The sequence below is a fragment of the Collinsella aerofaciens genome, assembly GCF_015546965.1.
Taxonomy (GTDB): Bacteria; Actinomycetota; Coriobacteriia; order Coriobacteriales; family Coriobacteriaceae; genus Collinsella; species Collinsella aerofaciens_X.
In genome coordinates, this window is record NZ_JADMUF010000001.1 from 346029 (window position 1) to 403699 (window position 57671).

The 57671-nt window shown below is 60.0% G+C and carries 49 protein-coding genes and 1 tRNA gene (1 of these 50 only partly in view); 14 read left to right on the forward strand and 36 right to left on the reverse strand.

What is annotated here, in order from left to right:
* Positions 1-212 carry the beginning of a LacI family DNA-binding transcriptional regulator gene (locus I1M21_RS01475; RefSeq protein WP_195192177.1) on the reverse strand. It extends 775 nt beyond the left edge of the window, so only the first 212 of its 987 coding nucleotides appear in the window; it begins with the start codon at positions 210-212; the stop codon falls past the left edge of the window.
* 384 nt (positions 213-596) lie between these two features.
* Between I1M21_RS01475 and I1M21_RS01480 the strand changes: the two genes are divergently transcribed.
* From I1M21_RS01480 to I1M21_RS01490, 3 genes are all read left to right on the forward strand, one after another.
* Entirely contained in the window at positions 597-1802 is a 1206-nt protein-coding gene (locus tag I1M21_RS01480; RefSeq protein ID WP_195192129.1) for a galactokinase, read from the forward strand.
* Positions 1793-3421 carry a UDP-glucose--hexose-1-phosphate uridylyltransferase gene (locus I1M21_RS01485; protein WP_195192130.1) on the forward strand — a complete coding sequence of 543 codons (1629 nt, stop codon included), beginning with the start codon at positions 1793-1795 and terminating at the stop codon, positions 3419-3421. The genes I1M21_RS01480 and I1M21_RS01485 overlap by 10 nt, the downstream gene beginning before the upstream one ends.
* A gap of 310 nt (positions 3422-3731) precedes the next feature.
* Positions 3732-5033 carry an ATP-binding protein gene (locus I1M21_RS01490; protein WP_195192131.1) on the forward strand — a complete coding sequence of 434 codons (1302 nt, stop codon included), beginning with the start codon at positions 3732-3734 and terminating at the stop codon, positions 5031-5033.
* A 257-nt stretch (positions 5034-5290) separates the two neighbouring features.
* On the opposite strand, the gene I1M21_RS01495 is transcribed toward I1M21_RS01490, so the two are convergent.
* The 6 genes from I1M21_RS01495 to I1M21_RS01520 all read right to left on the reverse strand — a co-directional run bounded on the left by I1M21_RS01495 (position 5291) and on the right by I1M21_RS01520 (position 10414).
* Positions 5291-6226, reverse strand: a complete 936-nt coding sequence (locus I1M21_RS01495) for a hexose kinase (RefSeq protein ID WP_195192132.1) — start codon at positions 6224-6226, stop codon at positions 5291-5293.
* Positions 6227-6312: 86 nt separating this feature from the next.
* A complete protein-coding gene (gene lacB, locus I1M21_RS01500) occupies positions 6313-6837 on the reverse strand; it encodes a galactose-6-phosphate isomerase subunit LacB (RefSeq protein WP_006234831.1) in 525 nt (174 codons plus the stop codon).
* A gap of 63 nt (positions 6838-6900) precedes the next feature.
* Complete coding sequence (gene lacA, locus I1M21_RS01505; protein ID WP_006234830.1) at positions 6901-7329, reverse strand: galactose-6-phosphate isomerase subunit LacA; 429 nt, start codon at positions 7327-7329, stop codon at positions 6901-6903.
* 307 nt (positions 7330-7636) lie between these two features.
* Positions 7637-8659 (reverse strand): hypothetical protein, encoded by a 1023-nt coding sequence (locus I1M21_RS01510; protein ID WP_195192133.1) that lies wholly within the window; start codon positions 8657-8659, stop codon positions 7637-7639.
* Positions 8660-8856: 197 nt separating this feature from the next.
* Positions 8857-9195: a PTS lactose/cellobiose transporter subunit IIA gene (locus I1M21_RS01515; RefSeq protein WP_006234827.1), complete on the reverse strand. Its 339-nt coding sequence runs from the start codon at positions 9193-9195 to the stop codon at positions 8857-8859.
* Positions 9196-9409: 214 nt separating this feature from the next.
* Complete coding sequence (locus I1M21_RS01520; RefSeq protein WP_195192134.1) at positions 9410-10414, reverse strand: LacI family DNA-binding transcriptional regulator; 1005 nt, start codon at positions 10412-10414, stop codon at positions 9410-9412.
* Positions 10415-10770: 356 nt separating this feature from the next.
* Here I1M21_RS01520 and I1M21_RS01525 point away from each other — a divergent pair, with 356 nt between their 5' ends.
* Both I1M21_RS01525 and lacG (I1M21_RS01530) read left to right on the forward strand, forming a co-directional pair.
* Positions 10771-12540, forward strand: coding sequence for a lactose/cellobiose PTS transporter subunit IIB (locus I1M21_RS01525; protein ID WP_195192135.1), 1770 nt, complete (start codon positions 10771-10773; stop codon positions 12538-12540).
* A 65-nt stretch (positions 12541-12605) separates the two neighbouring features.
* The gene (gene lacG, locus I1M21_RS01530; protein WP_195192136.1) at positions 12606-14045 is read left to right on the forward strand and encodes a 6-phospho-beta-galactosidase; all 1440 of its coding nucleotides are present in this window, start codon (positions 12606-12608) and stop codon (positions 14043-14045) included.
* A gap of 262 nt (positions 14046-14307) precedes the next feature.
* Here the strand turns inward: lacG (I1M21_RS01530) and I1M21_RS01535 are convergent, their stop codons facing one another.
* The gene (locus I1M21_RS01535) at positions 14308-15336 is read right to left on the reverse strand and encodes a LacI family DNA-binding transcriptional regulator (RefSeq protein ID WP_229025523.1); all 1029 of its coding nucleotides are present in this window, start codon (positions 15334-15336) and stop codon (positions 14308-14310) included.
* 350 nt (positions 15337-15686) lie between these two features.
* Here I1M21_RS01535 and lacG (I1M21_RS01540) point away from each other — a divergent pair, with 350 nt between their 5' ends.
* A complete protein-coding gene (gene lacG / locus I1M21_RS01540) occupies positions 15687-17129 on the forward strand; it encodes a 6-phospho-beta-galactosidase (RefSeq protein WP_022094683.1) in 1443 nt (480 codons plus the stop codon).
* Positions 17130-17305: 176 nt separating this feature from the next.
* Positions 17306-19066 (forward strand): PTS lactose transporter subunit IIBC, encoded by a 1761-nt coding sequence (locus I1M21_RS01545; protein WP_195192138.1) that lies wholly within the window; start codon positions 17306-17308, stop codon positions 19064-19066.
* Positions 19067-19318: 252 nt separating this feature from the next.
* On the opposite strand, the gene I1M21_RS01550 is transcribed toward I1M21_RS01545, so the two are convergent.
* Complete coding sequence (locus tag I1M21_RS01550; RefSeq protein ID WP_195192139.1) at positions 19319-20320, reverse strand: LacI family DNA-binding transcriptional regulator; 1002 nt, start codon at positions 20318-20320, stop codon at positions 19319-19321.
* Between the two features lie 284 nt (positions 20321-20604).
* On the opposite strand from I1M21_RS01550, the gene I1M21_RS01555 reads away from it, so the two are divergent.
* The 3 genes from I1M21_RS01555 to I1M21_RS01565 all read left to right on the forward strand — a co-directional run bounded on the left by I1M21_RS01555 (position 20605) and on the right by I1M21_RS01565 (position 25876).
* Entirely contained in the window at positions 20605-22383 is a 1779-nt protein-coding gene (locus I1M21_RS01555; RefSeq protein WP_195192140.1) for a PTS lactose transporter subunit IIBC, read from the forward strand.
* A gap of 75 nt (positions 22384-22458) precedes the next feature.
* The gene (gene lacG / locus I1M21_RS01560) at positions 22459-23880 is read left to right on the forward strand and encodes a 6-phospho-beta-galactosidase (RefSeq protein WP_229025504.1); all 1422 of its coding nucleotides are present in this window, start codon (positions 22459-22461) and stop codon (positions 23878-23880) included.
* A gap of 739 nt (positions 23881-24619) precedes the next feature.
* Positions 24620-25876: an ATP-binding protein gene (locus tag I1M21_RS01565; protein ID WP_138340180.1), complete on the forward strand. Its 1257-nt coding sequence runs from the start codon at positions 24620-24622 to the stop codon at positions 25874-25876.
* On the opposite strand, the gene I1M21_RS01570 is transcribed toward I1M21_RS01565, so the two are convergent.
* Complete coding sequence (locus I1M21_RS01570) at positions 25877-26641, reverse strand: DeoR/GlpR family DNA-binding transcription regulator (protein ID WP_271762538.1); 765 nt, start codon at positions 26639-26641, stop codon at positions 25877-25879.
* A gap of 206 nt (positions 26642-26847) precedes the next feature.
* On the opposite strand from I1M21_RS01570, the gene I1M21_RS01575 reads away from it, so the two are divergent.
* Positions 26848-27900: an aldose epimerase family protein gene (locus tag I1M21_RS01575; RefSeq protein WP_195192141.1), complete on the forward strand. Its 1053-nt coding sequence runs from the start codon at positions 26848-26850 to the stop codon at positions 27898-27900.
* Between the two features lie 92 nt (positions 27901-27992).
* On the opposite strand, the gene I1M21_RS01580 is transcribed toward I1M21_RS01575, so the two are convergent.
* Complete coding sequence (locus I1M21_RS01580; RefSeq protein WP_195192142.1) at positions 27993-28463, reverse strand: PTS sugar transporter subunit IIB; 471 nt, start codon at positions 28461-28463, stop codon at positions 27993-27995.
* Positions 28464-28670: 207 nt separating this feature from the next.
* On the opposite strand from I1M21_RS01580, the gene I1M21_RS01585 reads away from it, so the two are divergent.
* A tRNA-Thr gene (locus I1M21_RS01585) sits at positions 28671-28746 on the forward strand.
* Positions 28747-28955: 209 nt separating this feature from the next.
* Here the strand turns inward: I1M21_RS01585 and I1M21_RS01590 are convergent.
* From I1M21_RS01590 to I1M21_RS01675, 18 genes are all read right to left on the reverse strand, one after another.
* Positions 28956-29429, reverse strand: coding sequence for a NanQ anomerase/TabA/YiaL family protein (locus tag I1M21_RS01590; protein WP_195192143.1), 474 nt, complete (start codon positions 29427-29429; stop codon positions 28956-28958).
* Positions 29430-29461: 32 nt separating this feature from the next.
* Positions 29462-30631: an N-acetylglucosamine-6-phosphate deacetylase gene (gene nagA / locus I1M21_RS01595; RefSeq protein WP_195192144.1), complete on the reverse strand. Its 1170-nt coding sequence runs from the start codon at positions 30629-30631 to the stop codon at positions 29462-29464.
* A gap of 143 nt (positions 30632-30774) precedes the next feature.
* A complete protein-coding gene (locus I1M21_RS01600; protein ID WP_138113319.1) occupies positions 30775-31506 on the reverse strand; it encodes a GntR family transcriptional regulator in 732 nt (243 codons plus the stop codon).
* 232 nt (positions 31507-31738) lie between these two features.
* Positions 31739-33229: a PTS transporter subunit EIIC gene (locus tag I1M21_RS01605; RefSeq protein WP_195192145.1), complete on the reverse strand. Its 1491-nt coding sequence runs from the start codon at positions 33227-33229 to the stop codon at positions 31739-31741.
* Between the two features lie 533 nt (positions 33230-33762).
* Entirely contained in the window at positions 33763-34848 is a 1086-nt protein-coding gene (locus I1M21_RS01610; RefSeq protein WP_195192146.1) for a hypothetical protein, read from the reverse strand.
* A gap of 126 nt (positions 34849-34974) precedes the next feature.
* Positions 34975-36060 (reverse strand): isocitrate/isopropylmalate dehydrogenase family protein, encoded by a 1086-nt coding sequence (locus I1M21_RS01615; RefSeq protein ID WP_195192147.1) that lies wholly within the window; start codon positions 36058-36060, stop codon positions 34975-34977.
* 6 nt (positions 36061-36066) lie between these two features.
* Positions 36067-36765, reverse strand: coding sequence for a HEAT repeat domain-containing protein (locus tag I1M21_RS01620; protein WP_195192148.1), 699 nt, complete (start codon positions 36763-36765; stop codon positions 36067-36069).
* Between the two features lie 15 nt (positions 36766-36780).
* Entirely contained in the window at positions 36781-37209 is a 429-nt protein-coding gene (locus I1M21_RS01625) for a hypothetical protein (protein ID WP_055310425.1), read from the reverse strand.
* Positions 37210-37214: 5 nt separating this feature from the next.
* A complete protein-coding gene (locus I1M21_RS01630) occupies positions 37215-38294 on the reverse strand; it encodes an NAD(P)-dependent oxidoreductase (protein ID WP_195192149.1) in 1080 nt (359 codons plus the stop codon).
* A 98-nt stretch (positions 38295-38392) separates the two neighbouring features.
* Complete coding sequence (locus tag I1M21_RS01635) at positions 38393-39346, reverse strand: DegV family protein (RefSeq protein WP_195192150.1); 954 nt, start codon at positions 39344-39346, stop codon at positions 38393-38395.
* An 80-nt stretch (positions 39347-39426) separates the two neighbouring features.
* On the reverse strand, positions 39427-40011 hold the full coding sequence (gene hpf / locus I1M21_RS01640) for a ribosome hibernation-promoting factor, HPF/YfiA family (RefSeq protein ID WP_035137685.1): 585 nt from the start codon (positions 40009-40011) through the stop codon (positions 39427-39429).
* A gap of 317 nt (positions 40012-40328) precedes the next feature.
* On the reverse strand, positions 40329-41321 hold the full coding sequence (locus tag I1M21_RS01645; RefSeq protein ID WP_229025505.1) for a substrate-binding periplasmic protein: 993 nt from the start codon (positions 41319-41321) through the stop codon (positions 40329-40331).
* A 751-nt stretch (positions 41322-42072) separates the two neighbouring features.
* Complete coding sequence (locus tag I1M21_RS01650) at positions 42073-43182, reverse strand: hypothetical protein (protein WP_195192152.1); 1110 nt, start codon at positions 43180-43182, stop codon at positions 42073-42075.
* A gap of 5 nt (positions 43183-43187) precedes the next feature.
* Positions 43188-44000 carry a ComF family protein gene (locus tag I1M21_RS01655; protein WP_271762524.1) on the reverse strand — a complete coding sequence of 271 codons (813 nt, stop codon included), beginning with the start codon at positions 43998-44000 and terminating at the stop codon, positions 43188-43190.
* A gap of 102 nt (positions 44001-44102) precedes the next feature.
* Positions 44103-45803 carry a PSP1 domain-containing protein gene (locus I1M21_RS01660; RefSeq protein ID WP_195192153.1) on the reverse strand — a complete coding sequence of 567 codons (1701 nt, stop codon included), beginning with the start codon at positions 45801-45803 and terminating at the stop codon, positions 44103-44105.
* Entirely contained in the window at positions 45794-46921 is a 1128-nt protein-coding gene (locus I1M21_RS01665; RefSeq protein ID WP_195192154.1) for a DNA polymerase III subunit, read from the reverse strand. The genes I1M21_RS01660 and I1M21_RS01665 overlap by 10 nt, the downstream gene beginning before the upstream one ends.
* Before the next feature lies 1 nt (position 46922).
* Complete coding sequence (gene tmk / locus I1M21_RS01670; protein WP_195192155.1) at positions 46923-47606, reverse strand: dTMP kinase; 684 nt, start codon at positions 47604-47606, stop codon at positions 46923-46925.
* A 210-nt stretch (positions 47607-47816) separates the two neighbouring features.
* Entirely contained in the window at positions 47817-48728 is a 912-nt protein-coding gene (locus tag I1M21_RS01675) for a serine hydrolase (RefSeq protein WP_229025526.1), read from the reverse strand.
* Between the two features lie 345 nt (positions 48729-49073).
* Here I1M21_RS01675 and I1M21_RS01680 point away from each other — a divergent pair, with 345 nt between their 5' ends.
* Positions 49074-50021 (forward strand): zinc-ribbon domain-containing protein, encoded by a 948-nt coding sequence (locus I1M21_RS01680; RefSeq protein ID WP_195192157.1) that lies wholly within the window; start codon positions 49074-49076, stop codon positions 50019-50021.
* 144 nt (positions 50022-50165) lie between these two features.
* Here I1M21_RS01680 and I1M21_RS01685 read toward each other — a convergent pair whose 3' ends face one another.
* The 7 genes from I1M21_RS01685 to I1M21_RS01715 form a co-directional block, all read right to left on the reverse strand.
* Entirely contained in the window at positions 50166-52739 is a 2574-nt protein-coding gene (locus tag I1M21_RS01685; RefSeq protein WP_195192158.1) for a DNA topoisomerase I, read from the reverse strand.
* A 54-nt stretch (positions 52740-52793) separates the two neighbouring features.
* Positions 52794-53477 carry a hydrogenase nickel incorporation protein HypB gene (hypB, locus tag I1M21_RS01690; RefSeq protein WP_055310413.1) on the reverse strand — a complete coding sequence of 228 codons (684 nt, stop codon included), beginning with the start codon at positions 53475-53477 and terminating at the stop codon, positions 52794-52796.
* 55 nt (positions 53478-53532) lie between these two features.
* Positions 53533-53889, reverse strand: coding sequence for a hydrogenase maturation nickel metallochaperone HypA/HybF (locus I1M21_RS01695; protein WP_195192159.1), 357 nt, complete (start codon positions 53887-53889; stop codon positions 53533-53535).
* Positions 53890-53895: 6 nt separating this feature from the next.
* On the reverse strand, positions 53896-54690 hold the full coding sequence (gene tatC / locus I1M21_RS01700) for a twin-arginine translocase subunit TatC (protein ID WP_195192160.1): 795 nt from the start codon (positions 54688-54690) through the stop codon (positions 53896-53898).
* Positions 54690-55280 (reverse strand): twin-arginine translocase TatA/TatE family subunit, encoded by a 591-nt coding sequence (locus I1M21_RS01705; protein ID WP_195192161.1) that lies wholly within the window; start codon positions 55278-55280, stop codon positions 54690-54692. The genes tatC and I1M21_RS01705 overlap by 1 nt, the downstream gene beginning before the upstream one ends.
* 153 nt (positions 55281-55433) lie before the next feature.
* Positions 55434-55748 carry an STAS domain-containing protein gene (locus tag I1M21_RS01710; protein ID WP_117746092.1) on the reverse strand — a complete coding sequence of 105 codons (315 nt, stop codon included), beginning with the start codon at positions 55746-55748 and terminating at the stop codon, positions 55434-55436.
* A 51-nt stretch (positions 55749-55799) separates the two neighbouring features.
* Positions 55800-57104 (reverse strand): aspartate aminotransferase type Ic, encoded by a 1305-nt coding sequence (locus I1M21_RS01715; protein ID WP_195192162.1) that lies wholly within the window; start codon positions 57102-57104, stop codon positions 55800-55802.
* Positions 57105-57253: 149 nt separating this feature from the next.
* Here I1M21_RS01715 and I1M21_RS01720 point away from each other — a divergent pair, with 149 nt between their 5' ends.
* The gene (locus I1M21_RS01720) at positions 57254-57508 is read left to right on the forward strand and encodes a hypothetical protein (protein WP_055285533.1); all 255 of its coding nucleotides are present in this window, start codon (positions 57254-57256) and stop codon (positions 57506-57508) included.
* Positions 57509-57671 lie beyond the last annotated feature (163 nt).

Genomic DNA, 57671 nt, shown 5'->3' on the forward strand with positions numbered 1-57671 from the left:
TTGCCGAACTTGGTGACATCGTTGACGCATAGACCGACCGAATGGTAGCGACCGTCGCGCAACGAACGGCCGGCATAGCTCGGGCGAAAGCCGAGCTCCTGCATGGCAGCCTGCACGCGCTGGCGCGTCTGCTCGTTCACATTGGGCAGGCCGTTGGCGACGCGCGAGACCGTCTGCTGCGAAACGCCAGCAGCGCGGGCGACGTCGGCCATGGAAACCGGACGCGAGCCTGTATCGTTGGAGGGGCGCCTTGCCACAAGATCACCTTCACCCTTGCGAGATCAAAATAGCGTGCATGCCGGCCCCGTGCAGGAATTTAGTCCGCACGAAGGGCCGCTATCGTCGGACGCATGTTAACGTACTCTACTTTTTCTAGCTGCAGCCCTTCTGCTCTATAAGTCCATACGGCACTACCGTTCACGGCCGAATTTCGACCGATTACCAGATTCTCAAAAAGTGATATGCGTTGTGTTATGAGTACGTTAACATAGCCCGTAACGTGCGGTATCGTGAACACTTGGTTCATGCCGCTACAAGTTGTTAACGTACTCATAACGACGCAAAACTCACCCGTGCGCGCCAAGGAAAGGACTCCCATGACCACTCCCGACGAAAAGACATTCGCCACGCTCACCAAGCTGTTTGAAGAGGAGTTTGGCCCCATCGGCGATCGCCAGGTGCTCTATGTACACGCGCCCGGCCGTTCCGAAATCAGCGGCAACCACACCGACCACGAGGGCGGCCACGTCATCGCCGGCTCGCTCGATGTCGCCGTTGACGGCATTGCCGTGGCAACCGACACCAACAGGGTCCGCGTTGCCGATGAGGGCTACCCCACCTTTGAGATCACACTCGACACGCTGGATGTTCAGGAGTCCGAGAAGGGCACGTCCGCAAGTCTCGTTCGTGGTATGGCCCACGAGATCGCAGCCCTGGGCGTTGAGCCTCACGGCTTTGATTTCGCCTTTACCTGCTCCGTTCCCTCGGGCGGCGGCCTTTCCAGCTCCGCTGCCGTCGAGGCCGCATACGGCCGCGCCATGGAGACGCTCTGGGGCGCGCCCGCCATTGAGCCCGTCGCGCTCGCGCAGATGAGCCAGCGCACCGAGAACAACTACTACGGCAAGCCCTGCGGTCTGATGGACCAGGCCGCCGTGTGCCTGGGTGGCCTCGCCTACATGGACTTTGAGGATCAAGCCCAGCCTAAGACCCAGAAGCTCGAGCTCAACTTTGAGGATCACGGCTACGCGCTCGTGCTCGTTAAGGTCGGTGCCGACCACGTGGCCGCCACCGACGACTACGCCGCCGTTCCGCGCGAGATGCAGGACGTCGCTGCCGAGTTTGGCAAGGCGCGCCTATGCGAGGTCGACGTTGCCGACTTTGACGCCAAGCTCCCCGAACTGCGCGCCAAGCTGGGCGACCGCGCCTGTCTGCGCGCCGTTCACTACTGGTACGAGAACGGCCTGGTCGACAAGCGCTGGGCAGCCCTGAACGCCGGCGACATCGACCAGTTCCTGACCCTGACGCGCGAGTCCGGCGCCAGCTCTGCCATGTACCTGCAGAATGTCGTTGCCAAGCTGGGCTCCGAGCAGCCCTCCATGTATGCCCTGGCGCTGGCCGAGCACGTGCTCGACGGCCGCGGCGCCGTCCGCATCCACGGCGGCGGCTTTGGCGGCACCATCCAGGCCTTCGTGCCGCTCGATCTGGTCGATACCTTCATTACCAAGATGAACGGCTGGCTGGGCGAGGGTTCTGCCCGTCACTACGCTATCTCTGACAAGGGGGCCTACGCAGCATGGCTGTAATGACCGACGTGCGCGAAGCCGCGCAGGGCCTAATCGAGTACGCCATCCACCGATCCATGATCGGGCAGGACGACCGCATCTGGGCCTACAACACCACTCTTGAGTGCATCGGCGCCACGGGCCCCGCGCTCGACATGGCCTGGGCGCTCCAGGTTGAGAAACTCTCGCTCTTGCACCCCGATACCCTGCCCGACTTTGACCTTGAAGGCACGCTTGCCGCGCTTTCCGAGACCGCCGTTGCCAACGGTGCCGCCGAGGACACAGCATCGGGCCGCGACCGCATCGCCATGCGCATCATGGGCGCTCTCACGCCGAGGCCTTCGGTTGTAAACGAAGAGTTCAACGGACGTATGGGCGTCAACGAGCCCCGCGCCGCAACCGACTGGTTCTACGGCCTGTGCTGCGACGCCGGCTACGTGCGCCGTGCCGCCATCGCGCGCAACATCAAATGGAGCACCCCCACCAACTGGGGCGATCTTGAGATCACTATCAACCTGTCCAAGCCTGAGAAGGACCCGCGCGATATCGCCGCGGCAGGTGTAGCCAAGAACACGGGCGAGAAGTATCCCGCCTGCCAGCTCTGCATCGAAAACGAGGGCTACCCCGGACGCTCCGCCGCAGCCGACGGCGGCGCTCACCCCGCCCGCCAGAATCTGCGCGTTATCCCCATCCAGCTCGACGGCGAGCGCTGGGGTTTCCAGTACAGCCCGTATGCGTATTTTAACGAGCACTGCATTGCCATGAGCTCCGAGCATCGCCCGATGCACGTGGACCGCAAGGGTCTGACCTGTCTGCTCGACTTTGTCGACCTGTTCCCGCACTACTTTATTGGCTCCAACGCCGACCTGCCTATCGTGGGCGGCTCGATCTTGTCGCACGACCACTTCCAGGGCGGCGCGCACGAGTTCCCCATGATGCACGCCGCCGAGATCTCGCAGTTTAGCGTGCCCGGATTTGATCAGGTTAGCGGTACCGTGCTGCAGTGGCCGCTCTCGGTGCTGCGCCTGCGCTCGCATGACCGCGCCCAGCTGCTCGACGCTGCCGAGAAGATTATCCTCGCCTGGCGCGAGTGGACCGATGAGTCTGTGGGCGTCATCGCGTACACAGCCGATGGCGTGGCGCACAACACCGTGACGCCCGTCATCCGCCGCGTCGACTCTCGCGGAAATGCCGGCGGCGAAATCTACGAGGCCTACCTTGCGCTTCGCTGCAATATCACGACCGACGAGCACCCGCTAGGCGTTTTCCACCCGCATGCCGAGTACCACCACATTAAGAAGGAGAACATCGGCCTGATCGAGGTCATGGGCCTGGCCATTCTGCCGCCGCGCCTGGTTCCCGAGCTTGGCGCTGTCCGTGAGCATCTGCTGGCAGCCAAGGTCGATGCCAGCTACGATCTTGCCGGTGCGCTCGAGGGCGATGATCTTTGTCGCAGCCATGCCGCGTGGGCCGAGGACGTCTTTGCTCGCCGCGCCGACGAGCTTACGGCGGATAACGCCATCGATATCCTGCACGAGGAGGTCGGCGTGGTGTTTGGCCACGTGCTCGACAACGCCGGCGTCTTTAAGTGGGACGAAGCCGGCCGCGCCGCCCAGCAGCGCTTTATCGACTCGCTGTAGAGCACAGACCCGGACGCTCAACGGCAGCCCCCACGACATAGCCACCTACACGACAACGGCGCCCGCCGGCAACATCGCCGGCGGGCGCCGTTTTCTGATGCAAGGGTAGCTAATTTGCACCAAAACAAGGAGTGTTCCAAACTGCCGGCAGAGAAGGAGCGCCCCAGGTGCCGACCTAAACCACACATTATTCGATGGAAAAACGTGGTTACCTCCCACATTATTCGATGGAAAAACGTGGTTTACTCCCACATTTTTCGATGGAAAGACCAAGACGGTCTTATACTAACCATGATCGTTAGGGGGCAGTATGCAGCGACAGCTAATGGACGAACTCATCGCTTGGAAATCTAGGTCAAACCGCAAGCCCCTCCTGCTTAAGGGGGCCCGCCAGACGGGAAAAACCTGGCTTCTCAACGAATTCGCAGGCCAGCAGTATCAAAACGTCATCCGTTTTGACTTTATGCTCGAACCGGGCGCACGTTCGCTGTTCGACGGAAGCCTTGACCCCAAACGCATCATCTCCCAGATAGAGCTCCTGCGCGGCCAGACCATAACGCCGACAGACACGCTCATCATCTTCGACGAAATCCAAGAGGCACCGCGTGGCATCACCTCGCTCAAATACTTCAACGAGCTGGCGCCGGAATACCATATCATGGCAGCCGGCTCCTATATGGGGCTCGCGCTCCGACGCGAAAACGAGTCGTTCCCCGTCGGCAAGATCGACCAGCTTACCATGCGCCCCATGGGGTTTGTCGAGTTCGTTCGTGCCGTCGATGGCGATCCGCTCGCAGATGCCATCCTTGCCGCAGACATGGACCTGCTGGCGAACGTTTCCGAAAAGCTCGAGCGCCTGCTCAAGGAATACCTCGTTGTCGGTGGCATGCCAGAAGTTGTCTCCGCTTTCGCCGCCTCCCACGATTTCATCGAGGCCCGCAGGCTTCAGCAGCAAATCATCGAAGCTTATGAATCCGATTTTGGCAAGCATGCGCCAGCCCGCATCGTCGAGCGCATGAGGCTGGTTTGGAAATCCCTTCCCGGCCAGCTCGCAAAGGAAAACAAGAAGTTCGTCTACGGCGCGCTTCGTCCCGGGGCGCGCGCACGCGATTTTGAGGAAAGCCTCCAGTGGCTCATGGACTATGGAATCGTTCATAAGGTACCACGTGTTTCCGCCCTAAGAGCACCGCTCACAAGCTACGAGGACCTCTCGGGCTTCAAGCTGTTCTGCATCGACACCGGCATCCTCGGAGCACTCTCCGGCCTCACGCCAGCCATTGTTCTGAACGGGCCCGCTGTTTTTACGGAGTTCAAAGGCTCGCTGACCGAGCAATACGTCGCACAGGAGCTTTTGCTCCAAGGCAATACCCCCGCGTATTGGTCATCCTCCTCCGGCAATGCAGAGACTGACTTTGCCGTCGACCATGCGGGGACCGTGCTTCCGCTCGAGGTCAAGGCGGCAGAGAATCTCAAAGCAAAGAGCCTGAGGATTGCCTGCGAAAAGTTCAAGCTCGAGCGCTGCGTGAGAACATCGTTAGCGGCATATAGAGACGAAGGCACGCTCGTCAATATTCCGCTCTGGGAGATTGGGCAAATCGACAAGCTGGCATAGGCGCTGTGGAGGGGGTGCCCCGTAAGGAGTGTCCCAAACTGCCGGCAAAAAAGGAACGTCTCTATCTGCCGCATTCCCGAAGCAAGGCGACGCCGATGTTTTGGCAACGGCAGCGAGCGGGCCGCACTTGAGACAAGGTGACGTGAAACGAAAGGGCGCTGACCTTCTGGTCGCGCCCTTGAAGTTGAACGTCAGATTGTCCAAATGCGGCCCGCTCAGCGTCGAGCCGTTACGCGGTTTGGTAAAACCGCGTAACTCTAAAGCTCCGTTACTTCAACGTTGTTGTAGATCTCGTCCCAGCGGTCCATGACCAGGTGGCCGGTCTTGGGATCCATGGCGTTGAGCTTGCCGCAGGTATTGGCGGTCTTGAGCACCGTGACGTCGTCGGCACCAGCCGCAATGGCATGCGCAAAGCCGGCGATGGTCGAGTCACCGGAACCCGTTGCGTTCACAGCCGCAATCGCGGGCGTCTTGGCGCGGAACGCGCGGCCCTCATGGAAGCCCACCGAACCGGCAGCGCCCATCGATACGACAACCCAGGGGATACCGGCAAAGCGGCTATCGGCGGCAAGCGCCTCGCGCAGGGCATCGACATCATCGGTCGTAAAGGACGTACCCAGCAGGCCGTTAATCTCGGTCAGGTTGGGCTTCACGAGCTCGGGCTTGGCGTCGGACTCCAGCGCGGCCTCCAGCGAAGCGCCCGAGGTATCAAGCAGCACCTTGGCGCCCGCCTCCTCGGCGATCTTGACGAGCTCGGCATAGTAGCCGGCATCGACGCCACGCGGCAGCGAGCCCGAAAGCGTCACAACGTCCGCCTTCGCTGCAAGCTCGGCAAACTTGGCCGTAAAGGCCTCGAGCTCGGCCGGGGCGATCTGCGGGCCGCTCTCCAACAGCTCGGTCTGATTGCCCTCGTGCAGGATATTCAGGCAAATGCGCGTCTCACCGGCAATGGGCACAAAGTCGTTCTTGACGCCGTCGGCATCCATAAGCTCGGCCATATAGGCACCCATGTGACCACCGAGCAGACCGGTCGCGAGCACGTCATCGCCCAGCTGCAGCAGCACGCGGCTCACGTTGAGGCCCTTGCCGCCAGCGGTCTTTTCGGGCGTCACACGGTTAACATCGTCGATGATCAGCTTGTCGAGCTGATAGCGCGTATCGATCGACGGGTTCATGGTAACGGTCAGAATCATGTTGAACTCCTGTTTAGAAAACCGGCCCGCGCCCCCTCACAGAAACGCGAGCCGTCAACGGACTAGTTAATTACGCCGGATACCCGCTAATCATGGTATTCGCCGCGGTCCCACTTCTCGAGGAACTCGTCAAAGAAGTGCGGGTCGGCCTGAGCCTCGGCGTCGGCCTTGTTGCAGGCGTCGATCTTGGCGATCAGGGCGTCGTGCTCGGGAGTCTTCTCGTAGGGCTCCTCCAGGAAGGCAAGCATGATATCGGCCATCAGGAACTCGCCGGTGATCTTGCCGCCAAAGCCCACGATGTTGGCGTTGAGCTCGCGACGGGCATACAGGGCAGAGGTCATGTCGCGGACCAGCGCGCAGCGGGCGCCGGGAACCTTGTTGACGGCGTTGGTGATGCCGATGCCGGTGCCGCACAGGGCCACACCAAAGTCGGCCTTGCCGCTGGCAACAGCCTCGCCCACGGCCTTACCGTAGATGGGATAGTGCGTACGGGTGTGGCTGTAGGTGCCGCAGTCGAGCACCTTGTAGCCAGCCTGCTCCAGGCGGTCGGCCAGATAGATCTTCTCGTCCGTAACGATATGGTCGCAACCGATTGCGATGGTCTTCTTCATCAGAACGTCCTTTCGTCTGAATTCACAAGTTGAGGTAGAAGTTCGAGTTCTCGGTGGCTCTCGTTAGGCCATCTTGTTGAGCATGTCGACACGGATCTGGTGACGGCCGCCGGCGTACTGTGCACGCAGGAACTCGCGGGCGATCTTCTTGGCGACCTCGGTGCCCACAACGCCCGGGCCCATGGTGACCATGCGCGAGCCGTTGTGCTCGCGGGTCATGTAGGCGGAACGCTCGTCGGAAATGTTGGCGACGACCATGCCCTTGATCTTGACGGCGGCCATATAGGAGCCGACGCCGTACTTATCGAATGCGAAGCCCTGGGAATCCTTGTGCTCCAGCAGGTCCTTGGCAACGGCGGTCGCGGAATCGACAAAGTCCGCGGCAGGGGTCTCGGAATAGTCGACGACCTCGTGACCGTCGGCGATGAGCATCTCCTTGATGGACTCCTTCATCGACATACCGTCGGCATCGGAAGCGATTACAACCCTCATGACATCCTCCTTGAGAGATACGCAGGTGCGTAGTTTCTGTTTGGAAGTGTTGAATCGCATTCAGGTCCGGGCATCTGAATGTGCGGTTCTTCACTGTTCATGTTTATTTGAACACATTCGAACAGTAACTGCAACAACTATTTGTTTATCTTTGTTCTTTTTTGAACAAATACCGTTCACAGATGATTGCTGACCGTTTGGACCGGGCGCGGACGTAGCGACCATGTGTTCAACAAACAAAAGGGCGGCCGAGAACGTGTCTCGACCGCCCTTCTCACGGTTGATCTTCCAAAGATCGCTTTGCCGCCTACTCAGACTGCCCGCTCTTCTTGGCATGTTTGGACGGACCGCTCAAGAAACGACCCGTCAGATAGTTCGCGGGACCGGAGATATCGATCCCCAGCAGCACGTGTCCTAGCCATAGGAACGCCGCGAGCACCAGTAGAGGAATCACACACGAGGTCACGATCATTACGATGACGCCTTCGATGAGGTCGGTCACCTGCTGCACGATCTCGTCGGTCATCTGCTTGGCACCACTGGTTACCGACGCAACAAGGCTCGATGCCCCATCGGTCAACTGCTCGAGCACGTTTTTGGACTCCGTGGCCTCGGATTTTTTCTTGTTCGATTTTGAGCTGGTCTCGGCTGACTTGTCCGTGGTGTCGGCTGCGTCCGCAGCCTTTTGCTCAGCTTGCTCAATACTTACGCGATACGTTTCATCGACCTTCTGCGACACCCATACGCTCGCGGGTACGAGCGCCATGCCGATCACGGCAACCACCAGCACGCGTGTCGCCACACGGCGCAGGACGGCGCTCGTACTCCAGCGCCCGTGAATGCCGAGCGACACCGCAAAGAGCACCAACGCAAACGGGATTAAGATGCCCAAGCCAACCGACCACAAAATCGTGAGCAAATATTTCTCTAGGTATAGCACGGCAAGCACGATACCAAGGTTGCCTGAAAGCTGTGCGAGCTGCTCGGCAACCGGCGTTCCCGTATCACCCGGCAGCGCGGTAATGCCCGCAGACAGTGCCACACACGACGTCGTGAGCGCCAACACATTGCCTTTCTTCTGGTCGATGGTCTCGATAACAGGATTCCAGGTATTTGTGTCGGCAAAATACGGACGCGCGACAAAACCCGACAGCAGCGCCAGCACCACGAGCGCAACGATAAAGCCAATCTGCAGCTTCTTGTTTGCGCACACGACATCGCTCACGCTGGGTTGCAGCTCAACCACTGTCGTTTGCTCGGTAACCTGAACCGGGCGTCCGTGAGCCATCTCGTGCGCGTCCTTCTTTTGAATCGATCCATTGTCCGGCATTTGGATACCTCCTCATTCCGGCGTGTAATGCAGGGGAAGTATACCCACCGAGCGAAAAACCGAACGGCAGAGCCGGCGTTCGACCCAAGAGTGTCCCCGACGACTAGTCATTTAAGAACGTCCCCAATGACTAGGTAAAAAGCCCCGCCGCGGGTAGCGGCAGAGCTTTTGGAAGGGGACTTGGTTGTAAGAGTTCGTTAGGCGAGCTTAGCCTCGAGCTCGGCGATGCGCTTGTAGGCATCGATGGTAAAGCGGGTCTGCTTCTCCAGAATCATGGTGGTCATCAGGGTGTCCTGAGCGTGGGCCATGATGAAGGTCATCTCCATCTCGCCGCCGCCGGCCTCCTGCGAAAGCAGCTTGGTCTGCGTGTCGTGAGCGCCGATGAGCGCGTCGCTGGCATCCTTGTGCAGCTGCTCGGCCTTCTCAAAGTCACCCTCGCGGGCGGCATCGAGTGCAGCGAGCAGGTCGGTCTGGGCGTCACCCGCGTATGCGACGATCTCGAATCCAACCATCGAGATTTCTTCTTTGGTTGCCATATTGCGTTCCTTTCACACATGAACCAATGGAGAGCATCGCGTCCGGGCATACGCGCTGCGTTGTGTATGTCAGAAACATTAACATTCAAACAAAAAAGAACAATCCAAAACGCAATATCAGGCTATGAACGGTCGATTTTCACCCGTGAACGGTTTTTAAACCATTTCGAACAATATCAAACACAAAGAAGCTCGACCCAAACAGGTCCGCACCTTAGCGCAGACCGCGTACCGTATCGCCCTCGATGAGCACGCCGGGGATCAGCATGTGCTCCACGCTAGGTGCGACGCCCTCGGCGCCGGCAATCTTATCGACCGCCCACATGCCAACGCGCTTGTTATCAAAACGCACCGTAGTCAGGCGACGGTCGGGCACGATATCGCCCAGGCTGTCATCAACACCCACCACACTCACGTCCTCGGGCACGCGCTTTCCGCGCGACTCGAGTCCGCGAATGCAGCCGTAGGCCATGGCATCGTTGGAGGCATAAATGGCCGTGCAGGTCGGATCATCCGCAAGCACCTGGCCGGCGGCATATCCGCTCTGTGCCGTCCAATCGCCACGGACGAGTCGCGGCGGCTCAATACCATGCGCACGCAATGTCTCACGCCAGCCCTCCTCGCGCCGCATGCCCGAAAGCGAGCGCTCGGGACACGAGATAAAGTGCACGGTCTTGTGCCCCTGCTCCATCAAGTACTCGACCACCTGGCGCGAGCAATCGAACTGGTCGTTATCGACCGTCGAGCACAGCGGGTGCTCCAGCATGGTAACGAGCACCGTCTGCATACCGGGCAGCGGCTCGAAAGTGCCAAAATCCGCCGGCATGCGGTTCATGATCACAACCATACCGTCCACCGGCAGTGCGCTCATACGCGACGATGCGCTCTCGAGGGTATAGGGGTGTCCATCTACTTTCGTGAGGGTGATGGCATAGCCGTGTTTGTCGGCGGCGGCGGCAAAGCCCTCCATACGGTCGAGATTGCCGGTGCCGGTAATGTTGAACATGGCGACGCCGACGGTCTTAAACTTGCCGCGGCGCAGCGATCGACCGGCAAAATTGGGGCGATACCCTAGCTCGCGCATGGCGGCACGCACGCGCTCCTTGGTCTCGGGGCGCACGCTGGGCGAATCGTGCACCGTACGCGAGACTGTCTGCTCCGAGACGCCCGCGAGACGCGCCACATCCTTAACGGAAACCGATTTTTTAACAGCGGCCATAGGTCGATCTTTCTATGTCGACGATGCCATTGGTGGCACCCTACGCAGTCATTTTTAACGCCTTCAAGTATATCCAACGCCTCCCCCCCCATACGCTCACCACCCAAAACCTACCGTTCACCGACATTTCTGCTTCCCCGAACGGCTTTTGTCGCCCAAATGTTAACGTTGCCATTGTGCAAACACAGAGCCACCGGGCGGCTCAAACGTTTACGCATAAGGAATCGACGGTTCGCAGGCACAGGAACCACCGGTTCGTGTCTTTTTTGTGTCGCAAAATGGCAACGTCAACATTTTGGCAACCGAACGCCAAAAGCTACCATCGTTGCTAACCCACCGACTCTTAGGAGCATTGCATGGAGCAACTCATCGCCATCATCGAAAAGGGCCAGCCCTTTTTCAACGCGATCGCCCGCAACAAGTACCTCAAGGCGATCCGCGACGGCTTTATCTCCGTCATCCCCATCATCATCTTCTCGTCCATCTTCTGCCTGGTAGCCTCGGTTCCCAACATCTGGGGTTTCTACTGGCCCGATGACATCAACAACGCCCTGTGGAAGTGCTACAACTACTCCATGGGTATCCTGGCCATCGCCTGCGCTGCCACCACAGCCAAGCACTTCGCCGACGCTCAGAACCGCGATCTGCCCAAGAACAACCAGATCAACTTCATCTCGTGCATGTGCGCGGCCATCATCGGCTTCTTGCTCCTTTCGAGCGACACGATCGCCACGGACACTGCCAGCGGCTTCAACACCACCTACCTTGGTTCCAAAGGCCTGCTGACCGCCTTCATCGCTGCGTTTGTAACGGGCATCATCTACAAGTTCTTTATCAAGCGCAACATTACCGTCAAGATGCCCGAGCAGGTTCCGCCCAACATCTCGCAGACCTTTAAGGACATCATCCCCTTCTCCGTCTGCATCACCGTCTTTTGGGTCTTTGACATCATCTTCCGCGCTGCCTTTGGCTTCTGCTTTGCCCAGGGTGTCATCCAGGTGTTCCAGCCCCTGTTCACCGCTGCCGACGGCTACATCGGCCTCGCTGTGATCTACGGCGCCATGAGCCTCTTCTGGTTCGTCGGTGTCCACGGCCCCTCGATCGTCGAGCCCGCCATCGCCGCCGCCCTCGTTGCCAACATGACCGACAACCTGGCTGCTTACCAGGCCGGCCAGCACGCCTCCGCTGTCCTGACGCAGGGCGCCCAGTACTTCGTCGTCTGCATGGGCGGCACCGGCGCCACGCTCGTCCTCGTCTTTATGTTCTGCTTCCTAGCCAAATCTCAGGAGATGCGAGCCGTTGGTAAGGCTGCCATCGTCCCGGTCTGCTTCGCCGTCAACGAGCCGCTGCTGTTTGCCGCGCCCATCGTGCTCAACCCCGTCTTCTTTGTCCCGTTTGTCTTTGCCCCGATCGCCAACGTCTGGATCCTCAAGGTCTTTATCGACTTCCTGGGCATGAACGGCTTTATGTACACCCTGCCTTGGACCGTCCCCGGCCCCATCGGTACCATCATGGGCCTGGGCTTCCAGCCGCTCGCCTTTGTGATGCTCGCCATCATCCTGGTCGTCGACTTCCTTCTGTACTATCCGTTCTTCCGTGCCTATGACGCCCAGAAGTGCGCCGAGGAGGCCGAGATCTCCCAGGAGGAGCTCGCCGCCAAGAACGCCGAGAAGGCCGCCAAGCTCAACGACGCCTTCCAGGGCAAGGCCGATGCCAAGAGCGTTGCCGCCGGCGCTGCTGCCGAGGCCGTGAAGAGCGACGCCGCCGCTGCAGCCCCCGCTGCCGAGGCCACGGCCACCAGCGACCTCAACGGCAAGCGCGTGCTCGTGCTCTGCCAGGGCGGAGGCACCTCGGGCCTGCTCGCCAACGCACTGGCCAAGGCCGCCAAGGAGCGCGGTATCGACCTGGAGACCGCTGCCGATGCCTATGGCAACCACGTGGACATGCTCCCCGACTTTGACCTGGTCGTCCTGGCCCCGCAGGCCGCGAGCTACCTGGCCGACCTGCAGAAGGACTGCGAGCGCGTGGGCAACAAGTGCGTCGCCTGCCGCGGTAAGCAGTACATCGAGCTCTCCCAGAACGGCGACAAGTCTCTCGCCTTCGTGAGTGAGCAGCTCTCGAAGTAAGTAACGCGTAAAGGCCAGCCGACCACATCAGATGGCTGGCCTTTTTACTAGACGATTGGATCATCATGTCCGTTAACCCCGCCAGCGTCACCAACCCGCCTGCGCAGTTTCCCGAGGACTTTGTCTTTGGCGGCGCCACCGCTGCCTACCAGGTAGAGGGCGAGACCCGCACTCACGGTAAGGGCAAGGTTGCCTGGGACGACTTTCTGGAGGCCCAGGGCCGCTTCTCCCCCGATCCCGCTTCCGACTTCTACAACCAGTACCCCGTCGATCTGGAGCTGTGCGAGGAGTTCGGCATCAACGGTATCCGCCTCTCCATCGCCTGGAGCCGTATCTTCCCCAACGGCACCGGCGAGATCAACCCCGAGGGTGTGCAGTTCTACCACGACCTCTTCGCCGAGTGCCACAAGCACCACGTCGAGCCGTTCGTCACGCTGCACCACTTCGATACGCCGCTTCCCCTCTTTGAGAAGGGCGACTTCCTCAACCGCGAGACCATCGATGCCTTTGTGGACTTTGCCACCTTCTGCTTTAAGGAGTACGCCGACCAGGTGATCTACTGGTTCACCTTTAACGAGATCTGGGCCGACGCCTCCAACACCTACATCGAGGGCACCTTCCCCGGCGGTGTTAAGGCGCATCTGGCCGAGGCCTTCCAGTGCGAGCACAATATGATGCTCGCCCACGCCAAGGCCGTGCTCGCCTTCCACAACGGCGGCTTTAAGGGCAAGATCGGCGTCATCCAGTCGCTGGAGTTTAAGTACCCGCTCAACGAGAACGACCCCGCCGACATCAAGGCCGCCAACAACGAGCACGTGCTGCAGAACCAGTTCTTGCTCGACGCCACCTTCCGCGGCGACTACGCGCCCGACACGCTCGAGTGCGCCAACCGCCTGGCTGCCGTCTCGGGCGGCACCATCGAGATCCTGGACGAGGACCTCGAGATCATGCGCGAGGCTGCGCTCTACAACGACTACCTGGGCGTTAACAACTACCAGTGCCGATTCCTCAAGGCCTACGATGGCGAAAACGACCTGCACCATAACGGTACGGGCGAGAAGGGCACCGGCCGCTGGCGCGTCAAGGGCATTGGCGAGCACGTGAACAAGCCCGGCATCCCCACCACCGACTGGGACTGGATCATCTATCCCGAGGGTCTGTTCGATCTGCTCGTCTACATTAAGCAGCGCTACCCCAACTACAAGCAGATCTTCATCACCGAGAACGGCATGGGCTACAAGGATCCCTACAAGGACGGCTTTGTGGACGACCAGCCCCGCATCGACTACATCGAACAGCACCTGCGCTGGCTGCTCAAGGCCATGGAGGTTGGCGTCAACGTGGGCGGCTACTTCCTGTGGAGCCTGCAGGACCAGTTCTCCTGGACCAATGGCTACAACAAGCGTTACGGCTTCTTCTACGTTGACTTTGAAACCCAGAAGCGCACGCCCAAGGCAAGCGCATACTGGTATAAGCACGTGGCGCAGACCCGTCGTCTGGACTAGTGACTGGCGGGGTTGCCCGCTCACACAACCTGTCCCCCATTTCTCAGCCGGGGGTGGCACGTCACACGGCGCGCCGCCCCCGGTCTTTTTGGGCGGTTCGGGGTCGGTTTGTCTCAATCTGTAACATCTAGCCGAGTTTTTGGGTCCTAGCTGTTACAGATTGAGACGAACAGGATTGCTCTTTCCGAAGAATCTAAATCTGTAACACGTAGCCCGCTTTTGACCGTCTACCTGTTACAAATCGAGACAAACGGAGTAGGACCTAACCCCGTATGTCCCTAACAGTCGAGCGTTCGACCAGCGTGCTCGGCACATGAATCGCCTCTATAGACGAGCTCTCTCCAATCGCCGCCTCAAACGCAAGCTTACCGACACCGCGCAAATCAAATCGCAGCGTCGTCAGCCGATTGTGAGGAACAAGTCCCTCGAGTGCGTCGTCGATACCAACCACGCTCACGTCGTCGGGCACGGACAGGCCCGCGTTCTCGAGCGCGGCGATAACGCCCAGCGCCATCTGGTCATTTGCCGCAAGCACGGCAGTCGGCGCCTGCGACCCGCCGGCAAGCACCTCGGCCGCAATCCGCTCGCCCATGGCGTACCCACTGTCCGCACTCCAATCGCCACGCAGCATCGGAGCGGCATCGACATGAGCACGACCCAGCGTATCGCGCCAACCGGCCTCACGAAAACGCGAGGAAATCGAGTTTTCCGGACCCGCCACAAACCGCATATTCGAGTGACCATGTTCCAGCAGATAATTGGTCAACAGCTCGCACGAACCATACTGGTCGGAGTCGATCGTCGTGCAGCGCGGATGCGCATACATGGACAGGATGACCGTTCGCACTCCCGGCTGGGGAACAAACTCCTCAAAATCGGGAGCCATGCGGTTCATGTTGAGAATCATGCCGTCGACGGGTCGCTCGACCATGCGGCGCGAGGCATCGGCAAGTGCATAGGGCTTGTCGCCGCCCATCTCGATCATAGTGACGGCAAAATCGTGCTCGCGCGCCGCTTGCATGATACCCTCGAGCGTCGCCAGGTTACCGACACGTGTGATGTTGTACATGCACAGGCCAATAGAACGATACGACCCGCCGCGCAACGCCGCTCCAGCAAAATTGGGACGAAAGCCCAGCTCTTCCATGGCGGCCAGCACACGCTTGCGCGTCTTTTCCGTCACGTTGGGCATACCGTTGACCACGCGAGACACAGTCTGGCGGCTCACGCCAGCGAGCGCCGCAACCTCTGCCGCGCTCGCCGAACGACCATCCCTTGTCTGCTGATCCATGCCTTCCACGCTAACCTGCTTCCCAACTATTCCCCGCGCCCATGGCGCATCGTACATACATTGATAACGTGCTCATGATACCCGAGCCATATACCACAACATGAAAACTTCTGTCAATCAAAACCGCTTACCGAACAAATACAACCGTTCGCGGCTGTTTGAAGTTGTTTTGTTTCTATACATCCCAGCAGGATGTTAACGTGCTCATTGTCAAATGTTCACGTGCTCATTTTGGTTCTAATCATTTTAAGATAGTGTTTATCGGGCTTTTTCACCGCTGAATGCTAACCAGGGAGCCTCCTGAGCGCAAACGCACAATATCGAACAGTGAGACGAGAGGGTGTATGCATATGTCTTTGCTAAACCGCGTACAGCAGCTGCCGAAGGGCTTTGTTTGGGGCGCCGCAACCGCCGCGTACCAAACGGAAGGTTCCACGAAGGTGGCAGGCAAGGGTAAGACCATGTGGGACGATTACCTTGTCGCCCAGGGTCGCTTTTTGCCCGACCCGGCCAGTGATTTCTACAACCGCTACGAGGAGGATATCCGCCTTTCTGCCGAGCATGGACTCAACGCCATTCGTGTGTCCATCGCCTGGACCCGCATCTTCCCCAACGGCGACGATGCCGAACCCCTCGCCGAGGGCGTTAAGCACTACCACGAGCTGTTCGCCTGCTGCAAAAAGTATGGCGTCGAGCCCTATGTGTCCCTGCATCACTTTGACTCCCCCGCCGCCCTGTTCAACCAGGGCGACTGGCTCAACCGCAAGACCGTCGACGCCTATGTGCGCTATGCCGAGTTCTGCTTCCGCGAGTTCCGCGAGGTCAAGAATTGGTTCACCATCAACGAGCTCATCAGCCTCTCGCACTCCCAATACATCCAAGGCAACTTCCCGCCCAACCATCACTTTGATGTGACGAGCGGCATCCAGAGCCAGCACAACGAGCTCGTTGCCCATGCCCGCGCCGTCAACCTGTATAAGGATCTTGACGAGACCGAGCACCTGGGCGGACGCATTGGCATGGTCAACGTCCTGACGCCGGCATATCCTGCCACCGACTCGCCCGCCGACCAGCACGCCGCCGACCTGTACAACGCCTTCTACACCGACTTCATCATGGACGGCGCCTTCCTGGGTCACTACTCCGCGCGCACCCTCTCACTCATCAACGAGATTCTGCGTGCCAACAACGCCACACTTACGGTTGAGGACAGCGACATGGAGGAGCTCGCCAAGGCGGCGCCCCGCAACGATATGTTCGGCCTCAACTACTATCAGTCGGCGTTTATCGCCGCCTACGATGGCGAGTCAACCAACAGCTTTAACGGCACCGGAGACAAGGGCACCTCGTGCTTTAAGTTTAAGGGCGTCGGGCAGCAGGTCGATATGCCGGGTATCCCCACCACCGACTGGGATTGGCTCATCTACCCGCAAGGCCTCTACGACACGCTCAAGCACATCAGCGCCACCTATCCCAACCTCCCCGTCATCTATATCACCGAAAACGGCCTGGGCCACAAGGACCCCGAGCCCGACGCAAACGGCATCGTCGCCGATCCCGAGCGCATCGACTTTGTCGACCAGCACATGGAGAAGGTGCTCCAGGCGCGCGCCGAGGGCGTCGACGTCCAGGGCTACTTTATCTGGAGCCTGCAGGACCAGTTCTCGTGGGCCAATGGCTATAACAAGCGCTACGGCCTGTTCTACATCGACTTCGACACGCAAAAACGCTACATCAAGCAGTCGGCACTCTGGTACAAGGAGCTCGCCGACACTATGGCGGACGCGCAGTAGCGCATCGCCTCGCTTTCCCCCGAGAAGGGAGCGGCCCTATGCGATACAAACCCAGCCGCTCCCCTCTCTCCCCCTGGGACCGGCCCCGCCTGCACCCGGGCTTTTAGCAAGCGGGAGACCATATAGGTTTTCAACGTCCATGCCATTAAGATTTCATGCAAAGAGGAGCGTGAACTATGGAATCGATCGTTAAGTTCTTGGAGAAAGGTCAGCCGTACTTCGACAAGGTCTCTAAGAACATCTACCTTCAGGCCATTAAAGACGGCTTTTTGGCAGCAATGCCCATTATCCTGTCTTCTTCTGTCTTCCTGCTTATTTCGACCCTGCCGGGCGTTGTCGCCACGGTCGGCGGCTTTACGCTGCCCGACTGGTGGAACGTCGACGTCGTGAACTTCTGCAACAAGGTTTACAACTTCACGATGGGCGTCGTGGGCATCATGGTCGCCGGCACCACCGCAAGCGCGCTGACCGGCTCCAAGAACCGCCGCATGCCTGCCGGCAAGGCCATCAACGCCACGAGCACCATGGTCGCCGCCATGTGCGCTATGCTCATCTTGGCCGTTACCCAGACGAGTGCCAAGATCGACGGCGCCGATGTCTCGGTGTTCTTTACCGACAACATGGGCACCAAGGGCCTGCTGAGCTCCTTTGTCGCCGCATTTGCCACGGTCAACATCTATGCCTTCTGCATTAAGCGAGACATCACCATCAAGCTGCCCAAAGAAGTCCCCGGCGCCATCGCCCAGAACTTCCGCGACATCTTCGCCTTCAGCTTCTCCATCCTGTTTGTCGCCGTCATCGACGTTATCTGCCGCGCCTGCTTGGCCGTCCCGTTTGCCAACGTCATCTCCACGCTGGTGAGCCCGCTGTTCGCCGCTGCCGATTCCTACGCCGGCCTCGCCCTCATCTGGTTCATGATCCCGCTGTTCTGGTTCATGGGCATCCACGGCCCCTCGGTCGTTAAGCCTGCCCTCAACGCCGCGCTGTTTGGCAACATCACCACCAACCTCGCCACGCTGCAGGCCGGCGGTCACCCCGCCCTCGCCCTGACCGAAAACTTCGGTAACTACATCGGCGAACTCGGCGGCACCGGCGCCACGTTCATTGTCCCGATCATCTTCCTGCTCTTTATGCGCTCCAAGCAGCTCAAGGCCGTCGGCAAAGCCTCTGTCGTGCCCGTGATGTTCGCCGTCAACGAGCCGCTGCTGTTCGCCGCGCCCATCATCCTCAACCCGTACTTCCTGATCCCGTTCCTGTTTGCCCCCGTGGCCAACGTCCTCATTGGTAAGTTCTTCATCGACTTTTTGGGCATGAACGGCTTTATCTATGCCATGCCGTGGGCACTCCCCGGACCGATCGGCACCTTCATCGACACCAACTTCCAGCCGATCTCTCTGGTCCTGGTTGTCGTCCTGCTGGTCGTTGACTTCTTGATCTACTACCCGTTCTGCAAGGCCTACGACAACGTCCTGTGCAAGCAGGAGGCCGAGACCCTGGCCGAAGAAGAGGCCGAGGAGACCAAGGCCGTCAAGACCGCTGCCGCCCCCGCCGTTGAGGCTCCTGTTGTCGAGACCGCTTCTGCCACTGAGGCCTCCGCAGCTCCGTCCGCCCTTAAGGGCAAGGATCTGAGGGTTCTGGTTCTGTGCGCTGGCGCCGGCACCTCTGCACTGCTCGCCAACGCGCTTAAGGAAGGCGCCGACGAGCTGGGCATCGACATTACCGCCAACGCCGGTGCCTACGGCAGCCACTACGCCATCATGGACCAGTACAACGTCATCGTCCTGGCTCCGCAGGTTCGCACCTATTACAACGAGATGAAGGCCGACACCGACCGCCTGGGCATCACGCTGCTGTCGCCCAAGGGCAAACAGTACATCGACCTCACTAAGGATCCCAAGGGTGCCGTCGCCTGGATCGAGGAAAACCTCGAGGCATAAGACGCTGACACCACCTGCCGCTTGCAGACAATAAATGGCCCGTGCATCGATGTGTGATGCGCGGGCCATTTTGTTTAGACCGCACCCGTCCTCCTGTTCATCTCAATCTGTAACATCTAGCCGAGTTTTTCGGTCCTAGCTGTTACAGATCGAGATGAACGCACAGGCCAAGCCGAAAATCTCAATCTGTAACATGTAGCTGAGTTTTTCGGTCCTAACTGTTACAGATTGAGACGAACGGGCCGAAAAACCCTACGCCCGCAGATCCCGCACGCTCGCGCGCTCGACCAACACGCCCGAGACGAGCGTACGGCTTCTGGAGCTCGGGGCTTCCAGACCTGCGACGACCTCGTTAAGCGCACGGATGCCCAGCTCGCGGTGGCGAAACTTCACCGACGTCAGAATCGAGTTGGGAATCGTCTTGTAGAGCTCATCGTCGAAGCCGATCACTGACACGTCGTCGGGCACGCTGAGCCCTTTGTCACGTAGGGCCATCATCACGCCGTTTGCCATGCAGTCGTTAGCAGCGAGGACCGCCGTACAATCGGGTTTATCGGCAAGCACAAGGCCCGCGGCATAGCCACTATCCGCATTCCAATCGCCTTGCAGAGGCTCGGGCGGCTCAACGCCACGCGCCTCGAGTGCCGCACGCCAACCTTTCATACGGCACTGGCTCGACAGCGACTCTTTCTTACCCGAAACGAAATACACGTTCTTGTGCCCGTGGTTCAAGAAGTACTCGCACGCCATGCGCGCGCCGCCCTCTTGGTCGTCACTGACGGTGGAGCAGGTAGGATGTTCCATCGGTGTGATAATCACCGTCTTGAGGTCTTTCGGCGCCTCAAAGGTATCAAAGTCATCGACCATCTGACGCAGGTTGAAGATCATGCCATCAACAGGCAGCTGCGACATCCTGCGCGCCGCATCGGCAAGGGTCATCTTCTCCCCTGCGCGCTTTTTGATCATCGTAAGCGCAAAGCCGCGTTCTTCGGCGGCATCGGCGATACCGTCAATCATGTCCACGGCACCGCCCGACAAGTGGAACAGCACGACGCCGATGCACCCGTAACGGCCCAACTTGAGTGAACGCGCGGCAAAGTTGGCTCGAAACCCGAGTGCCTCCATTGCGGAATGGACCTTATCGCGTGTCGACTCTCGCACGCTATCGGGCTCGTTGATCACACGCGAAACCGTCTTGAGAGAAACACCCGCGGCAATCGCCACATCGTTCATCGAGACGTTTTTCTTGTCCATCGTTGCCACTGCTTCTCCAGTCGGTTTTGCATCGCTTGCTTTTTGTGTTCTAGCATACACTACCTGCCTGACTGATAAATCAACCGTTTACCGGACAATATCGACCGCTCACGCGTAAATCCTTGTTGCTCTTCCAAAAATGTCTTACGTTGTCATTAGCGAAATGACAACGTTATCATTTCGCAATGCCTTCCTTAAGCAGGAAGGCTTCCGGGCAGTCCTGACCATCCATCGACGACCAGTTCCATCCACATGCATCGCGCATCAAGTAGTAAGGGAGCTCTATGGACGCCATCGTAAAGATGCTCGAAAAGCATCAGCCGTTCTTTGAGAAGATCTCGAGGAACATATACCTCCAGGCCATCAAGGACGGATTCCTTGGGTGCATGCCCATTGTCCTCACCTCTTCGATCTTTCTGCTCATTGCCACCCTTCCCGGCGTAGTTGGCATCACGCTGCCCCAGCCGCTCATCGACTGGTGCAACAAGCTCTACAACTTCACCATGGGCGTCATGGGCATCATGGTTGCCGGTACCACTGCCAAGAACTTCACGGCATCCATGAACCGTCGCATGCCCGCCGGCAAAGTGCTCAACGACGGTTCCACCATGGTGGCCGCCCAGTGCAGCATGCTGCTGCTCGCAGTCACGCAGTTCACCACCAAGTTCAACGGCTCCGAACTTTCGGTCTTCGATTGCACCAGCATGGGCACGCGCGGTCTGTTCTCGGCCTATATCGCCGCGTTCATTACCGTTTGGGTCTACAAGTTCTGCGTCTCGCGCGATCTGACCATTAAGCTGCCCAAGGAGGTCCCGGGCGCCATCGCTCAGAACTTCCGTGACATCATCCCCTTCGGTGGCGCTGTCATCATCTGCGGCATCATCGATGTGGTTGTGCGCAACCTCATGGGCGTTCCGTTCTCCGAGCTGCTCATCAAGCTGCTCTCCCCGCTCTTCACTGCGGCAGAGACCTATCCTGGCCTTATCCTTATCCAGGCAGCCACCGCGTTCTTCTGGTTCATCGGCGTCCACGGCCCCTCGATCGTCCAGCCGGGCATCGACCCCATCCGTCTTGCCAACCAGGCCGAGAACCTGCAGGTTCTGCTGGCCGGTGGCCACCCCGCCCACTCCCTCACCTTTAACATGTCGCTCGTGGGTGAGTTCGGCGGCACCGGCGCCACGTTCATCGTGCCGCTTCTGCTGATTCTCTTTATGAAGTCCAAGCAGCTCAAGGCCGTCGGTAAGGCCTCGATTGTTCCTGTTGCCTTTGCTGTCAACGAGCCGCTGCTCTTTGGCGCGCCGATGATCCTTAACCCCTACATGCTCATCCCCTTTGTTGCCGCCGGCTGCGTCAACGTGAGTGTTGCCAAGTTCTTTATCGACAACGTGGGCATGAACGGCTTCTCCTTCGTGGTGCCTTGGGCTACCCCTGCCCCCATCGGCATCTTCATCACCACGAACTTCCAGCTTATCGCCCTGGTGTTTGTCGCGATCATCATCTTGCTGGACGCAATCATCTACCTGCCGTTCTTGAAGGCATACGATAAGCTGCTCTGCGACCAGGAGGCCGAGCGCGCCGCCGAGCTGGGTCTTGAGTCCGATGGTACCGCTTCCATCGCCGCCAACGCCCCTGCGCCCGCTGTCGAGCAGGCTACCGCTTCCGTCGAGCCGACCGCCGCTGCCGCCGACAGCAAGCCTGTCGCCGATCAGCCCGAGCCCGCCGCCGACGTATCCGCTAAGAAGGACGTCGATGGCCTGAAGGTCCTCGTCCTGTGCGCCGGCGCCGGCACCTCTGCCATGCTTGCCAACGCCATCAAGGAAGGTGCCGCGCAGACCGGAGAGAACATCGCTTCCTCCGCAGGCGCCTATGGTCAGCACACTGCCATCATGGATCAGTACGACGTTATCGTGCTCGCCCCGCAGGTTCGTAGCTACTACAACGACATGAAGGCCGACACCGATCGCCTGGGCATTAAGCTGCTCGCTCCGCGCGGTAAGGAATATATCGACCTTACTCGCGACCCCGCCGGCGCCATCAAGTGGCTCCGCGAGAACCTCGACTAGTTCCTCCCTCTGTTGGTGCCCGGATCCCCAGTTCGGGCACCTCTCCCTATTCGTATCCCACAGAAAGGATGACTCATGACCAACCCCATGCAGTTCCCCGACGGCTTTGTGTTTGGCGGCGCCACCGCCGCTTACCAGGTTGAGGGCGAGACCCGCACGCACGGCAAGGGCAAAGTGCCCTGGGACGATTTCCTGGCAGCTCAGGGTCGCTTCTCCCCCGACCCCGCAAGTGACTTCTATAACAAGTATCCGGTCGATATCGACCTGTGCCAGCGTTTCGGCATCAACGGCATCCGCGTCTCCATCGCCTGGAGCCGTATCTTCCCCAACGGCACTGGTGAGATTAACCCCGAGGGTGTTGCCTTCTATCACGAGCTTTTTGCCACCTGCAACAAAGCCGGCGTTATCCCCTATGTCACGCTCGATCACTTCGATACGCCCGAGGCCTTTTACCAGAACGGTGGCGAGGGTTTCCTGACGCGCACGACGATCGACGCCTTTGTCGAGTATGCCAAGTTCTGCTTTGCCGAGTTCACCGAGGTCAAACACTGGTTTACCTTTAACGAGATTCCCGCGACCGCCGAGGGCAGCTTTATCGTTGGCAACTGGCCGCACGGCGAGAAGTACCGCCTGGACAAGGCCTTCCAGCTCATGCACAACATGATGGTGGCCCACGCCAAGGCCGTCGTCGCCTTCCATGAGGGCGGCTTCGGGGGCGAAATCGGCATTGTCCAGAACCTGGAGCCCAAGTATCCCCTCGACCCCAACAGCGCCGCCGACTGCGAGGCCGCTCGCATGGCCGACGTCATCAACAACCGCTGGGTACTCGACGCCACTTTCCGCGGCCACTATGCAGCCGATACCATGGAAACCGCCACCAAGCTGGCCCATATCGCCGGCGGCGAGCTTGATGTTCGCGACGAGGACATCGCTGCGCTGTCCGCCGCGCTCCCCTACAACGATTGCCTGGGCGTCAACACCTACAAGTGCCAGTTTCTGCGTGCCGCCGAGGGCGAAAACGACATCAACCACAATGGCACTGGCGACAAGGGCTCCTCGCGCTGGTTCCTCAAGGGCGTGGGCGAGGCATGCGTGCGCGAAGGCGTTCCCACGACCGATTGGGACTGGATCATCTATCCCGAGGGCCTGTACGACCTGTTGCTCCGCATTAAGAACGATTACCCCAACTACAAAAAGATCTACATCACCGAGAACGGCATGGGCTATAAGGACGACTTTGAGGACGGCTTTATCGACGACGCCCCTCGTATCGACTACATGCGTCAGCATCTCGCATGGATCCTCAAGGCAATCGACGGCGGTGTAAACGTCGATGGCTACTTTGTGTGGTCGCTGCAGGATCAGTTCTCCTGGACCAACGGCTATAACAAACGTTACGGCCTGTTCTACATCGACTTTGAGACCCAGAAGCGCTACCCCAAGGCGAGCGCGTACTGGTACAAGAACGTCGCAGAGACTGGCCTGCTCATGGCCTAGTTTCCGCCGCATACCCCCTGTCGGCCGCATGTGAGTCCCTCCACGGGATCGCATGCGGCCTTTTTGTTTTTGGCCGGGCCGCGCGGATCGTTTGTCTCGATCTGTAACATCTAGCAGGGATTTTCGGTCCTAATTGTTACAGATTGAGACGAACGCGCAGGCCGGTCCGAATAATCTAAATCTGTAACACCTAGCCCACTTTTGACCATCTACCTGTTACAGATCGAGACAAACGCACAGTTCAATCCGCTCAATCTCAATCTACAACATCTAGCCGAGCTTTTCGGTCCCAGTTGTTACAGATTGAGACAAACGGAATCGGCCAGGCAGAAAATCTAAATCTGTAACATCTAACGAGCATTTGATCGCCTAGTTGTTACAGATCGAGACAATCAGATGGTCAAATCCTCACTTTCCAGGCAGCTACGAAGCGCTCCTCTTTCTTAATTATTATCGGCATCACGAACACACTTCGGTATCTTTTAATGCCAAAATGATACCGAAAGCGTGTTCGAGAATACGGATAATTCCATGCGTTAGCCCAATCAAGCCCCAGGCTTACAAACTCCGTTATTGTTCAGAATGCCAATGCATTCGCGTTTGCGCGTCATTTCGCGTCACTTTGACGCGCAAAATGACACGCAAATTTTTTCGTGTCATAATTTTGACGCATAAAATGACGTGTAAAATTTTTACGTGTCATTTTTCACGTCAAATTGAAGCGAAACGGAGCATCACAATGCAAGAATCCAAAGATCTTGAATTCAAGGAATGCGTCACCAATTCGTTCCTTAAAACCGTCTCCGCTTATGCAAATGGCACGGGAGGACGCGTTCTATTTGGAATTAACGACGACGGAGAAGCCGTTGGCCTCGATGACCCCAAGCAGACCTGCCTGGATATCGAAAACAAGATTAACGATTCGATCATCCCCCAGCCCGATTACTCCCTAAAGATCGACGAGCCCGATGCAACCGTGGAGCTTACGGTCTTTCCCGGCAGATCGAAGCCTTACCTATACCGCTCGAAGGCATACAAGCGCAATGACACCGCGACCATTCCAGTTGATACCCTAGGCCTTTCGCGTCTTGTACTCGAGGGTCAAAACCTCTCCTTTGAGCAGCTCCCGGCAAACAAACAAGATTTATCTTTCACCGTTTTAGAGAATCGTCTAACAGCAAAACTTTCGCTTCAGTCATTCACAACCGATACTCTCAAAACCCTTGGCCTGCTTGATGAAACCGGAACCTACAACAACGCGGCAGAACTGCTCGCGGACGAGAATGGCTTCCCGGGTATCGACATCGCAGTGTTTGGTGAAACTATCAACCTCATTAAGCAGCGCAAGACTCTTGAACATGCATCCGTTCTAGCGGAAATTGACGGAGCCCTTGAGCTTTTCGAAGCCCAGTACTGCTACGAAGAGATCCAGGGGATGGAGCGGATCCGCAAGGAGCTCATTCCGCTCGAAGCATTCCGCGAGGCCATTACCAATGCAGTCGTTCATAGGACTTGGGATGCGCCCGCACACATCCGCATCTCGATGTTCGACGACCGTGTGGAAGTCGCTTCGCCCGGCGGCTTGCCGGCAAGCATGACCGTCGATGAATATCTGTCCGACATGCTATCCGTTAGACGCAATCGTATTCTTGCCGAAGTCTTTTTGCGCCTGGGTCTTATCGAAGCCTTTGGAACGGGCATCATGCGAATTCGCGATACCTATAAGGACAGCGTCAGAAAGCCCCGGTTTCAAGTTTCGGATAACGCCATTGTGGTAACACTTCCCCTACTCATGGATAACCCGGGGCTCAAAGGCGACGAACTTATCGTATTCGGACTGCTGAGCGGAGTACACCCTCAATCGACAAGCGAGCTTGCGGCCAAAGTCACCTTTAGTCGCTCGAAGCTTCTTCGCATCCTCAAAAAACTCGTTGAGACAGGCCTGGCGACAGTTGAAGGCACCGGCAGAGGGCAGAAGTATCGCCTGCTACGCTAGTTAGCAAATGACCTGCGCGTGCTCCTCGATGGCGGAGCGATCCGCGGCGGAGATGCTCGGCTCACATACCACGGCGTCCAGGCTGTCCAGACGGCAGAAGGTGTAGAAGTCGCGCTTGCCAATCTTGCTGGAATCGGCGATCAGATAGCGCGAGTCGGCCTTGCTAAAGGCGAGCTGCTGGATGCGGCCCTCTTCCATGTTAGACGTAGACACGTCGCCGTCCAAAATGCCGTTTGCGCCGATAAAGGCTGCGTCGATCCCCAGTGCGCGCAAGGTGTCCTCGGCCGTGGGGCCCACAAAGGCGGCAGTGCGGCGGCGGTACACGCCGCCCACCAGGCACAGTTCGCAGTCTTCGCGCGCCTCGAGCAGGTTAAACACCGAAAGCGAATTGGTCACAATGCGCAGGCGAAACGCCGGCAGCATCGAGGCCATCTGCTCAACCGTGGTGCCCGTGCCCAAAAAGATGGTCGAGCCTTCCTCGATAAGCTCCACAGAACGGCGCGCAATCTGCAACTTTTCCTCGGCATGCTTGGTGCGCTTTTCGCTGTGCGAATACTCATGGCGCAGCATAGCGTGGGGACGGCCCTGTGCACTGCGGGCTCCGCCGTGTACGCGCTCGATCTCGCCTAGGCTCGCAAGCTCCTCAAGATCGCGGCGGATCGTCATATCCGAGACACCTAACGCATCGGAAATCTCTTTAACCGAGACCGTGCCCTGCTCCTCGAGCAGCTGACGAACCTTATCCTGTCGCTCTGCCTTAATCACGATGAATCCTCGCCGTTCTTTGCGCGTATATCATTCAAACAGTAACGAACAAATTGTACCAGACTCGCACGCGTCAAAAATGGACGCCCGCACAGCCCCAATCATCACTTTTTTAAGAAAAATACCCCCTGCTTTAGTGGGATGTAGTGATAATTTGGCCTGTTCGCGCTACAGTTTGTCCGAAATACATCGATGTTAGGAACCTAATGATCACTTCCGAGCTTTTCGGCACCGCGCCGTGCGGCACCCCCGTTCATCGCTACACCCTCAACGGGCCCGAGATCTGCGTTCGCATTATGGACTATGGCGCTACCGTGCTGGGTATCGACGTACCCGACATCCCCGGCAACGTGCGCGATGTGGTGCTGGGTTTCGATAAGCTCGAGGATTACTTTGACAATCCCGCCTGCTTTGGCGCGACCATCGGCCCCGTGGCAAACCGCACAGCAGGCGCCACGATCACCGTCAATGACACAGACTGGCATATGCCGGCCAACGAGGGCGCCAACAACCTTCACAGCGACCTTGAGCACGGCCTGCATAAACGCGTGTGGGACGTTGAACTCGACGAGACTCACAACGCCGTTCGCATGACCACCTCGCTTGAGGATGGCGAGCTGGGCCTGCCCGGCAACCGCACCTTTACAGCCGTGTTTACCGTGACGCGCACCGGCGTCTTTCGTATCGAGTATGGCTGCGAGAGCGACCGCGCCACCTACGTGTCCATGACCAACCACACGTACTTTAACCTTGCCGGCCATAACGCCGGCATGGACTGCGAACATTTCTTTGTCGCCAACGCCGCCCACTACCTGCCCATCAACGAGCAGAACATTCCCACCGGCGAGATTGCTCCGGTCGAGGGCACGCCGTTTGACTTCCGTGAGCTGCGCCCCGTCGCTCCCGGCATGGAAGCCGACGACCCGCAGATTAAGCAGGCACGTGGCTACGACCACTGCCTGTGCATCGATGGCTATCAGTACGGCCGCAACCTGCGTCGCGCCCTGCATGTCGAGGAGATGTGGACCGGCCGCGAGCTGGACTACTACACCACCGCCCCGGGCGTGCAGCTCTACACCGGCAACTGGCTTGGCGACGAGCACGCCAAGGACGACGCCAACTATGGTTGGGGCGCTGGCTTTGCCCTCGAGGCAGAGATGTACCCCGACGCACCGCACCAGCCGCTGTTCCCGCAGGGCATTGTGGGCCCGGGTCACCCCTACAGCAACGTGATCGAATACCACTTTATGAGGCACTAAGCCTACAACGCAACATATCGCACAGCAACGCCCGCCGGCACCACCGCCGACGGGCGTTTTACTACCTAGTCATTGGGGACGTTCTTAAATGACTAGGTAGATGGGTCGGGATTGGAACTGGGGAGATAGCGGATTTCTAGCTCTATGCCGAGTTCTTGCAGCTCTTTGAAGGCGGCGATGTCCGTATTGTCTACGGCAACGGCAGGAGTTGCGGAACGCTTGCCCTCACCCGCTCGCATATGGCCAATGCTGATCTTGGTGATTGGCACGCCGCCCTTAACCAGCGCGAGCGCATCGGCGGGTGAGGCTACCATGATCAGAATCCACTGACGCGGCGTTGCGGTATGAATGATGTCGATGGTCCTTTGCACCGAGAAAAACCGCGTCCAAACGCCTTCCGGCGCCGCCACCCTCATGGGTGCCCATTGGCGCGAATCCGCCGCGATCTCATCGTTGACGATTAAAACAAGGTTGGAACCCACGGCTTCGTTCCACAGCTCAACGTCTTGCCCGTAAATGAAACGGTCATCGATACGCGTGAGAAGGATCCTGGGTTGAGCCATGGCTGCCCCATTCTGTTTGAGACCCATACGAGCGGGACGTCGGCCACCAACTCAACAGCAGGTCAAGTACCAAATGGGCACCGCAGACATCACGCCTCTAATATTAGTGCATTTAAAGTGAGAAAAGCCGTCAGAACACTTGCGCGGATTTGCGATGTCCCGTATCATAGACAGCCGTTGACGCCTCAGTTGCGTCACCACATGGCCGCCAGCGTAGCTCAGTTGGTAGAGCACCGCTCTCGTAAAGCGGGGGTCACCGGTTCGAGCCCGGTCGCTGGCTCCATTGCACAAGATAGCCGCCTTCGGGCGGCTTTTTTGTTGCCGATTTTGAGTGCGCATGCGCCAATGCAAGCACAACGCCGCCGGCAACTCCCCTACTCAACAAAAAAGCCCCGCCAACCGCAATCCCCAAGGGAACCGCGATTAACGGGACTCAAGCGCGCTCCTCAATGGAATCACGCCATCAGACGAGCAGCTCAGCCGGGCAGCGCGCTACTCCTCCCAGTAAGCGTCTGCAAGCAGCTTAAAGCAGATCTTCTTGACCGGCTGCGCGCCATCGCCCGGGAACTCGAGCGTGGGCATGTGAGGCTCGCCGGCAACGAACAGCGCAAACTTATCGTCAGCAAGATCGCCGGCAATCGAAGCGTCGGAATCGACCAGATCGTAGTCGTCCTTCTCGTCAAACTCCTGGACCAGCGTCAGGCTGCCCGTGGCAACCTTAAAGGCCTCACGACCCTCGACATCGATCTGCAGGTCGTGATAGCGCTGATGCGTCTCGTAGTGGGCCTCGGCCTCGGGACGCGTCGTGGGAGCCATGACGTTCGCAAAGACCTTGTCGCCCAGAATCGGATGGCTGCCGACCTCGAGCTTCGTCGGATCGTTCTCCTCGAGCCAATCGATCAGCACGTCGAGACCCTTGAGCATTCCGCGATACTCCTCGATATCGCCCAATGCACCGTAAATCATCTAAATCCCCTTTCGGATCGTTTCTTTGGCGGCTACTCGGTAAACGCGTTACCGACGCTGTTGCCACCCACATACGTCTCGACCAGGGTAAGGTCGGGATTGAACACGACAAAATCGGCATCGCGGCCAGGCATAATGCTGCCACATTTATCCTCGACGTGAGCAGAGCGCGCGGGTACCTCAGTCGCCATGCGAATTGCGATATCGGCGCTCGCAAGACCCCAGTCGACGATGTTCTTGACGCCCTGTGCGAGCGTGAGCACCGAACCGGCGATAGCAGAGCCATCGGCGAGCCAGCAAAGGTTGTCCTTCATAATGACATCCATGCCGCCGCTGGTGTACTTGCCCTCGGGCATGCCGCCGCAACCCAGGCAATCGGTGATCAGCACCGTGTGCTGCCAGCCCTTGGCCTGCAGCAGCACCTTAATAGCAGCAGGGTTCACGTGTTTGCCGTCGCAAATGATCTCGGCATAGGTGTTGGGCGTGGTCATAGCAGCGCCCACAACACCGGGCTCGCGATGGTGCAGACCGCGCTGGCCGTTGTAGGTATGCGTAAAGCAGCTGGCGCCAGCATTGATGGCGGCAGCACACTCATCATAGGTGGCATCGGAGTGGCCAATGCAGGTCACGACGCCCTTTGCGCTCAGAGCCGCGGCGTAAGCGGCGGCGCCGTCACGCTCGGCCGCCATGGCGCTCTTGACGATTCGACCGCCGGCGGCCTCCTGCCACTCGTCAAAAACTTTCTCGGACGGATCGATCAGATAAGCAGGGTTCTGGGCACCCACATGCTTCATGGTAAAGAACGGACCCTCCAGGTAGATGCCCTGAATACGAGCACCGCAGAACTCAGGTCCGCGCTCTTCGTCAGCCTGTGCAATGGCAGCGCAGGCGTCCTTGATCTGCTCCACACCGTCGGTAAAGGTCGTAGGCAACCAGCTGGTGGTACCACGACGAGCGAGCTCGGTCGAGCTGATGTTGATACCCTCGGCATCGTTATCGGTCGTGGCATGGTTATAGAAGCCATGAATGTGGGTGTCCACCATGCCCGGCGCAATCCATGTACCCGAATAATCTTTGATCTCACAAGCGGGCTCATCGGCCTGCCAAGCGCCAAAGACGCCATCTTCGACCATGAGGTAGCCGCCCAGCTGCGGCCCCGCCGGCAAAAAGAACTTGTCGGCCTTGATAGCATACGTGCTCATCTATGCTCCCGTACCCGCAGTGCGTTTTAGGGCGGATCAAAAACCACTGCATTGTTAATTCGAGCGATTGTTCGTTGCCTTCTTGCGCTTGGCCCATTTTGCACCCGCCGCAAAACACACCAAGCCGTTTATACCCAATAACTCTAGACTGCGCGGTTGTGGTAGACCTTGTATTTAAACTGGTCGGCGCGCGCAACCGAACGCGTATACTCGATAACCTCGTTGTTCATGTCATATGTGGTACGAATCAAATCCAGGACCGGTGCGCCTTCGGCAATCTCGAGCAAACGAGCGTCGGAATGGCGGGCAATACTCGCGTAGAATTCCTCCTCTGCCACGCGAACTTTCTCGTGAAAGTCCTGCTCGATCATGTCGTACAGCGATTTGTTCTCGATCATGGGGCGCTTAAGCGCAAAGAACTTGCGACTCGGCAGATATGTACACTCAATCATCAGCGGCACACCATCGGCAATACGCAGGCGCTTGATCTTGTACAGACGCTCGCCCAGACGCGCGTTCATCTCTACGGCAATATTCTTATCAGCCTCGACCTCGGTAAACTCAAGAATCGTCGTCTTGGGCACACGGCCGATCGCCTTCATCTGCTCGGTAAAGCTATAGATTTGCGAGAGGTTTGCCGTTTGCAGAGAGCGGTCGCACACCATGGTTCCACGGCCGCGCTGACGAACCACCAAGCCTAGTCGCTCAAGCTCCTGCAGGGCAAGGCGAACCGTCGTACGCGAGAGCCCGTAGCGCTCCGACAAGTCACGCTCGGACGGCAAATAGTCGCCGGGTCGAAGCTCGTGATCGATTTTATCGGTCAGCAAATCGACGAGCTGATCGTACAAAGGTTGTTTGCGCGCTCCCATTGCCATAATGATACCTGCCGGATAAATGACTCGAAATTGGTTGTAACCAGACACCACGGACTATAGCAGTTTTAATGGAATAACAACAGGTCAACAAGCATATTTCAATATTGTTTGCCAGTTGATTGCCTGTGTACTGTAATACCAATTACATCGCTGCATCAAGTATTGAGGTAGCAAAAAGGGCCGCCCCCGCGGAGCGGGACGACCCTTTGCAAGACAGATACGTCTTTAAGGCTTAGAGAAGCTTCTTGAGCTCCTCGGCAACAGCCTGGACCTGCGTGCCGATGATGACCTGGGTAGCACCCTTGTCCATCTTCATGACACCCAGAGCGCCAGCCTTCTTGCAGGCAGCCTCGTCGACCAGATCGGAATCGCCGAGCTCGAAGCGCAGGCGAGTAGCGCAGCAGTCAACGGTCTTGACGTTCTCCTTGCCACCGACGGCAGCGAGAACAGCGGCGGCCAGAGCGGCGAACTTGTCGTCGCCAGCAGCGGCGGAAGCGGAGGTCTCCTCGACATCCTCATCCTCGCGACCAGGGGTCATGAGGTTGAACTTGGTGATGGCGAAGCGGAACACGAGGTAGAAGACCACGAAGGCAGCGATGCCCAGCGGGATGATCATCCAGGTGTTGGCGGCAGCCGGGAGGCTAGAGGAGAACAGGAGGTCGGTAGCACCAGCGGAGAAGCAGAAGCCAGCACGGAAACCAACATAGTAGGTGACGATGGTGAAGATGCCGTACAGAGCAGCGTACACGACGTAGAGCGGGAAGCACAGGAACATGAAGCCGAACTCGAAGGGCTCGGTGACACCGCAGACGAAGGCGCAGATAGCAGCGGAGACAACCAGGCCGATAGCAGCCTTCTTGTTCTTAGCGGTCTGAACCATAGCCAGGGCAGCGCCCGGGATACCGAACATCATGCAGGGGAAGAAGCCGGACATGTACATACCGAGGCTCCACTTGACGTCAGCGGAGGTCTCGCCAGCCCAGAAGTGGGTCAGATCGCCCAGGCCGATGGTGTCGAACCAGAACACGTTGTTCAGAGCGTGGTGCAGACCGGTCGGGATGAGCAGGCGGTTGAGGAAGGCGTAGATGCCAGCGCCGATGCCACCCATAGCAGCGATACCCTCGCCCAGAGCGACGAGCGCACCAAAGATGAGGGGCCAAGCGAAGAGCAGGACGACGGAGACGACGATGCAGATGACGGCGGTCATGATGGCGACGCAACGCTTGCCGGAGAAGAAGGCCAGCCAGTCGGGAAGACGGGTGTCCTTGAACTTGTTGTAGCAAGTGCCACCGATGATGGCGGACAGGATGCCGATGAAGGAGTTGCCAGCGATCTTGGAGAACGCGATGCCCTCGGTCGTGGCAAGCCAAGCGGTCTGAGCATCGGCGTCCATACCACGAATGGTACCAACAACAGCGGGGTTCAGGAGCTGCTGGATCATCAGGAAGGCGACGAGGCCAGCGAGGCCAGCGGTGCCATCGTGATCGTCGGCAAGGCCGACAGCGGCGCCGACTGCGAACAGCCAGGCCATGTTATCGATAAGAGCGCCGCCTGCCTTGATGAGCAGGAAGCCGGCGGTATAGGCAAAACCGGTAGTGTCACCGGCAGCACCCATGACTGCGGGAGCGAGCAGGTAGCCCACGCCCATAAGAATACCTGCGACGGGAAGCGCCGCGACGGGAAGCATCAGCGCTTTGCCGAGCTTCTGGAGGTACTTCATCATATGGTATCTCCTCCAACCTTTCTTTCGTTGTTCACCAACGAGTTCCATGTCCGCGCCTTGTGCATACCGGCTTCTCCGCTTGCCGGCATTAGTGCGCAAACTTAGACAACCCAGTCCCTTTTCTCGGGTTGCTGGTATGTACGGTAGCACACACTCAATTCAAACGTCCACCACATTTCGTTCAAATTACTATATCGTTGCCAAACGGTTATTTTTGGCCCGTAAACGGTAATTTACGCAGGTAGATGTGCTGCGTTTCTTTCATTACCAAACTAATTCTTAGCAATTTCCATTCGATTTCGTCTCAAAATTGGTTACTACCAGATGAACATTGGTACCACATTGTTACTACCAGTTTGGCCGAAATCGTTTTCACTTTACGTGAATAAAGTCTCCAAGAATTTGTATATATAACCCCTCCTACTCTCTCTTCCCCGCCCTTTCCTACAACGCAACAAGCCCCCTAGAACGATGTCCGTTCTAGGGGGCTTCATCAGATATTTCGGCTTCGCACTCGAAAGCTCAGGCAATCTTTACGCAAACAGGCCGTAGATGCTGATGTTGGCCTTGGCGTACAGGCCGTTGGCGTACTCGGTCCACTTGGAGCTGGCGCTCGAAGCCTGCGAGGAATACTGCTGGTAGGCGGTGTAGTAGGCGGTCATGGCCTGCTTATAGGTAGCGCTATCGGCCGTAAAGGCATCGTCGGCAAAGGCCTTAGCGTAGGCGCTATCGGCGTCCTTCCAAGTGCCCTTCTCACTATCCCACTCGTCGCCGGCAAGGTTGATGATGTAATCGGCGTAGTCCTTGCTCGCGGTGTCCTCGTTGCCGTCAGAAGGCTCAGTCGGAGCAGTCGGCATGGTCGCGGAGCTATCGCCCACCTTCTTCTTGTAGAGCTTCTGCAGCGTCGCGGACTGGCGGACAATCTGCTTGGCCTGGTCCTTGGACACGCCATACTGCGTGGCCATGGTCTTGTAGTCCGAAGTGCCGATGGAATCCTCGGCGTACTTCTTCATCTCCTTAGAGGAGACGGTAATGCCCTCGTCCTCGGCAGCATCGAGCAGAATCTTGTTGCGTACGTAGGACAGGATGATGTCGGCAGAGGGAGCGGCGTAGTTGCCATCGCCGTCCTTGACGGTATCGAGGCTGTACTGGCTCTCGATGGCCTCGCGCGCGGTGATGTCACTCTTCTTGCCGTTGTAGCTGTAGCTTGCTACGGTCGAATCGAGCTGGTCCTCGGTCAGGGTCGACGAGCCGACACCCTTGCCGCCAAAGCCGCCATTGCCAATAAAGAATCCGACCACGGCGGCAATCACGACGGCGACCACAAAGGCGGCAATCATCGTCTTCTTGTGCTTGCAAGCGTGGTTGTCCACGTCGGAGTCGTCGTCCTCGTCCTGCTCCTCGGGCATCAGATTCTCGTCGGCGGCGTCCGCGGCGATCTTTGCTTCCAGGCGAGCATCCTCCTCCTCGGCGGTCGTGCCGGCGGCAATATGCTCGGCAGACGTGCCGGCGACCAGGTCGATCTTCTCGTCCTCATCACCGTCGGGGCCTTCGCCGCGCTCGATGATCTGGATGCCGTCGATCTCGTCCTTCTCGTCCTTCTTTTGAATCAGACCCATATCAGTTACTCCTTGTTAGGAAACATAGTCCCCAATAGAATACGCCCGACAGAGCGCCGGGCGTATTGATTCTTAGGTTATACGCAAACACTTAAGTACTATTTAGGCGTTTGCAGCCTGCATGTCTTAGGCCAGGTGCGCGATAACGGCATCGGCAAAGGCCTGCGTGCCCACAGCGCCCTCGACGGAGCCGGTCTGGGCACGACGCACGTCACCGGTAACCTGCTCACCCTCGTCGAGCGTGGCAGATACGGCCGCACGGATGCGATTGGCAGCATCGTTCTCGCCCAGGTGATCGAGCATCATCGCAGCAGAGAGGATCTCGGCCGTGGGGTTGGCGATATCCTGGCCAGCGATATCGGGCGCGGAGCCGTGCGTTGCCTCGAAGATGGCGCAGTCGGCACCGATGTTGGAGCCGGGGGCCATGCCTAAGCCGCCCACCAGGCCGGCGCACAGGTCGCTCACGATGTCGCCGTACAGGTTGGGCAGCACCAGGACATCGAAGTCGTTGGGGTTTTGGACCAGGCCCATGCAGGTGGCGTCGACGATCTTGTCGTTGAACTCGATATCGGGATAGTTGGCGGCCACCTCGCGCGCAACGCGCAGGAACAGGCCATCGGTCGCCTTCATAATGTTGGCCTTGTGCACGGCCGTCACCTTTTTGCGGCCGCAGCGGCGGGCGTACTCAAAGGCGTACTCCACAATGCGGCGGCTCTTGGCGATGGAAATGGGCTTAATTGAGATGGCGGAATCGGCGGCGAAGGTCTTCTGACCCGAGCGCTCGACAAGCTGTGAGAGCTCCTCGACCTCGGCAGCGCCCTCATCGAACTCGATCCCGGCGTAGAGGTCCTCGGTGTTCTCACGCACGATGACCAGGTCGACGTCGCGGAAGCGCGAGCCGTCGCCCGGCTGCGACAGGCAGGGGCGCACGCAGGCGTACAGGTCGAAGTGCTTGCGCAGGGCCACGTTGACGCTGCGGAAACCCGTGCCGACCGGCGTGGTGATGGGGCCCTTGATGGCAACCTTGGTCTCAGCGACCGCATCGAGCACGTGCTGGGGCAGCGGCGTGCCAAACTCGTCCATGACGCCGGCACCGGCCTCCTGGACATTCCAATTGATCTGGACACCGGCGGCCTCGACCACGCGGCGCATGGCCTGCGTAATCTCGGGACCGATACCGTCACCGGGAATCAGGACTACATCGTGCGCCATAATCTGTTACTCCTCGTTTTCGGCGTCGTCAGATTTTTTAACGCTAGCACGCTTCTTCTTTTTGGAGAGATCCAGGCCAAAACGTTTAACAAGCATTTCGCAAATCTCGCTCGAACGGGCCTTGAGATAGCTGCCCTTGCCGTTCTCGGCATCGAACTTAAGGCGCAGCGCGAGCTTCTCGGCGACCTCGGCGTCAATCTCGCCCTGACCAAACTCGTACAGGCAACCGAGCATGTCGCGATACTCGAGGTCACCGTGGTAGCACTGGATGGCCTCGTCCAGAATGGGCCAAGCCTCGCGCGAACGCTCGACACTCGTGGCGCCCCACACACACAGCAGGCGGAAGGCGGCATAGCGCAGCGTGGAGGAAAGCTCATCGAACAGTGCGGTCTCGGCGCCCTCAAAGGCATCGCCCAGCTGCTCGGGGCAGGTGGTGGCGAGCGCCGTCAGGGCATCGAGGGCCTCCCAGCGGGTCTGAGCCTCGGGGCGGTCGAGCGCCTCGATCAGCGCGGGCACGCAGGGCACGACGCGCTGCGGATCGCGCTCGGCAAGCAGGTGCAGCACGCGGGCGGCAAACTGGCGGATGCGGCGCGTGGGGCAGCCGAGCTCCTGGACCAGGCGGTCGACGGCGTTCTCGTTCTCCTCTGCCAGCTGGAGCTGTGCCAGCTCCTCGTCGGTGAGCTGTTCGTCTTTGTTTTCTGCCATAGTTACCTCTTCTTACTATTTCTTAGCGTGCTTGCCAGCACCCTTGCTGTCATCGGTGACCGAGATGAGCTGTCGGTCGGCCGCGCCGTTGCGACGCGCACGACGGCGCTCCTCGGCATCGCCCGCGTCGGCGGCGGCGCGGTGAGCCTTGTTGACGTTAAAGACCTCGTCGTGCTTGCGCCACGGACCCACGGACTCGCCAAAGCTCATCTTAAGGCCGGCGATAAAGCCGCCGAGCCAGCCAATCGGCGCAAACTGCACCAGCGGGAACAGCGAGAACACCCAGGTCAGCAGGACGACTGCCGCCGCGCCTGCAAAGTTGGCGATCCAGTAATCACGCTTGGTGATGACGCGCTTTTCGCACGCCCACTGGCCGCACAAAAAGCCGATGTAGATCGCAAAGAGAAAGAGCACTAGCGCGAGCACCACGAACGTCCAGCTCATGGGCGCTACTCCCCGTGATGGTGGCCACAGCAGCACTCGTGGCCGTCGTCATGGCCGTGGCCGCCGCAGCACTCGTGGTCCTCGCCATGGTGGTGGCCGCAACCGCACTCGTGGTCGTCGCCATGCTCGCCGCAACCACAGCCGTCCTCGTGGGCACCATGCTCCTCGGGACGATACTGAGACCAGTCCAGACCGGCGGCAATGGCGTCGGCCTCCTCCTTGTAGAGCACCGTGATGGCCTGGGTGCCCAGCTTGGCGCCACCGATGGCGTCGAGCATGTCGTAGAGCGTAAAGGCGACGTCGGCGCCGGGCAGCGCAAGCTCGCGGTCGTCGGCATAGGCGAGCGCCAAGCGCAGGTCCTTGATGAAGTGCTCGACCATAAAGCCGGGCTTGTAGTCACCGTCGAGCGCCTTGGGCGCCAGGCTCTCCATGGCGCCGGACTTGCCGGTGCCGCCCAGGATCATCTGACGGGTTTTCTCCAGATCGAGGCCGCTCAGCTCGGCAAATGCCATGGCGTCTGCCATGCCGACCATGCAGGCGCCCAGCGACACCTGGTTGGCGAGCTTGGCAGCCTGGCCCTTGCCGGCGCCATCGAAGCAGCAGATGTTGGCCGCAAAGGTGGAAAGGATATCGCGAACCGGGGCAATGTCGTTCTCGGTGGCGCCCACGATAGCCGTGAGCGTACCGGCGATAGCGCCCGACTCGCCGCCGGTGACGGGGCAGTCAAACGCCATGCGACCAGAAACCTGGGCGGCCTCGGCAATGTCACGGGCAAGCTCGGGCGAGCTCGTCGTGAGGTCGATCAAGACCGCACCCGGCTTGGTGCACGCGAGCAGGCCGTCGCCCGCCAGGTAGAGTTCCTCGACCTCGGAGGGATAGCCCACCATGGTAAAGACGACATCGGCGTTCGCCGCGGCATCGGCCGGCGTATCTGCCCAGACGGCGCCGCGCCCGATAAGCGCTGCGGCCTTGGACTTGGTGCGGTTGTTGACCGTGACGGGATAGCCGGCGTCCAAGATGTGGCCGGCGATGGGGGCACCCATGATTCCGGTGCCGATGAATGCGACGGAGAGCTTGTTTGCCATGAAACCTTTCCTTTTGGGTTGGGTGTTGTTACCAGGTTGAATACTCGGTGCCAGCGTTTGGGCAGTGAGTTGTGATCGATTACGGCCGCGTTACTTGCCTACTGGCCGCGCACGCGGCGGGCGATGCGGTCGGAAAGCGAGGCTTTCTCGGCGCGGTTCTTACCCCAAAACGCGCAGGCCACCATGCCGGGGCCCACGTGCGAGCCGATGGTGGGGCCCACGGAGCTGCGAATGATCGTGACGTCGGCGCAGCCCTCCTCCTTGCGGATGGCGGCCTCGAGCCAGTCGCCGTCCTTCTCGGCATCGGCCGTCATGATGGCGATGGGCATGGTGCGATCGGGCACGTAGTTCTCGCGGAACGACTTGAGGATGGACTTGAGCGCCTTCTTGCGGCCGCGGTTGACGCCGATCAGCGACAGCGAGCCGGCCAGGTCGTAGGAGAGCTCGGGCTTGACATCGAGCTTTGCCGTGAGTTGCGCCGCCGCGGGCGGAATGCGGCCGCCGGCAGCCAGCGCGTCAAAGCTCTCGAGCGTAAAGTAGCCGTGGACGTAGGTCTTTGCCTCGTTTGCCCAATCGACCAGCTGCTTGGCGGTCAGTCCCGCCGAACGCTGGCGCACGGCCTCGAGCGCCAGGAGCGCGCCGGTCGCGCAGGGCAGAGCGTTGTCGACCACGTAGAGCTCAAAGTTGGGATACTCGGCGCGCACGGCATCTGCCGCCTGGCACGCGGAGTTGTAGCTCGACGACAGCGCCGAGGTAAAGCACAGGTAGACCGTTGGTGTGCCCTCTTTGGCGCACTCGGTAAAGAACTCGATATAGCGACCGAGCGACACGGCAGAGGTAGACACGCGAGCGCCGGCGCGCATGCGGTCGTAGAACTCCTTAGGCGTGATGCTCGACCAGATATCGTCCGTGCGCTCCTCGCCATCGATAATGAAGGGGAAGCCCAAGATATCGACATCGAGGTTCGCGGCGACCTCGGGGCTAAAGTCGCAGCAGGTATCGACGACGATGCGGCAGCGGTCAGAATGGCCGGTAGATGCAGCCTTGTCCATCAAAGCGACTCCTTACGTAAAAAAGGCGGCCATCCGCATGGGATGACCGCCGGCCGTTAACTCATGCAAGTTAACGTATTTTACTCGTCAAGCGTTTCGATGCGGGGCTTGATGATGCCATATCCACCATTCTTACGGTGATACACCACATTGATGAGGCCAGTCGTCGCGTTCTCGAACACGTAGAAGTCGTGGCCGAGCAGATCGGTCTGCACCAGTGCCTGCTCCTCAGTCATCGGGGTGACATCGATGACCTTCTCGCGGACGAGCAGGTCATCCTCCTCCTCGGGCAGCAGCAGGTCGGCCAGATCCTCGACGCGCTCGACCGGTGCGACATCCGCTGCGCTGGCACCGCCCTGACGATTGTCCACGACCTTGGTCTTGAACTTGCGCAGCTGGCGGGTGACCTTATCGGCGGAGAGGTCGATGGCGGCGTACATATCTGCACCGTGCTCGGCAACGCGAATTACAGAACCGCGGGCACGAACCGTGACCTCGACGATTGCCGGGTTGGGGTTCGAGGGGTTCTTCTCATAACGAAGCACGACGTCGACTGTCATGGGCTCGATGTCGAAAACCTTGAGCGCCTCGCCGATCTTCTCATCCACATGCGCACGCAGAGCATCGGTTACCGTCGTCTTGCGTCCAGAAACCTTGATATCCATACGTGGCTCCAATCTGCCTCGGGGACTTACTGTACTGGCTATGTACCCATTGCCGTGCATTTAATCACGCGGATTCCTAAAGACCCGAATAACGATTGCTTGGTACCGCATACCGAAGTCTCGCACTTTTCTGTGGCAAAGTGCGCTATAGGAGGGCGACGGCGACTTTGGTTTTGCACCTAAAAAATGTCTTTGACCTGCTGGTTTTATGGAAACAAAAAAGCCGGGCTCCCCTGTTGGGAAAGCCCGGCAATGCGTGTTGAAACCGTGAAGAGGCGTCTCTCCTAGCGCATGGGAGACGCCACCCCTAGCAATAACTAGCTATTGAGCTTGTTAATGTCGTCGTCGGTGATAGTGCCCTCCTGGCTGGACGATTTATCCTCGGAGGTTGCACCCTCGCTGCTCGAATCGGAGGATGCGGACTCGCTGGATCCGGTGTCGGTCGACTGCACGTCGGCGCCCGAGACCGTCTTGGTGGTGAGGTCATAGGGCATCGTGCCGTACCAGACGGAGTGGACCGCCTCGAGCGTGCCATCGACCGTGATACCGTCGAGGGCATCGCTCACGGCACGGCATAGCTCGTCGTTGGCCGCGAGGCCCGCGACACCGAGCGTCGAGGGCGTCTCGAGCGCGCCGACGTAAGAGATCTGGCTCATCAGGCGCGCAAGGTAGCCGCCGGCCGTGGAGTCGCAAATCACGTAGTCGATCTCGCCGGACTCGAGCGCCTCAAAGCACTCGTTGATGTTGGAGAAGGTCTTTTGGTTGGCCGTGATGCTCTGCTTGCCGAGCGCTTCCTGCGAGGCCGAAGAGGTCTGAACGCCCAGGGTAGCGGTGTTAAGCGTTTCGGTGGAAACGCTCAGCGACTCGCCGTCGCTCGTCTTCCCGAACACTGCCGCAGCGTCGTACAGGCAAGTACCAAGCGTGCTGATGTCACCATCCGTGGAATTGATGTCGCCAATGAAGATGTCGGCCTTTTTGTCGCCAAGCGCGGAATCGGCAGAAGACGCATCGACGAAGGCAACCTTAAGGCCCATACGGCTTGCAAGGGCGCGGGCAGCATCGACCGCGTAGCCCGTGAGGTTACCATCGGCGCCCTGCATGGCCTGCGGGGCATCGGAGGTATCGAGGGCAACCGTCAGGGTACCGGGAGTGACCAGGGCATCGTCCGACACCGTAGGGGTAACGGTCTCGTGCTCGATCTGGTCAATCGTGGGCGTCGTGAACGTGGACAGTGGGTTGAACGCGCATCCGCTCAAGCCCAATACGGCAATGACCGCCGCGGTCCCAGCACCTAACCGAGCCGCGTGCATCAAGCTGCCCCTCACCATGTCCACTACCCTGCCTTCTGTGTCGTATACAATCCGTGCGTTGCGCGGAATAACGGGTGTTCCCACCAGCTGACCTGGTATTTGACCCCACACTTGCGCACCGGGGTGTTTGCTCGGGAGGCCGTAGCCACCTTCACGACTGGCCCGCTCGCCCGCGAGGCGGTATTGCCCCAAAGAAAGTAGAACGGACGGTGCGGCTTACATCTAGGACGCGCCATGATCGCGCCGCGCGCACGCGGTCGCTTACGTGGATCCCTTTGACCGCGTCTGTCTTGGACTAGGATGGACATTTCGTCCGTCCGCAACCACAGCCTGGCAGGAACGTAGCGCATTATAGCTAAGTTCAAGCTAAAGTTTAAGGTTAGGGGCGCCATTCGCACCGTGAGCACAGATTTTGCAGGTCGGAGCGGACCATTCGTGCCCCCATGAAGCCCGGAGCTCCCCTACGGGGAGCTCCGGGGCACCCGTCTCAGGGCGCCGTGTGCAAATAACGGCAAATATGAGTACTGTCACCAATTTAGTAGCAGCGTTTTTCCGCCCCGCGAGCCCTTTTTGAGTTCCGCACAGCCTGCTTGGCGCCAAGATATTCCACATTCGTTTATTATCTCTTCAATGAATCCAAATTTTCGGCCCAAGTTTCTTTGTTTTTACTGCTACTAATCTAGTAACAGTACTCATATTTGCCGTTTTTTGCACAGGGCATATAAACAGACCCCCCTATAAAGCCATAGTTTTACGCCGGCTTGAGCCCAAAGCACGCTCGGAGCGTATTCAGCAGAGTATCTTGCCTCTTTCGACGCGCCTTTACGCGATTCTGATATCGTTTTCCCATGCGCTGGTGGATGCGCCATGCGAGCGCTTCCATCGCTTCCATGTCGCAGAGCATTTCGTTGTTGACCGTCGCGACCTCGATTCCCATAGTAATCAAGCCCGTGTTGCGTTTTTCATCATGGACACGTCCCCTCCGGGAGGAATGACCCAGCTCACCGTTGTATTCCAGGTCAAACCGGGCTGCTTCCTGATACGCATCGCAAACTGCATGGAGCATCCCCGAGATTGCTTGCGCGCGGTCATCGAACTCGATCTTGTAGTCGGTCTTAAAGGGACCGCAGGCAAATCCGCCATAGGAAAACGGAAGCGAAAACATGGCAAGCATGATGCACTCCATGGGTGAGCGCAGGTTTTCCGACAGATAGGGACACAGCCGCCGCAGTTGTTTGGCCGCACTCCCCTTGCATGCCGCGAGGTAATCTGTCAGGCGATCGGGCGTCAACACCGGCTCGACTTCAAAGTAGCCCACGTCTGCCGGTTGGTCCTTGTCCTTTGCAAGTCTATTCGCAACAGGTGAGGTGTAGGGAGGCAGATACTTCCCGCGATCGCTCAGTGAAATCTTGGAACACAGTTCCTGGGCCAGAGCAAACGCCTGGATACAGCCGACCTCGCGGGCGACGGCAACACAAAGGGCCTCGGGAGATAGGCTGTACACCCCCGGTTCCACCTCTAGAATCGAGCCGGCAGGCAACCCGGAACACACGGACCAGCCCACACCAGGCATGCGTCGGCGCTGCGCCGCAGATCCCACCAGCAAGCACAGATCTTCTTGCACCTCGCCGCTTTTGACTCCAATTCGCACCAGGTCGGGAAGATAGATATCCTCGGTCGAAGGCGATGACGTACACAGCACGCGGCGCTCCTCCTCAGGCTCAAGGTCCTTCCAGCCGATGTAGCCCATCTGCCGGCGCTCGGCGCGCATCATGCGTAGCGCCGAGGCGCCTGTTAGGATTATGGAAGCCGCTAGCTGTTCGCCTGTCGGCTCGTTGCATCGCTCAATCTTTACCGCCACACGAATCACCCCCACCAAACGCGTGCGATAGCGAGGCCATCAACGGCCGCGGCACCGGCGCGTTTGAGTTCCGCCGAAGCCGCTGCCATCGTCGCGCCCGTGGTGATAACGTCGTCAATAAGCAGCAGGCGGCGGCCCCGCACGTCCTCAACGGTCTCGTACATGCCTCGGGCGCGTTCACGGCGTTCTTCACGACCGAGTTCACGCTGGTCGCCATGGCCGTACTTAACGAGGGCGTCGAGTAGCGGAACACCCGACAGCTCGCAAAATGGGCGCGCGATGGCTTCAATATGATCGAAGCCGCGTCGCCGAAACGCCGCCGACGTCGCGGGCACAAACACCACCGCATCGGCGCCGGACAACACACCGCCGTAGCGTTCGGGTGCCGCGACCTGGGCATGTAAGGCGGTGTCGTATAGCAGCTCTGCCAGATACGGCGCCAGACGTCGTTCGCCCGCGTCTTTGTACGCTTTAATGATCCGCGGCAGCGGATGCGTGTAAACGGCACATGCCAGGCACCGGTCGAGCGCTTCGGCCATCGCCGAAGACGCACCCTCGACCGAGCACTCGGTGCACAGCAAGTCTCCAAACGGGGCTCCGCATCGGGTGCAGCTATGCCGCGGGTCGATAAGCGCAAGCGCCGCCAGGCAGTCTTGGCAAATAAGCGCGCCGGAGCGCTCGCAGCCAGCACATCGCGTGGGCGACAACGCCTCAAGCGCCTCGTGCGCCGCCCGCTCGGCAAACGGTAGCAATTCATCCGCAAACGGTAGAATGTCGGCACCTTGCAGGCATCCCAACACATTCAAATGTCTCTTCACGACACAACCCTCCCTACGTTCGGTCGCAGGGAGGGTTGTTGATTCAGCGCTATGGTACCCCGACGCGTTTGGGGTCAGGCAGGTTAAATCCGTTTGCGGGCGCTATTCGCCGGTGGGCGGTTGCGGTGCGGACGAGTTTTGGGTCGAGCCCTCGCCACCATCTTGACGCGGCTTGCGGGAACGACGACGGCGACGGCGCTTTTGACCCTGGTCGGCCGAGCCCTCGCCACCACGATCTTCGCGCGACTCGCGTTCGTCGCGAGCAGCGCCGCGCGCGGCCTTGGCAGCCGCCCCTCCGCCATCTCCGGGGCGACGACGTGTGACCTTGACCTCGCCATCCGAGACCTGATCGGCCACGGAGGGCACCGAGGGCTTTTGCTGCGTGCCCGAGGAATGGCGACGACGCGGACGCGGGGCGCGCTCGTCATCGTTGCGCTGCTTGCCGCCCTTGTCGGCAGGCGTATCGGAACCCGAACCACCCTTGGGGGCGGCACCGGCTTCGCGAGCGGCTGCGGCGCGGAAGGCGTCCTCGCGCTCCTCGCTCGACAAATGGCGGCGGCGACGGCGCGTGGGATTCATGCCACCGCCGCGGTTTTGCTGCTGAGGCTGCTGAGTCTCGCGCTCGCGGGAGGAGTTCTTGCCTGCGGGAGCGGCCTCGCCGGCATCGCCCGAACCCGAGCGCTTGCGGCGGCGACGTCCACCGGCAGCCTCCTCGGCCTCGGGTGCCTCGGCCTTGCCGCGACCCTTACCGCGGCCGCGACCCTCGCCTTGGCTCTGACCGGCACGGGTATCGGCGTCCGCATCGCGGCGACGGCGCTTGGGCATCGTCGTCCCCGCCAGACGGTCGGCGCTCGACAGGCCATCGCCCACGTCGACGCCGTTCTCGCGGTCGAGCTCCATAAGCGCCAGGCGCATCTCGGGCGACTCGATACGCTCGAGCACATCGCGCGTCACGCAGTCGGGGCGGCAGTTGCAGCCCTGCTCGGCGGCCTTCTTTTTGCAGCCCTCAGAGCAGGTCATGTCGGCCAGGTTGACCTTAAAGACTTTGCCGTTCTCCAGGCGCAACACCAGCTGCTCACGCGGCGTGTCATATTCCTGGATGCGCGCCTTGCCAAGCGGCGTATCGATAAGCGTCTTCTTTTTGGGCGCGCGGCTCTTAAAGTCCTTGTACGCCTCGAACTCATAGCGCAGGCAGCACATCAGACGGCCGCAGACACCGCTAATCTTGGACGAATTGAGCGGCAGGTCCTGCTCTTTTGCCATGCGGATCGAAACCGGCTCAAACTGTCCGCCAAAGCGCGTGCAGCAGAGCTCCTGACCGCACTGGGCATAGCCACCCACCAGGCGGGTCTCGTCACGCACGCCGATCTGGCGCATGTCGACGCGAATGTGCAGCGTCGAGGACAGGTCCTTGACGAGCTGACGGAAATCGACGCGCTCCTCGGCGGCAAAGTAGAACACAGCCTTCTCGCCGCCAAACAGGTACTCGACGCCGACCGGCTTCATCTCGAGGTCGAGCTCCTTGACCAGGCGGCGGAAGTCGACCATGGCCTCGTCACCCTGGATGGCCAGGTCGTCGGCAAGCTGCAGGTCGATGTCGCTCGCTACGCGCAACACGGGCTTGAGCGGCTGACCGATTTCGTCGAGCGGCACCTCGAAGGGGTCGGCCGTGACCAGGCCAATCTCGGTTCCGCGCTCGGTGGAGCAGATAGCATAATCGGCCTCGAGGATATCCAGATCCTGTGGGTCGAACCACAGGTCGCGCGAGGCGTAGGTAAACTTAACGGGTACGACTAACGGCATTTCAGTGCCTTCCTGATATCGAACAGCATGACCTCGATGGCCAGCTGGGGAGTAACGTTTCTGGCGATGTTGCGCTCGGCAGTTGCGACCGCCTCGAGCGCCCGGGTGGCACCCGCAACATTGGTCGCGGCGGCAAGCCGCCCGATCGTGTCGCGCACGTCCTCGTTCACAACGTCTGTCGCCTCATCCTGAAGCGTCAGCAGCACGTCGCGCATGAGCGTCCGCGCGCTCGCCAGCGCTTCCATGATACCCGAACGCTCGCGCGCGTTGAGTTCGCGCTTGTTGCGGTCCTCAAGCTGCTTCAATGCTCCACGCGACAGGTAGTCGGCATTTTGCTCGAGCACCTTTTCCTGCGTGGACTTGACCTCGGCGAGCGGCGCCTTGACGGCGACGATGAGCGACTTGGCGCGACTGAGCACATCGGCCTCGTCGGCGGCGATGAGCGAGTCGATGGCACGGACCATCTGGCGACGGGCGTCCTGGCGCTCGGCGCTCTTGAGGAACTCGATACCACGCGTAGGGCTTCCCGCCACGGCGACGGCCATGCGACAACGCGCGATATCCTGGCCCGTCGCGCGGCTCACGGCCTGCGCGGCCACAGTGGGCGACACCAGCCGAAACGGCACGCACTGGCAGCGGCTCACAATGGTGGGCAGCATCACGTCTGCCGAGGTGCCCAGCAGGATGAACATGACGCCCTCGGGCGGCTCCTCTAGCGTTTTGAGCAATGCGTTAGCGGTGTTAGCGCGCAGCTGCTCGGCACGGTCAATGATGTAGACCTTGGCCTTGGCGCGGATGGGTGCCAGGGGCACGTCGTCGAGTAGCTCGCGCGTCTGGGCGATGAGATAGCCCGTGGCACTCTCGGGCGTGTAATAGTGCACGTCGGGGTGTGTATGGCGCGCGACGCGCACGCAGCTGTCGCACGATCCGCAGCCGTCCTGCTCGCACAGGAATGCCTGGGCGAGCGCCCATGCGGCATCGAGCTTGCCGGCGCCGGGCGCTCCCAAGAACAGATAGGCGTGCGACGCGCGACCGCTGGCGACGGCATTGGTCAAAAAGTCGCGCACGCGCTCTTGGGTATCGAGCTTGGCGAGCAAGCTTGTCTGCGCAGGGGCCATGCTACTCGGCCTCCTGGGCAAGCGCGGCGGCGACGGCATCCTGCGGGATATCGAGGCCGTACGCGCGAACCTGCTCGACCGTCTGCGCAAAGACATCCTGGATGGAAGCAGTCGCATCAATGAGCTTTACGCGAGCGGGCTCCTCGGCAGCAATAGCGCAAAAGCCCTGATAGACGCGCTCCTGGAATGCCGTGCCTTTGGCCTCCATGCGGTCGGCAGCCCCACGGGCGGCCATGCGCCGGGCCGCCTGCTCGGGCGTGATGTGGTAGACGAGCGTAAGGGACGGATGCGTGCCGTCGACGGCAAGGTTATTGGCGTCGCGCACCATCTGACGATCGAGGCCATCGGCAAACGCCTGGTAGCAGGTGGTGGAATCGTAGAATCGATCGCACAGGACCACCTTACCGGCAGCGAGGGCAGGCGCGATGACTTCGTGCACCAGCTGGGCACGCGCAGCCTCGTAGAGCAGCAGCTCGCAGGTGTCGCCCATCGCCGTATTGGCGGGGTCGAGCAGCAGGGCGCGAATCTTTTCGCTGATGGCGGTGCCGCCCGGCTCGCGCAGAGTTACGACCTGATAGCCAGCGAGGTCGAGCGCGCGGGCCAGCAGGCGCGCCTGCGTGGACTTGCCGGCGCCATCGACGCCCTCGAGCGTGATAAAGCTATGTTGAGCGGGCTCAAAAGCCATGGGCGCAGCCCCTTCCTACAAGGCGCGAAAATGCAAGTTATAGCAACCAAGCCATGATACCCCAGGGGCAGGGGCTAGTGTGACAGTTAGGGACGTTCCCAAAGTGCCGGCCAAAAAGGAACGTCCCCAACTGCCGACCCTCTAGGTTGCGGTGAAATAGGGACTGAATACGCCTTCTAACAGCAAATACAATCCCTATTTCACCGCAAGTTAGGAGTGGGCGCGGGCGTTGATGGCGAAGGAAATGTCGCGCTCGAGGGCTAGAGCCTGTTCGCGTTCGAGGTCTTGGGTGAGGATTGCCAGCACGTAAGGGCGCTCGGCATAGACGATTGCAGCATCGTGCTGAGCATTCGCCAGACTGCCCGTTTTGTGCGCGACCAAAACGCCGCCGGGAACGCCCTCAACAATACCGCGCGCGTCTTCCTGCGCCAGCAGATATCCGCGCGCTCGCTCGCACAGCTCGGGCGTCGCGATTGTCCCCGCCGCCAGCCGCTGCAGCACGGCCGCAGCATCACGGGCGCTCGTATAGTTCTCGCGACCTTGTGCCTGGGCCTCGGTATCCATCATCAAACGAGCGAGCACGGTCTGGGTCAGCCCCAATGCGGCACACGTTTCGTTGACCGTATCCATGCCAAGCCTGCCGATAACAAGGTTAGCTGCCACGTTATCGCTCTGGGCGATCATGGCGTGCAGCAGCTCGTCAATACTGTACGACACACCCGCGCCGCGCGACTGAATGTTGCCGCTGCCACCCACGATATCCTGTTGCGTTACCGTTATCTGCTCGTCGGGGGACAGCTCGCCCGCCGTCACGGTCTCGAGCGCACAAGCGAGAACGGGAAGCTTGATGATGCTTGCCGCCACACGTCGCGCGTCCGGCGCCACAGCGACTTCACCATCGAGCGACACGAACGTTTGAGGATCAAGCGCCACAGCATAGACCGAGGTAGACCCACCATACGGCTCGGCAAGGGCTTCGATATCTTGCTGAAGGCCGGCAATCCAAGACGCCCGGGAGACAGCTTCCGTCTTTTGAGCGGACGGATGATTCGCTTTTTGCTCGGCAGGGGCAGCGGAGCCCCCAGCCTCGTTGCGGCGCGCGGCACAGCCGCCGAAACTCATCACCGAGGCAAGCGCTCCGGTCAACATCCCGGCACAAAACACTCGACGCGAGCAATCGCGCGCAGCGAGGGGCGCATCCCCCGGCGAGAACCGGAACGCCTCCACGTTGTCGCCGCCACCCCGACCTTGCTCGCCGCAGTACACAGACTCACTCCCCACCATCGCATTCTACCGAGCCGTCGATAAACGGCCGCGCCAGACACCCAGCGCGCCGCACTCATTGTGACGCATGCGACAGGGCTTGTGCGGCGCGACTATCCTCACACAACCAGTTGGGCCGGCGCGGCCCAACCGCACCTGAACCACCTTATAATCTAGCCAACACATCGAATGGAAGGAACCATCATGTCCCGGTTTTGTACCCATTGCGGCAAGCTTCTGAAAGACGACGAGCGCTTCTGCACCAGCTGCGGAACGCCGGTAACCGATGATGGCCAGGCCTCTCAGTCGCAAGAGGATGCACAGGCGGACGTGACCGTACAGTCCGCCCATCAGCCCGCGCCCGCTCCCCAGCCGGAAGCTGGCGCGACGCAGCAATGGGCGACGCCAGCCGGCTCCGCGCCGCAGCAGCCCATACCGACCGCCGTTCCGCAGGCCGATGCTCCCGCCGCGCCCAAAAACAACAACGCTCTGTTTATCGGCATCATCGCCGTACTGGTCGTCGTGATTATCGCGTTGGTCGTGTTCTTTATGATCAAGCCCTTCGATAAGGGTGCCGACGATTCCAAAGGCACGACGATCGAAAAGGTCAAAATCGACCACGACGACGATGACGTCTCCGTCAAGGGCGACCCCAACAAGCTTGACGATGATGACGATAACGCCCACGATGCCGCCACCATCAGCGAGCAGAACGTCTACGACCAGCTGAGCTCCTACTACAGCAGGCTCTCCGATCTTGACCAGCAGGTCCGCGACTGTGCCACCACATTCAACACGTATTACCTTAAGGATGACCGCAGCTCGCGCCAATCTGCCAGCGATGCCGCCGAGGCGCTCGAGGATCAGATCGGCGACCTGAAGGACGAGGTCGAGGACCTGGACGTTCCCATCGACTCGCAGAACTACAGCTCGTGGAAAGACATCATCACACTCTACGACGATCTGGAGAACCGCATCGACGTGATTTGCGATGCCTGGGAGATCAGCCTTGAGTACTCCAGCCCCGCCAACCACAAGGACGAGATCGTGGCACCGCTGGCGCGCGACAACGTAGCGGGCACCAACGACAACAAATACCGTCTGGACTTTGAGGACCGCTACCCCGGCGCCGCACCCGTCGAAGTGAAGTAGCGCCTTGTCGTTCCCGAGCCGGCAGTTAGGGACGTTCCTAAACTGCCGGCAGAAAAGGAACGTCCCTAACTGCCAGATAAAAAACGAGTGAGGATTTTGAGGTCCTCGCTCGTTTTTGTTTTAGGTGATGTTTCGACCGTGCGGCTACTTGTCGGTCTTTTTGGTAGTCGACTTCTTGGCAGTCGACTTCTTGGCGGTCGAAGTCTTCTTTGCTGCCGTGGTCTTCTTCGCCGTGCTCGCCTTGGTCGTGGTCTTGCGGCCGCGGGCGGGCTTCTTCTCCTTGGTCGGGCAGTCCATGTTGACACAGATGCGCCACGGGCCGCGCGCCGTGTTGACCACCACGATGGGGGCGCCGCACTCGGGGCAGGTCTCGCCCGTCGCCTCGAGCTTACCGCGCGCCGGCAGCGGATAGCTCACGCCGCAGTCGTCGTAGTTGGTGCAGCGGATAAAGCGCTTGCCGCTCTTTTCGCTCTTGTGCGCGATTAGGTCGCCATGGCGTCCTGCCTCGGCGCACACCTTGCACTCGCCCACCTTAAGGTCGGGCTCGTAGTTGGTGGGGCACGTGGGGTTCACGCAAATCTCGAAGGCCTTTTGACGGAACGGCTGGCACTTAATGCGCGGCGCGCCGCACTCGGGGCACACGGCCGCCTCACCCTCGAGCGGGCTTACCTTGACGCCGCTCGGCACCGGATAGGTCACGTCGCAGTCGGGCCAGCCCATGCAGCCGATAAAGCTGCCGCGAGTCTTGGCGCTCGTCTTCATAACCAGGTCCTTGCCGCACTTGGGGCAGGCGCCCACGCGCGCATCGGCCGTAACGGCGTCGCTGATGGCGTCGCCCAGCTCCTGCGTGTGCTTGAGCAGCTCGTCGAGCACGCCAGCCAGCAGCGCGCGCGAGTGCGTCACGACATGCTCTTCGGTATCCTCGCCGCGCTCCACACGGGTCATATCGCCATCGAGCTCGCTGGTCATATCGGGGCTCGTGATGCGCGGGGCAAACTGCGACAGCGCGTCGATGATGGCGATACCCAGCTGGCTCGGCTCAACGGGATCATTTTTGAGATAGCGCACAGCGTACAGGCGCTCGATGATGCTCGCGCGCGTGGACTTGGTACCCAGGCCGCGCTTCTCCATCTCCTGCACGAGCTTGCCCTGGCTGTAGCGCGCGGGCGGCTCGGTCTGCTTGGCCTCAAGCTTAACGTCGAACACGTCGACCGTATCGCCCTGCTCCAGCGGCGGCATCTGCTCGTCGCGCTTGAGTCCATACGGGTACGCCTCGCGGAAACCCGGGGTCACGAGCACATCGCCCGAGGCCACGAACGGCTCACCGTTGACGTCGAGCTCGAGCTTGGTGTTCTCGATGGTCGCGGGCCCCATGAGCGTTGCCAGGAAGCGACGGGCGATGAGGTCGTAGAGCTTGCGCTGGCCGCCGTCGAGCGTGGACGGATCGCCCTCGCCCGTGGGATAGATAGGCGGGTGGTCGGTGGTCTCGACCTTGCCGCGCGTGGGCTTCATGGGACCGGCGAGCACCTTTTTGCACACGGGCGCCAGCGCCGGGTTGATCTTTGCCAGGTCGCTCACCACGGCGCCCAGATCGAGCGTCGCAGGGTACACGGTATTGTCGACACGCGGGTAGCTGATAAGACCCGCCATGTAGAGGGACTCGGCGATGCGCATCGTACGCGCAGGCGAGATGCCCTCGGCCGCGGCGGCAGCCTGCAGCGAGGTGGTCGCAAACGGCGTGGGCGGCTGCTGCTTGCGCGAGCGCTTGGTCACCGCGGCGACGGTTGCCGTCGTAGCGCCGTCAACGAGGCCGTACGCCGTCTCAGCAGCATTCTTGTCGGTAAAGCGTGCCGTCTTGTGCGCAATCTTAAAGCGGTCGTCCTCGGCAGCACCCTGCGCGGCGCCCATGCCGCGGATCTGCCAATAGTCCTCGGGCACAAACGCCATGCGCTCGCGCTCGCGCTCGACCACCAGGGCAAGCGTCGGCGTCTGCACGCGGCCGGCGGAGCGCACGTTACCAAAGCCGCCAAACTTGGCGAGCGTCAGGTAACGCGTGAGCACCGCGCCCCAAATGAGGTCGATGTGTTGGCGGCTCTCGCCGGCGTCGGCCAGATTCTGGTCGAGCGAGACGAGGTTATCGAAGGCCTGCGTGATCTCGGCCTTGGTAAACGAAGAGTACTGGGCGCGGGCAACCGGCAAGTCGGGTGCCACCTCACGCACCTTGTTGAGAGCGTCCGAGCCGATCAGCTCGCCCTCGCGGTCGAAGTCCGTGGCGATAATGACGCTGTCGGATTTTTTAGCGAGGTTCTTGAGCGAACGAATGAGCTCCTTCTCGGCCGGTAGCTTAATGACGGGCGCCCAGGTGAGATAGGGCAGACTCTCGAGCTTCCAGCCCTTGATGGAGATGCCATCGGCAAGGAACGGTTTACGCTTGGTGTCGTAGGGCGGACGCGCCAGGCCATCGGGCATGTCGGCCGGCAGCATCTCGCCGTCCTCGGTGACCGAATACCATCCCAGCTTTTTATCGAAAAGCACGCTGTCGCAAAAATCGGGTGCAAGGATGTGACCGGCAAGGCCGATCGTCACGCACTCCTCGCCCTTCCACTCAAAACGATAGATGGCGGTGTTGTACACCTTGTCCTTTTTGGGCTTACCCGTGGACAGCCGCTCGGCAATCTGACGCGCGGCGTCGTTTTTCTCGGCGATGATGAGCTTCAAAAGAGGCTCCTATCTCGTATCTCTGCGGCTACGCCCGCCCGTATGGCGGCCGACTTACGCCCTTGCTTGCTCAATCTGCCCGATGAGCCAATCGCACCAGGCATCCATGCCCTCGCCCTTGCGCGCGCTCACGGCAAACCGCGGCGCCTGCGGATTGAGGTCATCGAGTGTCTTAGTATACCTATCCATGTCAAAATCGAAAGCCGGAGCCACGTCGACCTTGTTGAGCAGCTGTGCGCCGGCGTGCTGGAAGATACCCGGGTACTTGATGGGCTTGTCGTCTCCCTCGGGCACCGAGAGGATCATGATGGACAGGTTTTCGCCCAGGTCAAAGTCGACTGGGCAGACCAGGTTACCCACGTTTTCGATAAAGATGACATCGATGTTTTGAAGGCCCACTGCCTGGTCGAACGCGTCAACGGCCTCCATGATCATGTTGCCCTCGAGGTGGCACAGGCCGCCCGTGTTGATCTGGATGGCGGGCATGCCGGCTTCCTTCATGGTGATGGCGTCGACATCCGAGGCGATATCGCCCTCGATGACGGCGCAACGCAGGCCTGCCTTGTCGCGCAGGCGCTCGTTGGTACCCAGGATCGTGGTGGTCTTGCCCGAACCGGGACTCGACAAGACGTTGATCACATAGGTGTTTGTCTCTTTAAATCGCTGACGCAGCTGATCTGCCAGGCGCTCGTTGCGCGACAGAATCGGCGATGCGATATCAATCGTTTTCTCGGCCATACTTAGCGCTCCTTACTTTGGCCCCTTTATACCCCATCACTAGATGGCTAGCGGGCTAATCGTCGGGGGTTTCGATTTCGATGCTCGCGATATCGAGCTCGCGGCCGTGCAGTAGGCGCACGTTGGCACCACCACACTGGGGACAGCGACAGTGGAAACGATCGTGGTCGAAAACCTCGCCGCAGTCCAGACACTCGCTTTGTGGATGGACCTCCTCCACGGCAAGCCCGCAGCCTCGCGTGAGCGGGTCCTCGTCGCGAAACGTCTCCCACGCAAAATCGAGCGCCTCGCGCACGACCTCGGTCATATCCCCGATACGCAGCGTTACCAAAACGGCGCGCGAGGCCCCCGCCCCACGCGCCGCGCGAATCACTGTATCGAGTATGCCGTTGACAATGCCAACCTCGTGCATACCGATTTACTCCTCGCTGTCCTCTTCGTCGTCCGAAAACAGGTCCAGACGGCTCACAAACAAGCCCTCCTTGCCCTCGCGCGCGGTAATGACCACGCGAGCGATGGCGAGCGAAATCTCGTAGAGCGAGAGCAGGGCGCCATACATGAGGCCCAGCGTAACGGGCGAGCCGTCGGGCGTAATCACAGCCGAGCCCGCAAGCAGGCCAACGTATACGTAACGCCAGGCACTGCGGAAGGCCGCATAGGACACAATATGGAAGACGGACAGGTAGAAGATGATGAGCGGCAGCTCAAACGCCACACCAAAGCCGATCATAAAGAGCAGCTCCATGTTGACGTAGTTCTCCAGGTCGGGCAGCGCCGTGGCGACGGCCGAGGTCTCGCCGATAAGCCACTCAAAGCCCGCCGGGATGATGATGAAGTAGCAGAAGATGGCGCCCAGGAAGAACAGCACCGTCGAGGCGAGCACCGTGGGCACGACCCATTTGCGCTCGTTGGGACGCAGTGCCGGCAGGAAAAATGCCAGAATCTGCCAGATGATCATGGGCGTGCACATGACCACGGCCATCTTGATGGCCAGCGAGAAGCGCAAGCCAAAGCCGCCGAGCGTGGTGGTGATGTAGAACTTACCGTCCGGCACAAAGGAGCGGATAGGGTCTTCCAAGATGTCGAGCACCACGGGCGTAGCGAAATACAGCACGATGGCGGCGGCAAACACCGACACGACCACGATGGTCAGGCGGCGACGGAGCTCTCCCAAGTGATCGAAGAGCGGCATGCGCGCAGGTCCGATAGGCATTACTCATCGCCTCCCTTCGGGGCATCGGCGGCAGCGGCGTCGTCCTCGGCCTCGAGCTCGCGAGCGAGCTGGTCGACGACGGCCTTGCGCTTGCGGGGACGACGGGCGTAGAGGTCAGCCGTCGTGGGCTCTGCCGGCTCGGGCTCGGGCTCCGGCTCTGCAGCAGATTCGGGCTCGACGGCGGCAGCGGTGGCAGCGGCAGGCTCGGCACCCTCGGCCTCGGACTCCTCAGCAGCACCCTCGCCCTCGGCGGCAGCCTCGCTCGCGGCCTCCTCGGCAGCAAGACGGGCGCGACGCTCGGCAAAGGTCTCCTTCTTGGCGGGCGCTGCCGTCTCGGCGGCATCCTCGTCCGCATCGGAATCGTCGTCGGTTGCAGCGGCCTTCTTGGGCTTGACCGGGGCCGACGCGGCCTCACTCACCGGATCGATGATCTCGGACTGAACAACAGCCGTCATCTTTTCCTGCGTCTCGCGGAACTGACGGATGGCACGGCCGATCGTGCGGCCCATCTGCGGGAGCTTATCCGGGCCAAACAGCAAAAAGCCGAAGACCACGATGATTGCCAGCTCACCCTCTCCAATACCAAACACACATACCTCCAAGGCTCGATGTGAGTCGAGCCCGCGCCGCGCCATTCGGCCGGAACTCGTCTATTCATTCGGTCAAGTATAGCGCCCGGACGCCAAAACGTCCGAGCGCATCACAAACATATGCCAAACGGCACGCCCTTTTGGGGGCAAAGATTATGCAGCGGTGATCGAAATCTCCTGATCGACACCCAACAGCTGGACCACGCGCATCACCGGGGGCTGCACATTGGTGCAGCTAAAGCGCTTGCCGTGGTCGACCGCGTGGTGCGCGGCGCCCACAAGCACGCCAATGCCCGTCGAATCGATGTAGCTCACCTGGGCAAAATCGAGCTCAACGGCCTCGGTGGGCTGCTCGAGCGCCAAGTCGATGGCGTTACGCAGACTGTCGGCATTAGAGATATCGATTTCGCCGGCCACCTTGATGGTGTAGAGCTCCGGCGTGGGGTTGGTGGAAATACCCAAATCCATGTATACGCTCCTTTGTGTATCGAAAGTGCAGATAGTACGGGAAGCCGCGCGTTAGGCGCGTTCGGCACGCGCAAGCTCGGCAGCGACAAGCTTAACGGCCAGCACCAGCACATCGAGCGCGGCCTCCAAGTCCTCGACCGTGGGATAGCTCGGCGCGATGCGGATGTTGGTGTCGCGCGGATCCTTGCCATAGGGCCAGGTGGCACCGGCCGGCGTGAGCTTGACGCCCAGGTCTGCGCAAAGCGCGGCGACCTTTTGAGCCGAGCCCTCGGGACCATCGAAGCTTACAAAGTAGCCGCCGCGGGGGTGCGTCCAGGTGGCACAGCCCGTATCGCCCAGGCCCTCGGTGAGCTTGCGCTCAACGGCCTCAAAGCGCGGGCGCAAGAACTCGGCATGCTTTTTCATGTGCTCCTTGACCGCCTCGATGGTGGGAAGGAAACGCACGTGGCGCAGCTGGTTGAGCTTATCGGCGCTGATGAGGCCGGCCTTCAGGCGCTTGGAGAACTCCGCGATAACCGCGGGGCTCGCACCGATAAAGCCGATACCGGCACCCGGGAAGGTGATCTTGGACGTCGAGGCGAATGCCACCACGCGGTCCTCGGTGCCCGCCGCGCGGGCAAGATCGAAGATGTTGGCAAGCTTGTCGGTCTCGTCGTACAGGTCGTGCACGCAGTAGGCGTTGTCCCAGAAGATGCGAAAATCGGGCGCGGCCGTGGGCATCTCGACCAGGCGACGCACAGTGTCCTCGCTAAAGGTGATACCCGTGGGGTTGGAATACTTGGGCACGCACCAGATGCCCTTGATGGAATCGTCGGCGGCAACGAGGCGCTCGATCTCGTCCATATCGGGGCCGTTGTCGGTCATCGCGACGGGAACGTTCTCGATACCCAAGTCGGCGGTAATGCCAAAGTGGCGATCGTAGCCGGGAACCGGGCACAGGAACTTGACCTTCTTGCCGTCGTGCGCTGCCTCGTAAGCCTCCCAAGGGTCGCTACCACACGAGCCGCAACGCCAGAACATACCGGCGATATCGTGCTCGATCAGCAAGCTCGACGAACCCAGTACGAGTGTCTGCTCGGCGGGGCAACCCAGGAACTCCCCTGCCAGCTTGCGTGCCGAGGGAATGCCCTCGAAGCAGCCATAGTTGGAGCAGTCGACGTTGCCATCGTGCAGATCGGCGTCGGCGTTGAGGATATCGAGCATGGGGCGCGAGATGTCCACCTGGGAGGGCGACGGCTTGCCGCGGGCCATGTCGAGCGCCAGGCCCTTGGCCTTGACCTCGGCGACCTCGGCCTTGAGCGCCTCGATGGCGGCATCGAGTTCGGTGGTTTCCATCTTCTGGTAGATCGTCTGCATGGGTGCGACCTTTCACGAAGCGGTACGTTGCAATTCTTCTAAGTATAGACCGCCGCCGTCGCAACGTTATGAAGCCGTGATAGATTAAGTCCATCGCAATGAATTACGAATCGCCGCGCATGTCGGCGTGGGGCGCCCAAGGAGGCACTATGGAGTATGGATCGTTTCAGGCCGAAGAATTCGGCGACCTGCAGCGCCTGGTCGACGGGCTGTTTTACGACCGCCACGCCATCGACCGCCTGGATCTGATCGTACAGGCCGAAATCTTGGACCTGGCACCCGATCTCATGGAAATCGTCAACCTGCTACCGCCCGGCTATTACGACCGCCAGTCACTTTGCGACCAGCTCAACTCCGCTTTGGCCGCCCACGGCTGGGGCGCCATCTACGGAACGGTGGAATAAGCCTCGAGGCCGGCGATTTGGCCCGTTTCCCGACCTTGGCGAGGCTTGTTTTAGGGCTTGTGGCCAAAAAAGGGCAAATATGAGTACTGTTACCTTTTTAGTAGCAGCGATTCTTGGTCGAAATCGGCAAAACTCGACTTGAAACTGGTAGCGCGCAGAGATG

What these genes read in the sequence shown, in the direction of transcription:
- I1M21_RS01600 (WP_138113319.1), bottom strand. Translation starts at nt 31,506, where the DNA reads ATGGCAATGGGAGCGCGCAAACAACCTTTGTACGATCAGCTCGTCGAT.
- I1M21_RS01575 (WP_195192141.1), top strand. Translation starts at nt 26,848, where the DNA reads ATGATCACTTCCGAGCTTTTCGGCACCGCGCCGTGCGGCACCCCCGTT.
- I1M21_RS01565 (WP_138340180.1), top strand. Translation starts at nt 24,620, where the DNA reads ATGCAAGAATCCAAAGATCTTGAATTCAAGGAATGCGTCACCAATTCG.
- I1M21_RS01645 (WP_229025505.1), bottom strand. Translation starts at nt 41,321, where the DNA reads ATGCACGCGGCTCGGTTAGGTGCTGGGACCGCGGCGGTCATTGCCGTA.
- I1M21_RS01535 (WP_229025523.1), bottom strand. Translation starts at nt 15,336, where the DNA reads ATGGATCAGCAGACAAGGGATGGTCGTTCGGCGAGCGCGGCAGAGGTT.
- I1M21_RS01675 (WP_229025526.1), bottom strand. Translation starts at nt 48,728, where the DNA reads ATGAGTTTCGGCGGCTGTGCCGCGCGCCGCAACGAGGCTGGGGGCTCC.
- I1M21_RS01580 (WP_195192142.1), bottom strand. Translation starts at nt 28,463, where the DNA reads ATGGCTCAACCCAGGATCCTTCTCACGCGTATCGATGACCGTTTCATT.
- I1M21_RS01550 (WP_195192139.1), bottom strand. Translation starts at nt 20,320, where the DNA reads ATGGACAAGAAAAACGTCTCGATGAACGATGTGGCGATTGCCGCGGGT.
- I1M21_RS01635 (WP_195192150.1), bottom strand. Translation starts at nt 39,346, where the DNA reads ATGGACAAGGCTGCATCTACCGGCCATTCTGACCGCTGCCGCATCGTC.
- lacG (WP_022094683.1), top strand. Translation starts at nt 15,687, where the DNA reads ATGTCTTTGCTAAACCGCGTACAGCAGCTGCCGAAGGGCTTTGTTTGG.
- I1M21_RS01715 (WP_195192162.1), bottom strand. Translation starts at nt 57,104, where the DNA reads ATGCAGACGATCTACCAGAAGATGGAAACCACCGAACTCGATGCCGCC.
- I1M21_RS01610 (WP_195192146.1), bottom strand. Translation starts at nt 34,848, where the DNA reads ATGGGTCTGATTCAAAAGAAGGACGAGAAGGACGAGATCGACGGCATC.
- I1M21_RS01525 (WP_195192135.1), top strand. Translation starts at nt 10,771, where the DNA reads ATGGAGCAACTCATCGCCATCATCGAAAAGGGCCAGCCCTTTTTCAAC.
- I1M21_RS01545 (WP_195192138.1), top strand. Translation starts at nt 17,306, where the DNA reads ATGGAATCGATCGTTAAGTTCTTGGAGAAAGGTCAGCCGTACTTCGAC.
- I1M21_RS01510 (WP_195192133.1), bottom strand. Translation starts at nt 8,659, where the DNA reads ATGCCGGACAATGGATCGATTCAAAAGAAGGACGCGCACGAGATGGCT.
- nagA (WP_195192144.1), bottom strand. Translation starts at nt 30,631, where the DNA reads ATGAGCACGTATGCTATCAAGGCCGACAAGTTCTTTTTGCCGGCGGGG.
- I1M21_RS01680 (WP_195192157.1), top strand. Translation starts at nt 49,074, where the DNA reads ATGTCCCGGTTTTGTACCCATTGCGGCAAGCTTCTGAAAGACGACGAG.
- I1M21_RS01720 (WP_055285533.1), top strand. Translation starts at nt 57,254, where the DNA reads ATGGAGTATGGATCGTTTCAGGCCGAAGAATTCGGCGACCTGCAGCGC.
- tatC (WP_195192160.1), bottom strand. Translation starts at nt 54,690, where the DNA reads ATGCCTATCGGACCTGCGCGCATGCCGCTCTTCGATCACTTGGGAGAG.
- I1M21_RS01630 (WP_195192149.1), bottom strand. Translation starts at nt 38,294, where the DNA reads ATGGCAAACAAGCTCTCCGTCGCATTCATCGGCACCGGAATCATGGGT.
- I1M21_RS01710 (WP_117746092.1), bottom strand. Translation starts at nt 55,748, where the DNA reads ATGGATTTGGGTATTTCCACCAACCCCACGCCGGAGCTCTACACCATC.
- I1M21_RS01480 (WP_195192129.1), top strand. Translation starts at nt 597, where the DNA reads ATGACCACTCCCGACGAAAAGACATTCGCCACGCTCACCAAGCTGTTT.
- I1M21_RS01695 (WP_195192159.1), bottom strand. Translation starts at nt 53,889, where the DNA reads ATGCACGAGGTTGGCATTGTCAACGGCATACTCGATACAGTGATTCGC.
- I1M21_RS01495 (WP_195192132.1), bottom strand. Translation starts at nt 6,226, where the DNA reads ATGATTCTGACCGTTACCATGAACCCGTCGATCGATACGCGCTATCAG.
- I1M21_RS01520 (WP_195192134.1), bottom strand. Translation starts at nt 10,414, where the DNA reads ATGGCCGCTGTTAAAAAATCGGTTTCCGTTAAGGATGTGGCGCGTCTC.
- I1M21_RS01660 (WP_195192153.1), bottom strand. Translation starts at nt 45,803, where the DNA reads ATGCCGTTAGTCGTACCCGTTAAGTTTACCTACGCCTCGCGCGACCTG.
- I1M21_RS01490 (WP_195192131.1), top strand. Translation starts at nt 3,732, where the DNA reads ATGCAGCGACAGCTAATGGACGAACTCATCGCTTGGAAATCTAGGTCA.
- lacB (WP_006234831.1), bottom strand. Translation starts at nt 6,837, where the DNA reads ATGAAGAAGACCATCGCAATCGGTTGCGACCATATCGTTACGGACGAG.
- lacG (WP_195192136.1), top strand. Translation starts at nt 12,606, where the DNA reads ATGTCCGTTAACCCCGCCAGCGTCACCAACCCGCCTGCGCAGTTTCCC.
- lacA (WP_006234830.1), bottom strand. Translation starts at nt 7,329, where the DNA reads ATGAGGGTTGTAATCGCTTCCGATGCCGACGGTATGTCGATGAAGGAG.
- tmk (WP_195192155.1), bottom strand. Translation starts at nt 47,606, where the DNA reads ATGGCTTTTGAGCCCGCTCAACATAGCTTTATCACGCTCGAGGGCGTC.
- I1M21_RS01605 (WP_195192145.1), bottom strand. Translation starts at nt 33,229, where the DNA reads ATGATGAAGTACCTCCAGAAGCTCGGCAAAGCGCTGATGCTTCCCGTC.
- I1M21_RS01620 (WP_195192148.1), bottom strand. Translation starts at nt 36,765, where the DNA reads ATGGCAGAAAACAAAGACGAACAGCTCACCGACGAGGAGCTGGCACAG.
- I1M21_RS01625 (WP_055310425.1), bottom strand. Translation starts at nt 37,209, where the DNA reads ATGAGCTGGACGTTCGTGGTGCTCGCGCTAGTGCTCTTTCTCTTTGCG.
- I1M21_RS01590 (WP_195192143.1), bottom strand. Translation starts at nt 29,429, where the DNA reads ATGATTTACGGTGCATTGGGCGATATCGAGGAGTATCGCGGAATGCTC.
- hpf (WP_035137685.1), bottom strand. Translation starts at nt 40,011, where the DNA reads ATGGATATCAAGGTTTCTGGACGCAAGACGACGGTAACCGATGCTCTG.
- I1M21_RS01485 (WP_195192130.1), top strand. Translation starts at nt 1,793, where the DNA reads ATGGCTGTAATGACCGACGTGCGCGAAGCCGCGCAGGGCCTAATCGAG.
- I1M21_RS01555 (WP_195192140.1), top strand. Translation starts at nt 20,605, where the DNA reads ATGGACGCCATCGTAAAGATGCTCGAAAAGCATCAGCCGTTCTTTGAG.
- I1M21_RS01665 (WP_195192154.1), bottom strand. Translation starts at nt 46,921, where the DNA reads ATGGCCCCTGCGCAGACAAGCTTGCTCGCCAAGCTCGATACCCAAGAG.
- hypB (WP_055310413.1), bottom strand. Translation starts at nt 53,477, where the DNA reads ATGGCCGAGAAAACGATTGATATCGCATCGCCGATTCTGTCGCGCAAC.
- lacG (WP_229025504.1), top strand. Translation starts at nt 22,459, where the DNA reads ATGACCAACCCCATGCAGTTCCCCGACGGCTTTGTGTTTGGCGGCGCC.
- I1M21_RS01615 (WP_195192147.1), bottom strand. Translation starts at nt 36,060, where the DNA reads ATGGCGCACGATGTAGTCCTGATTCCCGGTGACGGTATCGGTCCCGAG.
- I1M21_RS01515 (WP_006234827.1), bottom strand. Translation starts at nt 9,195, where the DNA reads ATGGCAACCAAAGAAGAAATCTCGATGGTTGGATTCGAGATCGTCGCA.